The following is a 56,267-nucleotide window of genomic DNA, read 5'->3' as shown; positions in this document are numbered from 1 at the left end:
TCACCGACCGTCGGATGCCCGTCGCCGCACTGGGCGTCGTGCTGGCACTCTTCGCATTCTTCGTGACCGGGATCAGCTCGGGGCTCGAGGACGTGATGACCGACCTGACCGACGCGATGCCCGATGCAGTCACTGCGTTCATCCCGGCAGGTCCAGGCGGCTATGCGATCGGTGAGCTGTTCAACCTGATCGCCCCGCTGGCCCTGATCGCGTACGCGGTGATCACCGCGGCGGCGGCAACCGCCGGGGAGGAAAAAGTCGGAACGATGGCGTTGCTGTCCGCCCAGCCGGTCACCAGACGGTCGATCCTGGCACAGAAAGCTTTCGGAGTGGGCGCGGCACTCGCTGCGGTGACGATAGTGTTCGGCGCCGCTACGGTTCTGTCGGCAATGCTGTTCGGCGTCGACGAGCTCACTCCCCGCCACATCGCAGCGGCGTGTCTGCATCTGTATCTGCTCGCTTTGCTATTCGGGGCGATCACTCTGGCCGCGGGCGCAGTAGCCGGCGATCCCGGTATAGCCACCGGTGTCGGAGGCGGTCTCGCGGTGGCGGCGTGGGTGTCGAACTCGATGCTTCCGATTGCACATCTGGACGCGTGGGCGCGGATCAGCCCGTGGTATTACTACGTCTCCAGCGAGCCGCTGAGTCATGGCGTCGACCTGCCGCACATCCTCCTCCTCGTCGTACTTACCCTCGCCGCGGCGACGATCGCGGCCTTTGCGTTCGACCGCCGCGATCTGAAGGGATGAGCACGATGACAACGGTCTCGGACCACGCTGCCGCCGGAACGGCACGACCCAGCAGTATCCGCCAGATCCAAGGGGTGACCGCGCTCGCTCTGCGCGACCGGTTGACGCTGGTGGGTGTCGTGGCTACGGCGATGGTCGCGATGGGTGCTCTGACGGGAGCGCTGTGGCCGCCGCTGCAGGACACGCTGGTCGGCCTGCCCGCTGATTTCACGGACGCGATCAGCAAGGTACTCACCGGAGCCAACATGACGACTCCGGCGGGGTGGATGAATGCCGAAATGGTCTCGCTTGTCGTGCCCGGAGGATTGATCGCGGTTGCGATTCTCTCCGCATCCAAAGCAATTTGCGGGGAGGAGCAGACCAAGACCGTGGGCGTACTCTTATCACTTCCTTTGAGCCGCAGTGCTTTTCTTACCGCCAAGACCGCCGCCACGATTGTGCACGTACTGCTTGCGACACTCGGCGTCGCAGCCGGATTGATAATCGGGGATGTGATCGGCGGCCTCGGTATCGACGCATCCGGCGTGTTCGGCACCTGCGCGCACAGCGCACTGTTGGCGATGGTGTTCGGCGCGGTCGCGGTTCTGATCGCTGCGCTTACCGGTGACGTCCGGCTCGCGGCAACCATCCCCGCGGCGCTTGCCGTACTTGCCTTCGCGCTCAACGCGTTCCTACCGTTGTCGGACGCACTTGCCGGCTTCACGAAGGTCAGTCCCTGGTACTACTTCGCAGGTAGCAACCCCCTCGTCAACGGGGCCAACTACGCTGATCTATCAATTCTTCTCGTTGCCGCGATCATTTTGTGCGCCTGCGCGTTCCCCGCCTATCTCCGACGCGACCTGACCGGCTGAAGGTTTGGGTGCACGGCCGCCGTCAGCTTGCGAAGGGCACCCGATGACACAGTGCTGCAAGCGAAGTGCGAATTCCCTCACGAACCACACCATCGGTAATGAAGCCGTTCTCATCGATCATTGCTGGAGTCACCGGGAGATGAGCACATGCCCCGTCGACGATTGCCGCATCGGTGTAGTCGAGCACGTAGCGCAGCGACGCATGGGCGTTGGCCGCGTTCGTTGCGTTGGCAGAGACGTTGATCCACGCCGTGGGCTTGTCGCCGATCTCGACGCCACCCACAGTCCAATCCAGCAGATTCTTGAACGAACCTGGCAGTGCCCCCGCATACTCGGGAGTGCAGATCAGCAAGGCCGCTGCGGTGTCGATCTGTTGCCGTAGACCGAGCACCGCTCGCGGGAGGGGATCGTGATCGTCATCCGGATTGAAGTGCGGCAGCTCGCCCATCCCGTCGTATGGCACGCTGCGGAAACCGTCAGGAGTAACAGTGGCGGCGGTGCGAAGCAACGCCGAATTGCTCGACTTTGTGCGCAAGCTACCCGATATCAACAAGATGTCCGACATGGTGTTCGCTCCTTCGGACCCGCTGGAGTCGGGCGCGATCGAGGCAGCACGACGTAACGAATTTACATCATTCAGCGAAAGCTGACTGGATCATCGTTTTGTATTCTTCTCGGCACACACGAAGCAGGTTCGATGAATCAGATCGCGACAGTCTCCCGCGAAGGAAGCCGGTTCGGCCCCTACGAGCTCAGATCTCTGCTGGGCAAGGGCGGCATGGGTGAGGTGTACGAGGCGTACGACACGGTCAAGGACCGCACTGTGGCCCTCAAACTACTCTCACCCGACCTTGCGCACGATCCGACATATCAGGAACGGTTCCGCCGCGAATCGCGAGCTGCAGCACGTCTTCGAGAGCCACACATCATTCCCATTCACGACTGGGGCGAGATCGACGGCGTCCTCTTCATCGATATGCGATTGGTCGCCGGTGACGATCTTCGTACGACACTCAGGGCTCAGGGTCCGATGTCCCCGAGCCGCGCCGTCGCGATCGTCGCGCAGATCGCCTCAGCGTTGGATGCCGCGCACGCCGACAATCTGATTCACCGCGACATCAAGCCGGAGAATATCCTCCTCACGCGGGACGACTTCGCATATCTCGTGGATTTCGGTATTGCCCGGTCAAGTTCGGACGTACAGCTCACCACCCAGGGAACCGCGATCGGCTCGTACGCCTACATGGCACCCGAACGATTCGACGTCGATGTGGTCACCGATCGCGCCGACACGTACTCGCTGGCCTGCGTACTGTACGAATGCCTCACCGGAACAGCGCCCTACCCCTCGACCAGTGTCAGTCATCTGATCAAAGCGCATCTCATGACCGCGCCACCCGAAGCAAGCCTCACGCGGCCGGGGCTTCCCCGCGCACTCGATGCGGTCATCGTCCACGGACTGGCCAAGGAACCTGGTGAACGATTCGCCAGTACAGGTGATTTCGCGCGGGCCGCACATCTTGCCCTGACTCCGCCGGACCGCGCCGAGGCCACCGCGATCGTCGGTCGCACTCTCGACGGCACGGCAGTTGGCAGCGTCGGTGAATATCGACAGACCAAAGTTGGCGATGCCGTCCATCCCCGACCGCAGGCCTGGGGCACAGCGGCGCCTCCTCCCCCACCACCTCGACCGAATGCAGCCCCGTACCAGCACCCCCAATCCGTCCCGCACCGCTCGACGTTTCTCCCCGTGGCGATCACCCTCCTCGTCGTCCTGGTACTTGGACTCGGCGCGTCTGTTGTATGGCTGACACTCGCGCCGAACACCGAATCCAACACGGCTGCACTACCGTCGGCGGCTGCTCCGGCTTCCCAGAGTGCACCGAAGACGGAGGCAGATCCGCCGACAGCCGTCGTCCCGACGTCCGCTCCGGTCGCACCCACCCGCACTCGGGCGATCCCTGTCTCCGGCGCGGACAGCCAAGGTTTCCTCGGCTCTTCCGGCCCCCGATGCAACGCCGACAACCTCGCCGTCGCCATCGGACGCAGCACCGATTCCACAATCGTGGTGTGCGAAACCGGCGTCGGACGCTACTACTACAAGGGCGTCCGCATCACCGACGGTGCCGGGATCGAACTCGATGACCCCCGGCCCTCCGCCGGCGGATTCGTCGCCACCAACCCCACCGACGGCACCCAGTATCGACTCGACCGATCCGCGTTGACCATCGTCTCCGACGGCGAAGTGCTGGCCGAAGAGCCGATGCGGGAGTACTACGCGCGCTGACCTCATGTCTCATTGCGAAATGTTTCATTGCGGGGCCGACACCGCTGACCTGTCTGATTCGCCTTCGGTGAGGCGTACCGGCGAGACGGGACGTGAAGGCCCCGCACAGTCGAGCAAGGCCCTAGGCGGATCTTGATTCTACGGAATACCTCCGTGCGGTTGGCCATCATGCTGGATGGGACGATTGCGAGCGGGGCGTTCTGCCGCCGTTCATTCGCGAGTATCGTTACAGCAGAATCACTTTGGGATCTTGCCGGAATTACGGGAAAAAGCCGCGCCTGCGGGCCGACCACGTTGCCCTCGAAATCAAGAGTGTGCAGATTGCTCGGAAGCAGTTGCGCCGCAAGTGGCCGGATACGAAAGCGTTCCTCGGCACCGGAATCGCCAACGCTCGAGCGGGGGGGGGCTCCAACCGATTGGTCAAGACCGTGAAACGCTCGGGATGAGGGTTCCGCAATCGGGAGAACTCGATGCGGCGGATGGGCTTTCACTGCGCGCGCGCTCAGCGGGCCTCCACACGTCAGACGTCATGCTGATTACCCGTGAAAAGTCATTGAGCCGTCCTAGGCGCTTGTCTCGCTGTGTGAAACAAGTCACCACCCGAACAGGGGTCGCTGCTACTTTGACCACAAGTGCGGCATCAAAATAGTTGTCGACCTGCGACTAGATCTCGCGCCGATTTTTTCTTGGCGCGAGCCCTCGTTGTATGGCAACAACTGCGAGGTCAGGAGCAAGCATGCAAAAATTGTTCGACGAGCGGGACATGACGGGGTTGGCAAAGGCGATCGCTGATAAAGAAGTCTCTGTCAGCGAAGTCGTCGAGTTCGCACTTGCCCGAATCGCCGAGCGCAACCCCACCGTCAACGCAATTATCGCCGAGCGCCCGGACCAGGTTCGGGCAGAGATCGAGGCGGGGCTGCCGGAGGGCCCACTCACTGGCGTGCCGTTTGCGATAAAGGACCTCGTCACCGATGTCGCCGGGTTGCCGACGACGCATGGCTCTCGGCTTTTCGCCGACGCGGTAGCCAAGGCCGACTCGCCGATTGTCTCTGCATACCGACGAGCGGGCATGGCGATCGTCGGCAAGACCAACACCCCTGAATGGGGCCAGAACGCCAGCACCGAGCCAGCCCTGTTCGGACCTACGCGCAATCCGCACCGGCTCAGCCACTCCCCAGGTGGATCGTCGGGTGGTGCGTCGGCCGCGGTCACCTCTGGCATGCTCCCTGCCGCGCACGCCAGTGATGGCGGCGGCTCCATACGCATCCCGGCGGCGATGACAGGACTGGTGGGCCTCAAGCCCTCTAGGGGGCGAGCCATCGGGAGTGTCGGGAGTAATGCCCTCACCTCGCCATTGTCGGTGCAGCATGCAGTTACGCGCAGCGTGCGGGACTCGGCGCTGCTTCTTGACATCGTGTCCGTGCCGCAGCGCGGGGCGCCGATAACGATTGTGCAGCAGTCCCGCCCCTATGTGCAGGAGGTGGGTGTCAACCCAGGCGCGCTGCGGATCGGAACTATGACGCACTTGCCGAACGGCACGCCCGCACACGCGGACTGCGCGGCGGCCGTCGACGACGTCGCAGCTCTGCTGGCCAGTCTGGGCCATCGGATCAGCTCCGGAAAGCCGGACTTCGCGCTAGGCGACAATTCCGCTGTAATACGGCAGGGAACCGCGGCATCGATGGCGATGGCGGTAGACGCCCGGCTGGAGCAACTCGGGCGAGGGCTCCGAGACGACGATCTGGAGGCCGCGGTCCGAGTGGTCTATGAACGCACGAAGAAACTCGGCGCAAGCGCGTTCCCTCTCGCAATGGAAAAGCTCAGCCTCGTCGCCGAATCAGTCGGCGGATTCTTCGCTGACTATGATCTGCTGGTCACGCCAACCCTCGCTGAGCCGACACCTCCTCTCGGGCTGCTCGATGCCAGCAGCATCGAGTCGATTTGGACCTATGCGGGGGCTTACAGCGCGTTCGCGAGCCCCTTCAACATCACCGGCCAGCCAGCAATCTCGCTGCCCCTGGGTCAGGACTCGACCGGTATGCCACTGGGTGTGCAGTTCGTGTCGGCGTTCGGTCGCGAGGACCTGCTGATCCGCATCGCCTCACAGATCGAGTCGATGCAGCCTTGGAGCATCACGCCGATCTGGCCACCAGTGAATTAACCACGGCCTTGCAACCGGCACTGCTACACCCTCTCAACAGAGCAAGGGTGGGCACGGGGCCCAACCGAGTCGGCATAAAGGTCTCTTTTGCAGCCGGTTTCCGCTAGAAGTGCGGGGCGATCCAGGAAATAGCCTCCGCAACCACGGCCACGGCCGCACCGCACCGTGACGCTCGCTTTGGTCTTACTCAGTTATCAGCTCGTCTCAGGGCGGATAAAGATGCCCTCTGCTTCTATCGTGACGCCGTCGGCGTCGGACAGTGTTCCAGTGACAATCACTTTGCGGCCTTCCGTGCGATCTACACGGGCTTCGGCACGCAGCGTGCCCAACGGGGTACCGCGGCGATAACGCAGAGTGAGGGTGCCGGTGAAGCTCGGCGCAACGGACTTCGCGGTGGCCCCGAGCACGTGATCGAGGATCAGTGCCCCGATCCCTCCATGCACCAGGCCGGTCGGACCTTCATAGGCTGCCCCGAGAGTGAGCTCGGCCCAGTGCAGCCCATCGGGGGAAGACTCGACCATGATCGGAGGGGCGATCGCATTGCGCAGGCCCACCGCGACGTTGCCCCAAGACACTGAATCGCCAACGGGGGTTTTCCGCAGACCATATGACCCGACGATCTGCTCTGCGCGAAGTTTTGCCGTCGCAGCAGCGATCTCGTCACGGACCTGAGTGATGACGGTATCGTCGACCTCAGTGCGGATGGTTGCGTCGATGAGGTCGCGGACGGCCTCCGTGAGCGGAACGTAGATGGCTCGGCGGCGGGCGAGTTCAGCTGCGTCGATATCTTCGATTACGTACTGCACACCTTAATTGTGCAGTACATCACCGGAGACAGCTATCTGCACCCACTTGGTCGGTTAGCTCCCGTGTCAACGATCAATTGGCCGATCTCGAACCTACTCCAGGGTTGTCGAGCATCTCGAGTATCGAGCGGGGATGCGAGGCCTCGAATCCACCAGTAAGGCAGACGCATCGAGGTCTCGACCCAGGTGACGATCACAGAGCATCGAGCTTCATGGATCGGGAAATGGGAGCGACGCGGATCGTCGTTCGCCGACAAAGCTGCAACCCAGAAGCAGATCACCGAACTCACCATCCAGATCACAGCATTACGTGATGAACTTGCGTCGAACACTCACGGTCGACCGCGAATCGCCGCCCACTCGGTCATCGGCTCGATAGCCACCGGATATTACACCCCATCCGTAGCGTCTCCAACGTGCGAACAGCGCGTCGATCGAACGAATCCCGCCCTGCGCATGGGTGTGGCGGCTCGATGAGCAGGGGTGCCAGTGTCTACTGATGAGCCGATGCGACACCTACGTTTCGCCGAGGGAGCCGATGACCGACATAGATCCCCGCGCGGGACCTCGGTCCCCTTCGCTGACGGCAGGTATTGCACTCTCGTCGTCGCGAACTCGGAGACTTCGATTTGGACGGAAGTCGCCCGCCGGACCGAGGCCCAAGTTAATATTCGGTTCACGATTGCGAGGCAACCGGACTTGCGTAATCCGTACGCCAATACGATATGAGGATGGTTCGATGTCCGATTCCCCCGCAGCAATCATCTCCGATCGCGTCGAGCATTGGTCGACGGTCAAACCCGACGAGCTTGCGATGGCATTCCAAGGGTCGGAATACACGTGGTCACAGTGGTATGACCGCATCCTCCGCGTCGCGGCCGCCCTCGCCGACGCGGGTATCGTAGCCGGCGATACGGTCGCGTTTGTCGACAAAAATAATTTATCATGTATCGAAGTCACCTATGCCGCTTCGCTTCTCGGTGCGGCGAACGTCGTTCCGAACTGGCGGCTTGCAGGTGAAGAACTCGATTACGTGCTAGCCGACTCAGGTGCCCGCATCCTGTTCGTCGGCAGCGAACTCCATCCACAGATTCTTGCGATCCGCGACCGTCTGACCGCCGTCGAAAGGATCTTCTCGATAGGCGGTGAACACGATGAGTTCGAGCCTTGGATCGACGGAGTCTCGCCTTTACACCCCCGTCCACATGTAAGCCCGGATGCAACTGCACTGATTCTCTACAGCTCAGGGACTACCGGTCGTCCCAAAGGTATTCGGCTGACACATCGAAACCTTTTCGCACACAGCGACAGCATGCTCGACATCATGCCGGTGGAGGAAGACCACCGATTCTTGGTCGCCATGCCTATGTTCCACGTCGGTGGAACCTGCTACGCCATTATGGGAATTCATGCTGGTAAACACTGCTACTTCACCCGGGAAGCTGACGGCCCGTCTATCTTTGCCGGACTCGCGGCCGGCGCCAACATCGCCTTCCTCGTTCCCCCGGTGATCGCTGGGGTGTTGGCTGCGGGAGAACAAGCGATCAACGCGTTCAAGGCATTCAAGCGCATCGTCTACGGCGCTGCACCGATGCCGCTGCCACTGCTGCGCGCTGCACTTGCTGCCTGGCCGGACACCGAGTTCGTACAGGTCTACGGCATGACCGAGTTGGCTGGGGTGGTCACCGCGTTGATGCCCGACGTTCATCGCGATGAGGCCCAGACCGAACGCATGGCCTCGGCTGGGACGCCGATCCCCGGTATGGAAGTCCGGATCGTCGATCCCGTGACACTCGAGGATGCACCAACCGGGATCACTGGTGAACTGTGGTGGCGGTCGGAACAATGCACCCCGGGCTATCTGGGTAAACCCGAGGCTACAGCCGAAACCATCACCGCCGAAGGGTGGTTGCGCAGCGGGGACATGGGACGAGCCGATGATGGCGGCTTCATATTCATCGAAGACCGCCTCAAGGACATGATCATTACCGGTGGTGAGAACGTCTACTCACCTGAGATCGAACGGATCCTCGTGGAGCATCCCGCAATCGCCGAGGTCGCAGTCATCGGCGTCCCCGACGACCGTTGGGGTGAAACGATCAAAGCCGTTGTCGTTCTCGTGCCCGACGCGATCGTCGATGAATCCGAATTGATCACCTATACCCGCGGCCGTCTCGCAAAGTTCAAATGCCCCACGAGTATCGACGTCGTCGAAGTCCTCCCCCGCAACCCCACCGGAAAGATCCTCAAACGCGACCTCCGCAAACCGTACTGGGACAACCGAGACAACAAGTTGATCTAGACAGCGAGGAAATTGGTGCGGATCAGTCCAAAGCCCATTTGACGGCCACGGACACGCTGACAGTCTGCTGCCCGGGTTCGATGGGGACCGATGAGTCTGCTGCACTGGAACCATCTATGAATCTCGACGGTTGGTCCTGCCCGGTTATGTTCTCGGTAATGGACAGAACCTGCCCGAGAGCGCCACCCGAGAGCGTCGCGTACTGCTCAGCGCGATCGCGGGCGTCCGCGAATGCCCGGGCCCGCGCGTCAGATATCAGTTCCGAATCGTCGTCGATGCGGAACGAGACTCCGGATATCCGGGTTGCGTTGCCACCCGCGGACGTGGCGTCGCCGAGGACCGTCGACGCCTTCGACAGGTCCCGAACCGTGACTCGCAAGGTGTTGGTTGCCTGGTAGCCGGAAATCTCTGAGGTTCCGCCTAGCATCCCACCCGAGTACTGGGGGTTGATGGACACCTGTTGAGTCTGAATGTCTTCGCGATCGACGCCTGCGGCCGATATCGCATCGGTCACTGTGCCGACCGCGGTGTTCGCCTGATCGATGGCGGTCGTGACGTCGTCGGCTATCGTCTCGACGCCGATCTGCGCCGTCAGGGTGTCGGGTGTGCCTTCGACTTCACCGACGCCGTTGACGTTGACGCCGGGCGGTCCATCGGCGGACGCTGAATTGTTCCCGCACCCCGCGGTCAGACCGATTGCCACGAGTAGTGCTGCTGAACCGATCGCCTTCTGTACCCATCGTTTTCGAGTCATCGACGTAGTGTGCACGGTTTCGGTAGAACTCGAAAGACCACGAACGACGAATCATGGTTGGTCCACTCAGCGGCAACGAAGTACCCGTCGCGCATCACAACGACTACCGTCGCACCTGGGATTATTCGCGTCGACTACCCAATCGGTGGAGTCACGTTTGGCTTCGTGCGCTCGGCCTCGAAAGACACGGTCACCTCGTCGACCACCTTCATAGCACCCAGCATCTGGGAGTACGGCTTGATTCCGTAATCTGACTGGCGCACTGTGCCTTCCGATGCGCAGTGCCATTTCGTACCATCGTCGGCAACGGTTACGATCACAGTCATCTCGCGGGTGACACCATGGATCTCCATCGTGCCGCGCAGGCTGAATCCGTTCTCTATCGCGGCGATATCGTCTGAGCGGAAGCGAATCTGGGGGTACCGTTTCGCGTCGAAGGTCTTCAGCGCGTTGGATCTTGCGAGGATCTTCTCCGGACCGATCAGCGGCGTGACACCACCTTCGCCGCCGACCACGTCGAGTGAATCGACTTCGGCGGTGAAGGTGACCGAGGTGGGAGTGTCCCCAGACCAGTCGACAGCGGCCGTCCACGACTTCATTGCAATGGTGAGACGGTGGCCCAGTTTGGACGCCTTGCCGGTGACGTCCGTCTTGATCGTCAGTTGGCCTCCATCGGATGCGTCGAATGTCCAGCTCACAGGAGTCATAACTCGACTGTAATAGTCGATCAACGCCGAAATTCGCGTTCGGGGATCAGAGGGCTGAGTTGACCGAGTCGCTCACGAGGGCCAGATACTGCTCACGCGGCAAGGGCCTTCCGGCGCGCAGGAAGGCTTCCTGCACTGAAACGGTCTCAGGCGTCGTCGGCGAAATGTCGAGAATAGCCGGTGCGAGCACGGCATAGGCTCGAGGTGAGGAGCTTTCGAGCTTCTTGGCCAACATCTTCGGCTGACGCGCGGCCAAGCGCATTATCGGGCGCAGCACTGCGGCAACGCCGGCGTCGACGATCGGTCCTTGGCGTGACCCGACCGCTGTGCGCATCCAGCGAGGCAGAGTGGCTATCGTTGCCCGGCGTAGCAACCATTGGACCAGCGGGCTCACGACGCGCAAAGGACCACGAAGCTCGGTGAGCGCAAGGTTGGCACCATTCAAGATGAGGTGCGCATGCTCGACTGCCGTTTCACTGACTACCAGATCGGGAAGAACGCGCTGGTAGTACGCCCGCATTTCGGCGCGGCTCCTCGGGACGTCAGCGGGGTCGATTGTCTGAAACTGCGCGGCGATGGCGCATTCTTCCCAATACTGGCGATCGTCCTCTGCACTCAAGCGCCCGGGCCCGAATCGCTCGTATACGTGGAGGACCGATTGCCACTGGGTCAGGTGAATCCACAGTTGACCTGCGGGATCGTTGGGTTCATAGGCTTGTCCGGTTACTGGGTCCCGACCGGTGATCCTCGTATGTATGCGCATCAGAGTGTCCGCGGCATGCGCGGCCGTAGCGCTGTCCGCCAGGACCAGTGCACCGGCATATTCCAGGGTGCGGTCGTACCGGTCGGCGGCGCGCTCCCGCAACGAGCCGGTGCCGGCTACCGACGCCACCACCAATGGGTCGAACATCTCGGTGAGCGCAGTGCGCGTGAAGCCCACCGTCATCGAGGTCGGACAGCGGTAAACCTTCCAGGTAACCGAATCGGGGCCGAAGATGCCGAAATCAAGTGGTGCGCTCACTGTGCTCGTCATGCAACACATAGTGTTGCATATGTTGCACACTGTCAAGTATTGTCGGGTGATCCGAACAGAAGCGGAACGAGAGTTCGTCTCGCATAGGTTCTCGCCCCCTCCTCGGTGCGAACGTCTATCGAGTACTGCGCGGGGATCAGCACGAACGAAGCGAGCAACCGTGCCATGGTCTCTCCGACTGCATCAGCATCGAGGTGGGTCGCCCGGCCGTCCAACTGCAACTTTCGTACTCCAGCGGCGGCGAAGGAGCTGCCCAGCCGAAGCAACGCGGCTTCGTCAGCCAGCCCCGCCGCGATGAGATCCTGCGGCTCGAACTCGGCGGTGCGTCGAATCACCGGATGCGCCTCGGTGAGGCGCACCGCGGCCGCGAAGCCTTCGACGAGTTGCTCAGCCGGATCATCGACCCCCCTCAGAGACTTCATGATCCCCTGCGCAATGCGCTCACCCTCACGCAGAGTCATCGCCTGCAGCACAGCATCGCGGTCACCGAAGCGACGGTAGATGGTGGTCCTGTTGACCCCCGCGCGACGTGCAACACCGTCGATCGTCAGCGATCCGATGCCGTTAGCGGCACATACCCCTACCGCTCCATCCAGGATCTTGGTCGCCGTCGGGTCATCCGGCACGTCGCTAGCTTCTCCCGCAAACACCCGTTCGAGTACCACTCCCAGATTCACGGAGTCAGACTATCCGACCGAGTTGTGTCGAGAGCCTGGCTGCAGGTGCTGACACGGGCGGCTCGACCCTCGGTCCGGCGCACCTGCATCGCGCACTGCTGACTGCACAGCCAGCGAGGCGGTAACCATAATCGGCGACGGCACACTTGCAGCCCGCACCCTGGTCCGCGTCGACACTGGCAAAGCAATGAGCGACACCTCTGGTTGACACGATGCAAACGCCGCGACACACCCCGTCCGCCGAAACAGATGCAGCGGATTACGCCTGGCCGTATGGGGAACGCGCGAAAGCGGCCTGTGGGTCAAGACCGGTCTTCATGCGCCACGCGGTCAGTGCAAGACCCAAGCACACCAACTGCATCGGATCGTCGAGGGATGCGCCCAGCAGCTTTTCGAGACGCGCCAACCGGGCATAGAGGGACTGACGTCGAATCCCAAGAAGGACCGCGGTCTGGGCCTTGCTACCTCGGTTTGCGATGAACGCATCGAGAGTCCGTACAAGATCTGCGGAATGCTTTGTGTCGTAGGCGATCACGGGGCCGAGCTGCTCGGCGACGAACGCGTTCAGCATGGTCGCTGCCACGCCGGCGGCGAGTAACCGTTGAATACCGACGTCTCTCGCGAGGATAACCCCGGTCCGGGTTCCGAAACGCCGGGCGATCTGGACGACCTCGCGCGCCTGACCGAGCGCTGTCGAGATATCGGACAGTTGCTTGACCGGCGCAGCCACCCCCAGTGTGCGTATCGCCGAGCCTCCGGGTCCCCGACGCAGTAGCTCGTCGACTTCGGTGAAGGCGGCCCGGACGCGCCCGGGCGAGGCGAGCAGCCATCCGTGAGCGAGCACGACTACGTGGTTAGCGGTCACCCCGATCAGACACCGACCGAGCACTGCCTCGACCGCCTCCCGGACAGGGTCCGCGAGCTCGCGAACCGGTGTTCGATGATCGACGTCGACGGCAGCAACGAGCATGTGCTTGCCGTCCAGGGGTGTCCAGCCGGCAGCACTCAAACGCTCGGACAGGTCACCGTGCGAGGTGAGCACGCCCCCCACCAGGTCGGTGATCACCGACTGGGCGAGCGACTGCCGCGGGCCGAGGTCGGGGTGGCGGCCCAATTCCAATGCCACTGCAACAGCCGCGCAGTTCGCGACAGCGGAACGCCGCGCGGTTGCCCGTCCGCTCAGGACCAGTCTGCCGAGCGAGCCGGTTGGGCCGCGCACATCGAGGATGGTCCGCTCGCTCTCCGACCGCTCCGCGGCGGTGGCGTTGCGTTCGACGACTCGGCCTTCCGCGTCGACAAGATCGACCCCGCACCCTGCGAGACGCGCGATCCCGTTGAGCAGCGCGGTCATCCCCTGCCCCGCCACGACGATATCCAGAAGTTCCTGCCAGACGGGTTCGCCGGCCCGCGGCGAACCGAGCCTGCGACGAAGTATCAGGTCATGAAAGTCTTCGACCATCCGCTCGAATGGGACCACCGTATGCAGGGTCAGGAACGCCACGCCCCGACGTCGAGAAGCCGCGACGAGCTCGGGCGGGGCCGTGAGGAACGAGCGTCCGACCTCCATGGCGAGTGCAACGCAACCGGCGTCCGCCACCTGGTCGAGGTAGGCAGTCAGCTGCTCGGCGGACCGCCCATGGAGACCGAGTCCTGTTGTGAGAAGTAGCTCTCCACCAGCGAGCAGCCCGCCCATCTCGTACACCTCGGACGAATGGACCCAGCGGATCACTGCCGTATCGGGAGAGCCCGCGAGCACCTCGATGGCGGCAGCCTTGAACGATGGCAAAGCGAGAACTTCTCGCAGAGTAGGCAGCATCCCTCAATACTCGATCGAAGGGACAGTTCGTCATAGAGTGCCTTCTGCCCAATGGACAGCTTGTCCCTTGGCAACCCAATTCAAGCCTGGTCGAATTGTGACACGTGCCACAAGGTCGTTTCATCATCGTCAAGGAGGACACTTGAACAATTCGGTCCGCACAGATGAGTATTTTCTGGGACTCGCCATCGAACAGGCGAAGATCGGTTGGGAGGAAGGTGGCGTGCCGATCGGTGCGGCGTTGGTTCACGAGGGCGAAGTTCTCGCTGTCGGCCGCAACCGCAGAGTTCAAATGAACAGCGCCATCCGCCACGGAGAAACCGATTGCATAGAACAAGCCGGGCGGCTCCAGGCCTCGGTTTACCGTAAGTGTGTCCTCTACACGACTCTGTCTCCATGCTTCATGTGCGCGGGCACTGCTGTGCTGTACGAGATTCCAAGAATCGTTGTCGGCGAAAACAGCTCGTTCGAGTCGTCGGAATCGTGGTTGCGTGACCACGGGGTGCAGGTCGACGTCGTCGACGACGCCGAGTGCATGACGCTGATGGAACGCATGTTGGCCGAGCGACCGAGCCTGTGGCTAGAAGACATCGGCGAGCAAGCATGAGCAGCACTGCCGAACCCGTGCCGGTCGAAGCCAACCGCACGGACTCGGGTACCCCCATCGACCTGGATTATCCCGTCACACCTGTGCCTCTGAGTGCCCGCAAGCCGTTCTTCTCGCTCGCAGTGGTGCTGCTGGGGTTCACCATCTTCACACCGACGATGCTCGCCGGCGCAGCGCTCGGCACCGCATTCTCGTTCTGGAAGTTGATGATGGTGATCGCTGCCGGATCGGCGATCTTGGGCGCGTACGTCGCCATGATGGGGTACGCCGGCGCTCGCACGGGGCTGACAACCGTCGTCATGGCGCGCTATAGCTTCGGCTCTCGCGGATCCAAGCTCGCCTCGTTGTTGCTCGGTGGCACTCAAATCGGTTGGTACGGCGTCATTATCGGCACGATCGGTGACCTCACCGCGCAAGCTTTGGGCTGGGAGTCGTACGCCGCCCGCGCGGCGGTGATGATCGCGGCGAGCATCCTGATGTGCATCACCGCGTGCTACGGATACCGCGGGATGTATTGGGTTTCGTTGATCTCGACTCCTTTGATCATCGCCCTGGCCTGCTGGGTGGTGTCCCGGTCCCTCGACGAGGTCGGCGGATTCTCAGGTCTGACTTCGATCGAGCCCACGACGACGATGACAGTCACGCTCGCAATCACGACAGTGGTCGGCACCTTTGTATCGGCGGGGACGCAAGCGCCCAACTGGACCCGATTCGCCCGTTCCGGATCGCAAGCAGCTTGGGCCTGCATAATCGGGTTCCTCGTCGGCAATGGACTGATGATCCTGTTCGGCGCCATCGGAGCGATCACCTTCGGTGAAGGTGACTTTGTGCTTGTTCTCTACAATCTCGGACTGGTCGGTTGGGGCTTGGTGCTGTTGTTCGGAAACCTCTGGAAGAGCAACGCCGACACCGCATATGCCTTCGGAGTCGCCGGTGCCGAGATGTTCGGACACCCCCGAAAGGCGCCGTTTATCATCGGCGGGTGTGTGATCGGCACGCTGCTCGCGCTGACCGGAGTGCACAACCATCTAGTCGACTATCTGAGTCTGCTCGGAACCTTCATCCCACCATTGGGAGGAGTGCTCATTGGGGACTTCCTGTGCCGATGGCGTCGAGGCATTCCCGAAAACCACACCCCGCAGACGGTGTACTGGCGCCATCTCGCCGTCTACGCCATTGCAGCCTTCCTCGCATGGCTCTCGGGAGAGTTCGAGGTGGGGATTCCTCCACTGATCGGCATCGTTGTCGCCATCCTCCTGACAGTGGGCCTGCATCGGCGCTTCGCCGCGCCGGGGGCCACTAGCCGGGTGAGCGTCGGCCCGACTGCCTGAACCAGTTGCGATACGAGTGAAGAATCGGTGTCCTACGGGCACCGATTCTTCGTTCGCACCGCAACAGCGAGTTGTTCACCTGCTCTCAGGCTTCGCTCCACCGAGTTTTCGGCATCTCTCACTGTGGCAGCGCGACAACTGGACTCGACGGGCTCGACTGAAAAGTTCCGTCGAACTTGAAAGGGCTCACATGGACGGTTGTCTTGGCAGCGACGATCGTCGTTGCTGTTACTGGCCGTGTGCGAGGGCAGCGTCGAGGGCGGTGAGGATCTCAGCGGGCTCGCTACGGGAGGTGTAGTCGGGGTGCACATCGATCCACCGGATCGAGCCGGCTGCGTCGACGACGACCACTGTGGGAAACGGGACTGTAGGGGTCCCGTCGGCATTGATGTCGGCGAGGTCGAGTCCCAGGCTTACCTGAGCGTTGCGGGCTTCTTCCCCTGGTGCGGTGAGGATGCCGAGCCGGCCTGCGATCTGGTTCCCCGGATCGGAGACCACCGTGTAGGTCAGATCATTCTTCTGTTGCATCGACAGCGAACCGTCCGGCTTCTGCGGACTGACAGCCACCAGAGCGACGCCACGAGCGTCGAGCTCGCTCACCAACGTTTCCTCATAGGCACGCAGCGTCAGGTTGCAGTACGGACACCATGCCCCTCGGTAGAAGACCACCACTGCGGGGCGGCCGGCCCGGACCGACGCCAACGTAGTGGGATGTCCGCTCTCGTCGACAACGTCTCCGTCGGGCATAGCCGTGCCGGCGGCAGCGACATCTGCCGGTATCCCCGCTGCGGTGACCCGTGCCAGGTCGGCATCGAAAGCCGCCCTCACATCTGCCGGCAGCCGTGTCGCTGACTTTCGCTGAAGCTCTACAACCCGGTCGGCAATCGGTGTGTGAGGAGTAGGCATCCGCAGGAGCTCCGATTCGGTAGGGGTCGTTGGAGTATCGCTGGGGTCGAGCCTGGTGCCCTTCGGTCCCATGAGCAAGGTAGCAGAACTGGCCTTCACAGTGACGGCTGCGGCATGTGGGTCACCGCACGTCGGCAGGGCATCTCAGGACCGCGCTCGCCACAGGCTCGATCGATGAGGTCCAGACACAAACTATGAAGCAATGCAACAGGAATAAGCTACCGGAACTTGTGGATAGATCCCCACTTTCGACATTCTTGTACGCATCGAAATACGGAATTGTGCACCACCGAACGACCCACAATTGGACGACGCACGAGACAACAGCGCTGCAGTTGGCGTCCCCCAACGGTGAACCGTTCGGAACCTCGATGCTCTTTCGGCGAGAACTGCGTGAAGCGCGCTCCTCTCAAAACCATATGCACACGAGGCTATCGATCTGCATCACCCATACACACTGTGCGCGAATAGTTTTCGCATTGTCCGGAGAGATCCCCGATCTGATATCAGGGCGTGCACCGGATACCGAAGCGCGAGAACGACAGTGCGCCCGCCGGAAGCCCGTTCGGGTCCATGCGGGCGCACTCGAGGTCGCGAGAGTCAGACTCGCTCTGTTTCGGTCGGCGATGTCAGCATCGAAGGGCGGTTGCGGTGGTAGCGCTGTCTGATAACGCCGATGGTGACAGCTATCGCGGTGACTACGGTTGTAAGCACCAGAGACTCTCGGCTCGAAGGATTGTTGGCCATGCCGCCGATGACGGCGATCAGCACGATAAGTACGAGAATGTCGAGCGCTGGGAACAGCCACATTTTGAACTTCAGCTGCGCACGCTCTTCAGCCGACATACGCATACGGCTGCGGATGTGGGTTGCGGTGATGCAGACGTAGACGACTACCGCTATTCCGCCGGCGGAATTCAGCAAGAATTCGTATACCGAAGCGGTGGGCAGGAAGTAGTTGGCAACGACGGTCAGCAGGCCCACGCTCGACGCCGCGAATACCGCGTAGCCAGGCACGCCCGACTTTGTGGTTCGCGAGAGGATCTTCGGCGCCTCGCCGCGTGCGGCAAGTGAGAACAACATGCGGGACGACGCGTAGATGCCCGCGTTCAGGCAGGACAGCACGGCGATCAACACAATGATGTTCATCGCCGTCCCGGCGTAGGGGATGTTGAGGTTGCTCAGCACAGCCGAGTACGGGGACTCTGCGACCTGGGTGGAATTCCATGGCAGAAGAGTGACGATGATGATGATCGAGCCGACGTAGAAGAGAAGGATGCGCCAGACCACCGAGTTGATGCCGGTACGGACAGCCCGCACGGGATCCTCTGCCTCACCTGCGGCGATAGTGACGACCTCGGTGCCGAAGAATGAGAAGAACACCACGAGTGATGCCGTAAGGACCGCGGACCAGCCGCTCGGCGCGAAGCCGCCCTGTCCGGTGAGGTTTGACATGCCCGGCGCGTCGACGCCGGGGAACATGCCGAGAATCGCTGCGATTCCAAGCAGCAGGAATACGACGATGGCCGCAACCTTGATCATGGCGAACCAGAACTCGAAGGTGCCGAAGTTCTCCACCCGGGTGAAGTTGACGGCGATCAGCGCCGCCATGAACACGAATGCTGCCAACCACGTTGGTATCGAAGGGAACATCTGGTGCGTGATGGCTGCTCCGACGACGGCCTCGAACCCGATGGTGATGCACCACTGGTACGCGTAGAGCCAGCCGACGGACAATCCCGCCCACGAGCCGAGTTCGCGGCTCGCATAGCTGGAGAATGAACCGCTCTCCGGCCTGTTCACGGACATCTCGCCGAGCATCCGCATGACGAGAACGATGACGATGCCCACCGCCGCGTAAGCCACGAGTGTTGCAGGGCCGGCGATCTGGATGGCGGAGCCGGAGCCGACAAAGAGTCCGGCGCCGATCACGCCTCCGATGGCGATCATCGTCATTTGCCGTTCGCGCAGTGCGCCGCGCAACTTGTGGGTGCCCTCCGTGGATTGCACCGGATACTTCACCGATCGTTTGGACATGTGCTCTTCTCCTGCGAGTCAACGTTGATTGTGCGCCAGTTCGGCATCATGTGGCGCGGACCACATCGTCCGCATGCAACTAGAGTTGCACAGTTGACCTCATTTGCATATACATCAAGCAAATCTTGTTGTAGATTGATTTTTGTGTGGCGGATCACCGCCCGGCAACTGGCATGAGGAGCAGCACCATGACATCGGTGAACATTCGTGAGCAGTCGGTGGCAGGTTTGCGCTGGCTTGTCGTCTCGGGCGAACGAGAGGCTGCATTCCGCGCTCTCGGCGAGCACACCCGCGAGAACATCGTCGCCGTCCAGAACTCGATGCCAGAGCGCGAAGACCTGCGCAGATTCACCACTACCGGCGGCGGTCGGCACACGCTGGCGGCCGTGGTCGAAGCCACCGCCCGCGAATATCCTGAGCAGGTCGCCGAGCTTCGCGCGCTGGCCGAGGGTGCCGGCGTCGACTATCAGTCGATCCTGTTGGCCAACCTACGCGGGGACGTCGGCGTGGACGACGGCACCGGCTGCACCGACATGGCGTGGCACCGGAAGTCCTCTTTCGTGGCCCACAACGAGGACGGCGCGCCGGCATTGCTCGGTCACTTCATGCTGCTCACACTGGAGATCGACGGGCAGCAGCCAGTCACCGCGCAGTGGTACCCAGGCTTCAGCCCAGCGAACGCGTTTGTCGCCAATGCTGCCGGCCTGATTTGGGGGATCAACCACATCCAGGTCGCGGAGCCGATCTACGCGCCCGGCCGGCATTTCATCGCGCGTGCTCTACAGCAGTGCACCTCTTTCGAAGGGGCCATCGACTACCTGCGCACACACCCGAGCGCGGGTGGGTTCGCATACACGATCGGCGAGTCCGGCACTGGGCGATCCGCGACAGTCGAGACCGTCGCCGGTCGAGTCGCCGTACGATCGGCCACCGAGGAATCACCGCTGCAGTGGCATACCAACCATGTCCGGTTCCTCCCCTGCCCGCCGGACATGCCGACCGCCTCGGGCGATGGCGCGGCCACCGGCAAACTCGGTCAATACAGCGAGTCCATGGCCCGCGGCAAGGTTCTCGAAGGACTGTCCACCCCCGCGGCCGAACCCGACGCCGCTTGGTTCCAGACGATCCTCTCCTCGGAGCCTGTGCCGTGCGGCGTGCACAGGACTGCCGCCGGCAACGATCCACTGATGACGCTGTGCACCACCGTCGCGGACCTCACGAGAGAGCGTTTGCATATCCGAGGCGCGGACGGCGCTACTGCCGAGATCGCCCTACCAGCATTCGCGCGCGGCGAGCTGAGCTGAGGACGGCCGTCAGTGCGACTAGCGCGGTTCCGGCGGCGACGCCTCGGCCGAGTAGACGCCGAAGTCCTGCAGCAACCTCTCTTCCAACAGCAGAGTGTCCCGCACCGAGTGGCCCTTGATTTGCGCGACGCCGTTGGCGAGGGCCTGGGAGAGCGAAGTGAACGCCGTCATCGAACGAAGTACGGACGTGCTCGACGCATCGAGGTAGAACACGTCGTCAGCCCATTTCGCCAACGGTGAACTCGGGTTGTCCGTCATCGCGATCACATGCGCCCCGCATTGGTGCGCCCACTCGGCCGCGCGGACTGTGGCAGTGCTGTAGCGATGGATGGAAACAGCCACGAAGCAATCGCCGGGCCGCACGCGCCGCATCTCGTCGGTCAACCCGCCGAGGCTGGCGGTGATGATTTCGACGTCCTCACGCAACAGTCGCAGCAGATATCCCAAAAGATAGGCAGGGCCGTGGGTCTTGCGCATGCCCATCACATGCACTCGGGCGGCGCCTGCCAGTTGCGCGACGGCCGAATCCCAGGTGGCGTCGTCGATCCGCGCGAACGTGCGCGAGATGTTCGACTGGTCCAACTCCACGGTGCGCTTGATCATCTCTGCCGCCGAGTCGCCCATCTGCTCGAGCCTGTCGAACCGTCGGAGCATTTGTGCTTGCTCCTGAAGCCGCTCGCGGCACAGTTTTGTCAGACCTGGATAGCCCTTGAGCCCCAGCCCGCTCGAGAAGCGTACGACGGTCGCCTCATTCACACCCACCGCCGAGGCGAGCTCGGAGATGGTCATGAAAGCAACGGTCTCCGGGTCTGCCATGACTCGTTCTGCAAGCAGCTTGTGCGAGGGCGAGAGCGTGTCGAACCGCGCACGAATCTGCGTCAGCAGCTCGGGAAAGGTCTCCGGCACAGCGACCTTTACCGCACCGGCCCCAATCCCGTCTACGGATCTTGCTGCGGGTTTGGCAGCCATGGTTTCTGTCCTCTCACCGGGTCCGCGCAGCCGCACAGCCGTCGCCGACATTTGCATGCCGACGTTACCTGCAGTTCTGGTTGCGATCACTCTATGACCAATCGACACGACGCGACGCGAATTTGCACGATTTCATTAATTTGCAAATTTACTTGCATCGACTGCGTAAATGGTGTTGCATGTATCACAACGTTGCCGAATACGGCGCCCCCAAGACGACCACAGGAAGAAGACACACCATGACAACGGTGCTGACCTCCCGCCACGGCAGCGTGCTCACACTGTCACTCAATCGCCCCGAGCGGCTCAACGCGGTGAGCGAGGAGCTTTACGGTGACACCATAGATGCCCTCCGCGACGCCGACGCCGACCCCGAAATCCGCTCCGTCGTACTTACTGGCGCAGGCCGGGCGTTCTGTGTCGGCGCGGATCTCAAGGCTCACAAGTCCGGAGGCCGCTCTACCGAGGCGCAGGCCCACTATCTAGACCTAGGGCAGCGCGTCTGCGAGCAGATCCAAAAGATGAGCACCCCGGTTATCGCCGCTGTCAACGGTTACGCACTGGGAGCCGGTGCGGAGATGGCCGTGAGTGCCGACTTCCTCGTCATCGCCGAAGACGCGAAGATGGGTTTTCCGGAGGTCAGCATCGGCACCTTCGTCGGCGGTGGCGTCACCAATCGCCTGCCCCGCCTCGTGGGATTACGTCGCGCCACCGAGATGCTCATCCTGGGCGAACGGTTCACCGGTGTGCAAGCCCTCGAGTGGGGTTTGGCCTACAAGTCGGTGCCCGCAGAGTCGTTGCTCGACGAGGCACATGTCCTCGCCGCCGCTCTCGCCGGCAAGGCGCCCCTGTCGTTGGCCCGCATGAAGGCCGCGCTGCTTCGCAACGACGACCTCGAAACCGTGCTTCGTACCGAGCCCCAGGAGCTGCTCGCCCTCATGAGCACCAGCGACTGGGCTGAGGGAGTCGCGTCGTTCGCCGAGAAGCGCGACCCAGTCTTTCAAGGAAAGTGATCTCGCCATGACTGCGTCAACCACCACCCGGACCCAGCTCGAGCGGACCTTCGACCCCCGCTCCATCGCGATCATCGGCGCGTCCACCAACGCGTCCAAGCGCGGCTACCAAGCTGTAAGAGCATTGCAGGAGGCTGGGTACGAATTCCCCGTGTTTCCGGTGAACCCCACGGCCTCGGAGATCCTGGGCCTAACTGTGACGCCCGCCATCGGCGAACTGCCCCACGGCATCGACGTCGCGCTGATCGCACTGCCCGGCAAGGCTGTGCCCGACGCTCTGCGCGACTGCGCCGCGGTGGGCATCGCCGGAGCCGTTGTGCTCGCCAACGGATTCAAGGAGATCGGCGAGCAAGGGGCTGAACTCGAGCGGCAACTGGCAGAGGCCATCGCCGAGACCGGTATCCGAGTAATCGGTCCCAATACCTCCGGCATGTTCAACGTCACAACCGGAGCAAACCTCGTCGGCCTGGCCGGCGTCCCCAAGGGCCCGATCAGCATCGTCACACAGAGCGGTAACATGCTGCTCTCACTGGTCAACGACAACAAGGTGCTGCGCGGGCCTGGCTTTCACACCTACATTGGCCTCGGCAACCAGGCCGATGTGCGCTATGACGAGTGTGTCACCGAACTCGTCCGCCATGAGCGCACCGGAGCCGTCGCGATTCACAGCGAGGGCCTGCAGGATGGGCGTGCATTCCTCGTCGCCGCTGCCGCCGCGACGGTCCACAAGCCCGTTGTGTTGCTGCGCGGTGGGCGCTCGGAGATCGGCCAGCGCACTGCGCTATCGCACACGGGCTCCATCGCCGGGTCCGACGCCGTCGCCACTGCTGTCCTCGGACAGGCCGGCGTGGAGTTGGTCGACCGATCCGACGAGTTGGCGGTGGTGGCCGGTGCACTCGCCACTACGCTCCCTATCTCCCACGGACGCAAGGTCGCGATCCTGTCCGACGGTGGCGGCCATGCAACCCTGGCCGCCGATGCGCTCACCAAGGCCGGCGTCGAACTTGCAGAGCTCTCCGAGCAAACGCAGTCCGTGCTACGCAGTCTGCTCGGTATACCTGCCGCAGTGCACAATCCGGTAGATGTCGCCGGCGCCACCGATGCCAACCCAGGGCTGTTCGCCGACTGCGTCGAGACGCTGATGGACGACGCCAATGTGGGCTTGGTGCTGATCGTCGGCCTCTACGGCGGTTACCACCTGCGCTTCGACGAGCGCCTTCGTACTCAGGAGGGTGCCACCGCGTTGACACTCCTGCATCTGTCCACCCAGAAGAGGGTGCCGCTGATGGTGCAGAGCTGCTACGCCGGCGATGCCGTCGACAACCACACCGCGCTGCGAGACGGGGGCGTGCCGGTCGTGTCATCGATCGACCACGCGGTCCGGATCGTGGCCGCGCTCGATCGTCGTGGTCACCGGGTGGAGACCGCGTCGGCCCGCTCCTCGTTGGCACTGCCCGCGCCTATCGTTATCGCCGGTGCCACCTCCGGGATCATGGATGAGCCAACAGCACGCCGCCTCGCTGAGGCCGCGGGTATCGACGTAGGCCGATGGAGCCTGGCGGCCGATCCCGATGAAGTGGAGACGGCCGTGCGCGAATACGACGCGCCGTGCGCCCTGAAGATCGTCTCCCCCCAGATAATCCACAAGTCCGACGTCGGCGGCGTGCGCCTGGGTGTCACTGCTCTGGACGCAGTTCAGCAGGCGCAGTCGATGATCGACACGGTCCTGACCAACGTGCCGAACGCACAGATCACCGGCATCGTGGTCAGCCCCATGGCCAAGTCGGGGGTCGAACTCCTCGTAGGTGCCACTAGGGACCCCATCTTCGGGCCTGTAGTAGCCTTCGGCAGCGGCGGCGTCATGGTCGAGGCGCTCAAAGATGTCACGTTCCGCGCTGCGCCGTTCACCGAGCTCGAGGCAGCGGAGATGATCGACGAGACCATCGCGGCCCGCATGCTCGACGGCTACCGGCACCTGCCCGTCGTCGACCGCGCCGAGCTCGCCCGATTCCTGGTCAAAGTAGGCGACATCGTCGCGGCGCACCCGCAGATCAGCGAACTCGACCTCAACCCCGTCATAGCGAACGAAGACGGTATCACGCCCGTTGATGTTCGAATCGTTCTGTCCGACAACACTTCAGGAGCAAAGCTGTGAACAGCCCCCTAATGGTCGAGCGCCACGGCGACATCGTCACGTGGACCCTCAACAGCCCGGATACCCGCAACGCAATCTCCGACGAGGCCATGATCCTGGCGCTCGAAAATGCCATCGACGCTGTGAACGCCGACGAGAGCGTGCGGGTTGCGATCCTCACCGGAGCTGGGTCCGCGTTCTCCTCGGGCGGCAACGTCAAGCACATGCGCGACAAGGTCGGCATGTTCGGCGGCACCCCCGCCGAATTGCGCCAGGGCTACCGCCACGGCATCCAGCGCATCCCGCGCGCGTTCGCGAATTGCGAGGTCCCGGTGGTGGCCGCGGTCAACGGCCCCGCGATCGGTGCAGGCTGCGACCTTGCGGTGATGTGCGATCTGCGCATCGCGTCCACTGCCGCCCGCTTCGCGGAGAGCTTCGTCAAGGTGGGCATCATCCCCGGCGATGGCGGCGCATGGCTGTTACCCCGGGCGATCGGGATGGCCAGAGCCAGCGAGATGGCACTGACCGGCGACGCGATCGACGCCGCGAGGGCCCTGGACTGGGGCTTGGTTTCCCAGGTGGTGGAACCGGACGAACTCTTGGGCGCCGCTCACGCCCTGGCTGGACGAGTTGCTGCGAATCCGCCGCAGGTGGTCCGCATGACCAAGCGACTGCTGCGCGAGGGGCAGCACCAGAGCCTCGAGTCCCTACTGGAACTCTCCGCCGCAATGCAGGCGGTTGCGCACCACACCGCCGACCACCAGGAGGCCGTGGCAGCGATGCTCGAGAAGCGCGCCCCCGACTTCAGCGGCCGGTAGGGCAAGTTCGCAGGTGCTTGAAGCCCTTCTGTAGTTCAAAGAACTGAATGCGTCGGCCTGGCCGTATGCGGGCCGAGAATGCACCCGCTTGGCAGCGCGAAGCACGGTACCGAATGTCATTTCCGCTCGAATCAGATGCTCATGTCACCGTCGGGTTCGAGCTCTTCCTGCTGACGAATTGCCAGCAACCGGAGCGGTGACCGACGCGAAGATTGCTACTCGACCACGCTGTGGGCGCCCAACCTGTCAACCGAGTGCGACGGGAAGAAGTCCCCGAGGAGTGTTCCGTGCGATCTCTTCGAGAGCGCACGCCAGTTCCGGATACTCGAAGCAAAACCCCGACTCCGTCAACACACCTGGATCCACCCAGCGGCTTTTCAACACCAGTTCCGCCTCTGTGCGGATCACGCGCGCACCGAACTGAAGCAACCACGCGGGCGTCGGTGCGCCATGACTGCGTCCCAATGCAACTCGCACTTTCTTCATCAACTCGTCGTTGGTCACTGGGAACGGCGTAGCAACATTGACCGGCCCCGAAATGTCTTTGTGGGCATAGAGATGATCGATGGCGCGCGCGACATCGACGATGTGTACCCAGCTGAACATCTGGCGGCCATCTCCCATCCGGCCACCGAGTCCCACTCTGGCTAAGTTGATCACCGGATTGATGGCCCCTCCACCTGCACCCAAGACGATCGACAGCCGGAGCGCGACGCGACGCACTGTTGCATCGGCGTCGAACATCTCACGCTCCCAGGACCGGGCCACCTCGACCGAGAACCCTGCACCGATCTCACCTGTGCGTTCATCCATCGCTCGGTCACGCGCATCGCGATAGATCGTGCCGGTGCTCGCGTTGACCCACAGTGCCGGGACCTGCTGCACGTCCGCCATCGCACGACCCAACTGGGCAGTCGTCTGTATGCGCGAGGACAGAATGTCGTCGGCATTGCTCTTGCTGTATCGGCAACTCACCGAACGTCCAGCGAGATTGACCACCAGATCGGCACCGTCGAGGACCTCCACCAGGCCGCGATGATCGGACCATGTCGCATCGCTGGTCGCTCCGCGTCCGACAGTTCGCACTCGAATACCGCGCTGCTCGTAGCTTCGGCGGAGGTACTGACCGATATATCCTCTCGCCCCGCAGATCACGACTGTCGATGGTGAATCCATTTCGGTCACTTCTCTTCTCGTGAAGTCATTCGTGTCAGCAGAGCCGCCACGTCGGCGACCAGTCCGCGCGCCACCGGAAGCCGTGCCAAACGCACGGACTTCGCGACCACTGGAACTAGACCGTCGACCAACGCGCGTGTTCGTGTTTGGTCGTCGGAGGAGTCGGTGACCCAGTGCAAGGTGACACCCAGGTATGCCATCCACAAAAGGGTCGGAAGGTTGTCACTCAACGAGGTTGGAACCTTCTGCTTCGACACCGTCAGTGTCGTGCGCATCAAATCGATGGCCATGGATCTCGCGTCCGAAGATTGTTCGGAGAACGGGCTCGAATTCGATTTACGTGGCAGCGTCGACTGGAGGAAGGAACCGCCGAATGCGTGATACGGCCCCATTACGTCCAGTCCCGAATGCAATACGACGGCCAGGTTCTCCGCCAAAGCGCCGCCTTCGACAAGTGCGGGGAGTGCACGGTCGCGGTGTTCGCGCTGCACTTTCAGATACAGCTCGTGAACAAGTTCGTCCTTACCGGCGAAGTAGTAGTACGCGTTGCCCAATGACACTCCCGCCTCGTCGGCGATCCGGCGCATGGTGGTTGCCTGAAACCCTTCCTCCCGGAACAGTCGCAACGCGACGTCTACTACCTTCTCACGTGTTTCCATTGTCCGAACCATCATGACCTCACCCCAAATATGAACGTGTTCAAAGAGACGCTACGCGTAAACTTGAACACGTTCGAGAAGGATCACGGATCGGTGTCTGGGAACATCATTCAGTCCAGCCACCGACGTCGCGTCGAAACGCCCAACGCCTCTCGTAGATCTGTCCCAGAGCAAAGAGCATGTCGCAGAACGTCCGCTCGAACTGTTCTGCCGTCCGTCAGATTCGGAGATGTGCGGTATCCCGGTCGATCGAACCCAGGTATCCAGTCGAGACTCGGCGAAAGGATCTCCGTGGCAACCTGTCCCCCACCCCACCACCCCGGAGGTTAGAGCCCTGTCTGATTCACTCCGTACTGAGCCTGTTCAGGGGTGAACCCTTCGTATATCAACTGATCGACGGGACCCTGACGCGAAAAGGCGGTGTAGTCGAGGTAGTACTGAGCGGAGAGCGCGGCCTGTTCGTTCCAATCAGCCGCGACATTGTCCATAGCGAAGGTCGCATCCTCGGTCGAGTAGTCCTCGTACGTCAGTTGATCGATCAGACCCTGTCGTGAAACGACGAAAAGTCCAGATAGCTGTTGGCCGCACGCACAGCATTGCGCTGTCCGCCGATCATCCTCGTCTGCCCGTTGGCCGGCTCGGTCGTCTTCGGTACACCAGGCGCGATTGGTGCTGGCGCCACAGGTTCGATGGTTTCCACCGGCACGACAGGAGCCGGTGGCGGGGCCGCGGGCGGAAGAACAGTCGTGGTCGTGACTTTCGGAATGGCCGGAGCCTTTTCGACCGCACTCGATTGTGCCGTTGTGGCCACCTGCCCACCCGCTACGCCGTCCGATGACTTGTCGGCTGAATTGAGCGCACCGATAACGACGAGAAGCACCACCCCGGCCACCACGACCCATGGCCACTTCTTTCGGTTGGATCCACCGGAAGCCGGATCAGCAGGAATACCCGACAAGTGTTGGGAAGCAGTCGGTTTCATCGGATCTGGCTGAAGAGCGGTCGTCCACTGTTGGGTGGTCGCCCGTTACTGCTTGTCATTCAAATCCGCTGAGGTTGCGTCAGCGTATGTTTCCCCCACGGCTGCACTGTCACATCAGAATTCTTCGAGACCATCAGCACAGATAATCTTCTGCTTCGTCCCATTGGGTTGCAGAATGGCCTGCTCCGAACTCCAGCGGAATCAAAGACTCAACCGATTGACCCTGAACAGCTGAAATGCAGATTTCGGTCCAAAAATTCAACCGTCCGAATGACCCCACGCCGATTTCCGTACCACGGCTCCTATGGAACGAAGAAGCTTGCGAGTCCTGGGGTGATCGTCCCAAGGGTGGAAACGACGGTGACCACAACATGCCCAGACCCACTCATCACCATCGCCTCAGACGGAAATCCGTAGAGTCCGTGAGACATTCGCGCGGAGCCAGACGCTCCGGTCGACAGATTCAACCAATGCACGTCGGACGAGATCAAGCACCCCCACCTGCCTTCCTTGCCACCGGTGATGGTTACCGTGCCAGGCTGTTCGCCGAGCACCGCCACACAGCGCACAGCGGGAGCGTCGAAGCTGCCGTTAGGATTTCCGAACGGTGCCGGGTCGACTTGGAACGGAACGGTCACAGCCGCGGACGCAGTGCCAACCGTCGCCAGCGTCGAACCGATGACGACGGATGCGCAGACGAGCAGCGTACGAACAACTTTCTTCACAGCAACCTCCAGTACAGGCCCGAACAGGCGTGAGGGTTATCCTCTACCCCTGCGCACGATCACGGCAAGACGCCACCTCGCCGTCGCCGCATCACGATCGGCATGTTTAGCAGGGGTGATGGCCTCACTCGAAACCCGCAGGAACTCGACAGCGCGTACACCACCGACCGTTGCATCGAGGCTTGAAAGTTCAGATGCCGACGTTGTGTCAGCACAGCTGTTGTGAACGAGTCATGCGGGCAGATGTTCGTGCAGCATGCAGCCGATCTGCGAGCAGCTATGCAACAAAATGTTCTCCAACAGCTTTGAGTCCAGTGCTGTAGACGTTGTCGCCATATGCCTGCTCGATCATGGCTACAGCATCGTCGCCGGATCGATAGGTAGCGCTCCATTGGATTTCTGAGCCCTGATCGTGGGGGACGACCGCGATCGTCGCGACGTAGTCACGGACGGGCAGCATCGGGTCGAGTACTTCATAACTGTAGCTGCGCTTCTCAGCATCGCGGGCGCGTAATTGCTCACGGGCCACTACTCGTCCGTCTACTGAAAAGGTTCGGACAGAACCTATCCCTGTCGGGTCTGCATTGTTTTCCATTTCCACGGGAGGAACACCGGGATGCCAAGACGCAAGAGCATCGAAGTCCCCCACGTACTCCCACGCGATATCTGGGAGCACGGGAACAATCACGTTACGTGTGATAAATCGAATCATCATTTTTCCTATTCTGTCGAATCTGGAGTCAGTTCAGTGTTCTTGTTCGACGGTAATGATCCGGAGCACTGATAATGCTGATGCTGCGAGTTGTCCGATCTCGTTGGGATCGCCCGGTTCCTGGGTTGCCCAGTACTCCAAAGTGACTGTGAGCGCGCCGATCAGCGTATGCGACAACATGCGCGCCTCGAGACCATCAGGTTCCAATCCGGCACGCCGGGCGAGAAGCGGTCGCATTTCCTCTGCTAGTCCATGTGCCGCAACCATCCATCGTGCGTGAATACCGGGCACTGAAGTGAGGATGACGAAAAGTTCACTCGACGAGATACCTTCTGTATTTTTGTAACGTTCGAATACTTGCAGAAATGCTTGCTGTACGGACGCTGACACCAATTCTTGCTCGGGTTGGTTTCGCAGGCATTCTACGAAGTGGCGAATCCCCGAAACGACCACTGGGGTCAAGGTGTCTTCTTTCGCAGCACAGTGCCGGTAGAAGGTTCGAACCGACATTCCGGCTCCGCGCGCAATATCCTCCACCGAGGTCGCGTCGAATCCGCGCTCAGCAAAGAGTCGTGCAGCACTCGCGGCGATGTCCATCCGCACTGCCGCCCGACGACGGTCCATCAACGACTGCTGCGGTCGGGTCATAGTTCCTCCGGAGGTCTTTGACACACATTAGCATGATGGCATAGATTGGCACCTTGTCTCATATGCGCACATTGCGATCACGCTTCCTCGAACCATGACAAGGCGGGACATGACCAGAACGTATTTAGTGACCGGTAGTGCTTCCGGTATCGGTGCTGCCGCTGCCGCGCATCTGCGCAACCAGGGTGCTCACGTCGTCGGCGCAGATCTGCGAGACAGCGATATCACCGTTGACCTCGCGACGGCAGACGGACGACGCGAGCTCGTCGAACAGGCTCACCAGTTGACAGGCGGAAGGTTGGACGGGGTTGTAGCCTGCGCGGGCGTCGCACTGTTCGACCCGATCACCATTGGTGTCAACTACTTCGGTGCTGTGGCTACCCTCGAGGGCTTGCGGCCTCTACTCGTCGAAGGGACCGATCCGAGGGCAGTGGTGATCTCGTCTGTAGCGTCACTACACCCCACTGATTCTTCCATCGTCGAAGCTGCACTTGCCGGCGACGAAGCGGCGGCAACAGCAGCAGCCCGGTCCGCCGTGGAAAGCGGCCACGGTGCACAGATCTATTCGTCGTCGAAGGCTGCGATCGCACGCTGGGTGCGTCGCAACGCCGTCACGGCTGAGTGGGCAGGCATGGGCATTCCGCTCAACGCCATCGCCCCCGGCACCATCGTCACACCGATGATCCAGGCCATGCTCGACACCGATGCAGGTCTAAAGGCTATCGATGGCAGCGTGCCGATGCCGTTGAACGGTCATGCCCAGCCACAACAGGTGGCGCAATTGATTTCCTGGCTGGTGTCCAAAGAAAACTCTCATATCACCGGCCAAGTCGTATTCCTGGACGGCGGCGCCGACGCTGTCCTTCGCGGCGACGGTACTTGGTAGACAAGATAAGGAATTTGACGATGCATCAGAAGATATACCGCGTAGGGACCCGAAAAGCCGCGCTCAGAGCGGGACTTTGCTTGGCCGTATTCGCGGCGTCGAGCTGCTCATCGGGCGCCACGGAATCGGAACAGGAATCGGAACAGGAATCGGAACCAGCATTGACGGCGACGGATCTCGACGCAACAATCAAGGAAGCCTACAGTTTCGCGTTTCCGCTCTACGACCTTTCACGTTATCGATGGACGGCGTTGGAGACGACCGACTCACGGACGAGCACCACGCTTAACAACTTCGTGCACTCACGGTCACTGGCAGGGCCCGACGACACCTGGGCGAACGGGCCGAGCCAGGACGTTCTCTACTCCACTGCCTGGTTGAATTTGGTGGACGGACCTGTCTACCTTGATATTCCGGAAGTGCAGTCACGCTACTACTCGCTGGTCTTGATCGACTTCTACTCCAACAGCTTCTTCTACGCCGGCGAGCGCACCACCGGCACGCAAGCGCAGAAGCATCTGGTCGTGGGGCCGGACTGGCAGGGTGAGGCCCCCGCCGACGCCACTGTGGTCAGGGCGCCCACGAACGACGTCTATGTCAATCTGCGCGTTCAGACGACCGGGACCGCCGACCAAGTTGCGGCGAATGCTGTGCAGGATGGATTCCGCTTCACCCCCACTCAACCTGTGTCGGAAAACTCGACAAAGCGGATTCAGCCCACCGACGATGACCCCGAGAACTACCTCGATGTCGTCAATCAGATGATCGAGCTGAACCCCCCGCCAGCGCATGACCAGTCGGCTGTCGACCGGTTCCGTGAGGTCGGCATCTGTGGGGCCGACTGCGGCTGGGGACCCCTGCCCGATGACGTCAAGGCAGCGTGGAACGCGAAGTATCCCGAGTTCGGTCGCTACATGCAAGAGTTCGCGAACCGCCCATCGCAGGGCTGGACCAACTACAACCCGCCCGGATCGGTTCTCGGCACCACGGAGCAAAGGGACTACACCCGACGGGCCTTCGCATTGTCGGCCGGCGGCGGCATGTTGGGGATGGACCGTAAGGAGGCGAACTACTGGATCACCTTCACCGACGCCGACAATGCCCCGCTGCTCGGCACCGAGGACTACGTGCTTCGCCTACCCGAGGGTGGAATTCCCGCAGAGGCATTCTGGTCGGTCACGCTGTACGAGGTTCGGGAGAATGGCCAATACCCATCGCCGAACCCGATCGACCGTTATGTCATCAGCAGTGAGACCGAAGGGTTGATCTCCAACCCGGATGGCAGCATCGATCTCCACATTCAACCAACAGCACCCTCGGCCGACGCGGCCGCGAACTGGCTACCCAGCCCGGCCGACGGAAAGAAGTTCATCCTCTTCGCCAGGTCCTACATTCCCGGTGCAGACGTGCTGGCCGGCACCTTCACGATGCCTCCAGTCGTTCCCGCAACATAGGACTCCCCCTGGGCTGCTCGTTCTCGACAACCCCGGCTGAAACCGCTGACCGCCAGTCTCCGCTCACTCGTACCGACTGAGCGGAGACTGCTCCGGTTGCGGCGGTAGACGGATCGGGGTGCTGAGGCATCACACCACCCCGCGATCCGCGCCCCCGCAGGTCACCTGAGCGGGTGAAGTGCGCTCAGGTCGATAGCTTGCTTTGTACGATTGTCAACCGAATTCAGTTCTTGTCGAACCGTGCGACAGTAAATAGAGCACACGACAGTTCTTGGCGGTGAAGATGCCGAGCCGGAAACGTACCGACCATATGAGGACAATTTCTAGCGCAGTCGCTTGCTCAGATAGACAAGTGCATAGCCGTTCGCAGTCGGTACTCGATGCGTTTCCCGGTAGCTGAACCTCGAATAGAGCCGCAGGTTCCCCACACTGTGTTCGCCGGTGAACAGCTTCAGCTCGGTGATGTCCTCAGAAAGTCGCTCTTCCACGAGTTCGAGCAACCGACTTCCCAATCCACGACCCTGCACATCAGGGGCTACGACCAGCCTGCCCACCTCTGCACACCGCGCATTTGCAGGAAGGACACGCACACGTACCGCCCCGACGAGGCGTTGTGCGCCATCGCGCAACCCGAACGAATCCACTTCAGGCTTGTCGAGTTCATTCGTCACCTCGGTCAGCGATTCGACCAACGGAGGAAGATTCAGATCCTCGTGGGCCTGGGCCTCGGTCACGTAAGCGGCACGCTGGAGCGTGAACAGCTCACCCGCGTCCTTCGGCGACAAGGGCACAACAGATTCCATACGTAAAACTATTCCAGAAGAGCTCGGCCCAACCCGCGTCCGACAGCTATCTGGCGGGGACTTGGCCTGATCGGCCAGTAGTTCCTACAGCTGGGGGACCGGGCCACGAAAGTGCCGAAAGGCTGCTTCGATACCGAAGGACAGCGCCACCATGACTGCCAGGACGGTAGCGGGGCCGACGGTGCTCTCGGCGAGTAGAGCTGCAAGCGCGCCGGCACATGCCGTAGCTGCCAGGATGGAGATCCACGGCGTCGATCCACGCTGGCGCGCGGTGCGAGCTTCAGCGGCGTTCACTACGGCAAAGATGATGAGAAAGCCTGCGCTACCCATGGTGGAGATGCTGTTCAGGTCCAGTGCATTCGCCAGCACGGTGGTCGATCCGGAGGTGATCAGCAGCCCTTCGATCGGGTGGTTCCAGATGGGCCGTTGGAGCTGGGCAGGTAGTTCTCTCGACTTCGCGATGACGTAGATCATCCGAGTCGATCCATACAGAGTGGCGTTGATCGCTGAAGCGGTCGACAGCATCGCCGCGATGCCGATCATCGTGAACCCGACTGCTCCGAGGGCGGGGCGGGCGGCCTCGGCCAGCGCATAGTCACGCGCGTCGATCAGGCTTACCAACGGCACGGCTCCCACAGAGACAACAGCGACGAGCACGTACAACACGATCACGAAGAGCACCGAAATGTAGTAGGCCCTCTTGAGGGTGCGCCCGGGATCGTCGACATCCTCGGCGGTGTTGGCGATGAGTTCGAATCCTTCGTAGGCCAAGAAGATGATCATGCCGCCTGCGACGATGGAGATCGGGGAGCTCCATTGTGACGGTTCGAGCCGTTCTGCGGACACCCCCGCCAGCCCGACCACCACGAACAACACCAAGATCGCGATCTTGATCGCCACGACATAGCGCTCGGTGCGAGCGATCGTAGATGCACCGGCGATGTTGAGAACGGTGATGACGACGATCGCCGCTGTGAGAAGGAGATGCTTGCCAAGGCTGCGAAACTCCGGTGGTAGGAAACTGGACGCGTAACTCCCGAACGCCTGCGAATACAGCGCCAACATGACGATGTAGCTCATCCACAGCAGGACATTGATTCCACCGGAGAACAATCCCGTGCCGAACGCACGATTGACGAACGTCACCGTGCCGCCGCGGCTCGGATACGACTTCGAGAGCAGCGCATACGATCTCGCGGTCAACAACGCCACCAGTCCGGCCAGGAGAAACGCGACCGGGGCGGCGCCCTTGGTGATTTGCACCGATAGTCCGAGGACGGCGAAGATCCCGCCACCGACCATGCCTCCGACGCCGATGGCCACAACGCCCCACAATCCGATCGGATGTGAGACCGCATCAGCGGAGTGGGGCATCACCGAAGTCTATTCGCCGCAGTGCACACAAGGAGCGCGAAGAATCGCAGCAGATCAGGAAATGCTGATCGACCCGGTCGTTCCCGTGACCGTCCAGTGTCCGTCGACATTGTCGAGAACATAGGTAAGTCCGATTCCGCAGTCAATGCCGCACCAGAGGTACGCACCGACATGAACCGTCCCATTCTCTTGTTGCTGGGCGGGGATGAAGCTGATGATCGCGCCATCGTTCTCGACTCCGGTGAGGCCGCTTCGTTCCGGTTCGGCTCGCTGGTCCGGGCTCGCAATGAACTCGATGGGGGGGAGATCGCCGGACTTGGTTGTGATCTCGTTCTTCAATTCGGATTCGATGCGCATTCCCTCGTTGCCGAAGGACGGTACCGGGCTAGGCGGTTTACTGCCGTCGACAATGTAGAGGTAGCGGACGGGTGACGGCGCTCGTGCAAACGGATTGTCGACAAGTACGAGTTGGTGCAATGCCGCCACGTATTGCTCTGATTGTTCGCTCGGCGGCTGCGGTCGCGCAGTCGTCGGGTTGAGCTGATCTGCAGCGATGTCAGTGTTTGCACACCCAACCAGGGCAGCAGCAAGGACAACAACGGTCGTCGCCGCCCGGATCCTCATGCTTCGGACAATACCGGTCGCTCACGATCAGCCCTTGCTCGCGCATCAGAGTCCTTGTGACTTTGGATGCTTTCCAGGCAACCGCATCGCCGACAGCTTTTGAATCACGGGTAAGCCGAACAATCACAAAGCCGCGCCACGATCCCGTTGACTGGGATGGGCAATCAGAAGTGGTGGTTTGCTAGGACAGCGTCGATGGCGGTAAGGATCTCGGCGGGCTCGCTACGGGTGGTGTAGTCGAGGTGCACATCGATCCACCGGATCGTGCCTGCTGCATCGACGATGACCACCGTGGGAAAGGGAAGTGTATGAGTGCCGTCGGCATTGATGTCGGCTAGATCGAGTCCGAGGCTCATCTGCGCGTCACGGGCTTGTTTCCCTGTTGCGGTGAGGATGCCGAGTCGGCCCGCGATCTGGTTCCCCGGATCGGAGACCACCGTGTAAGTCAGATCGTTCTTCTGTTGCATCGACAGGGAGCCGTCCGGCTTCTGCGGACTGACAGCCACCAGGGCGACGCCACGAACATCGAGTTCGCTCACCAAAGTTTCCTGGTAGGCACGCAGCGTCAGGTTGCAGTACGGACACCATGCACCTCTGTAGAAGACCACCACTGCAGGGCGCCCCGCCCGGACCGACGCCAACGTAGTGGGATGTCCGCCCTCGTCGACAACGTCTCCGTCGGGCATCGCCGTGCCGGCGGCAGTGACATCTGCCGGTATTCCCGTTGCGGTGGCGCGTGCCAGGTCGGCATCGAAGGCCGCCCGCACATCTGCGGGTAGCCGTGACGCTGATTCCCGCTGTAATTCTGCAACTCGGTCGGCAATCGGTGTGTGGGGATCAGTCATCAGCAGGGCTCCGATTCGATAGGGGTCGTTGGGCGTGGCGATGTTGTCGAGCCGGACGCCTCTCCGTCTTGTTTACAAGTTTGCATTAACGGGATGGGTGCACCGAAATTGTGCTTCGGCCAGCCGAATTCGTCATCTAATACGAGGGCGTGCGCCGAAATCCGGCGCACAACATCGCCGCTACCGCAAGCCAGAACAATAGTCAGATAGAGCCGGCACAGCGTCGATCAGGACGGAACGACACACAGTGCTGGACAAACTACCAATGCCAGGCACTGCCGCCGACATTCTCAATAGTCCGTTGCAGCACTTCGATGGTTGTTACGAAGTCTGCTTCGCTGATGCCCTGCATCCGTTCTTCTTGGAGCCTGCGCTGGATATCCGATCCAACCCGAAACTGTTCGGCACCGTGCTCGGTCTGCTCGATAACCGAACCAGCCAGATGAACGAAGCCTTTCGCGACCGACGATTCGATCGCCTCGATGATGGCTTCCGGTGTGTCGTTGTGGCCGAGCTTCTCGATCGTCTCTTCCCGGTCGACACCGTCGGGAGACAACGAAAGCTGGTGAAGAAGCCACCATTCGGACTGCGAGAGCCCTACCTCATGTAGTGCGCTGCGGGTACGAGCGCGAATTGCCTCGCCAGCTCGCACGGTCCAGAATCCGAGGGGCTGGCGGTTCGGTGGTTGCATGGATATCGGTGGTGTCATGAATCCGACGATAGAACCCAACCCACGGTTGAGGTCAACTCGGCACGATAACTCGTACCGGGCGCGAAATCACCCAAGGGCGCTTTATCCTTTACAGAAACCGAGACGAATCACTCCCATTCCGCATGAGACATCTCGGGAACGGCCGTGGCAGCCGAGCGGCCCCTAGAGTCGTGAGATGACTACATCGCCGGGATCTGTGACCGCAGACGACGTGCTCGAAACAGCCACGGCCGCTGCCTCAGCACTGCGCAGTGCCGCTCCGTACGACTGGTCTGTCGCCGCAGGCGACCTGACGTGGACCTGCTGGGAGACGGTCGAACACACTGCAGACGACTTGTTTTTCTACGCAGCACAACTCGGTGCGGGCGGTACACCCGGCAACCTGCCGATCGAAGCGCGTTCCAGACGGCCGAGCGGTCCAGAGAACTCGATCAGTGTCGATCCGGACAACGGTGTCGAAGGGCTGCTCGACGTGTTCACCGCCATGGCGGCCCTACTGGCAGCGATAGTACGAGTCTCACCGCGGACAGCCCGAGCACATCATGTGTACGGCCTCGCGGATCCTGAAGCGTCAGCCGCTATGGGTGTACTCGAGACGGTCGTCCATACCTTCGACGTAGCGGCTGGTCTCGGCGTTCGGTGGCGAGCAGACGACGCGGTGTGTACCCGGGTCATCGCCCGACTTCTACCCGAAATCGAGCCGACCGACGACGGTTGGTCCACCCTGCTCTGGTCCTGTGGGCGTATCGACCTACCCGGGCGGCCTCGCCGTGAAAAGTGGACTTGGGACAACACCATTCGCGTTCCGAGCCACGCCGCTAGTTCACGGTAACCCTTGCAATCCTCACCAAAGTCCCCCGCAAGCAGTGAGACCTACTCGGGCACCATCGATCCCGCGACCTGAGTAGGGCAATCCAATGTGCCTACTCACGGCCCTTTTCACCGACGATGGTCAGGCCCCGCTTTTTCGACGCGTCGATCCTTACCGCGCTCCCAGCTGCCCAGATCCCGCTCGATAACCACTTGGCACCACCACAGGGTTCGGAACTCCTGACTCGTATCAGTAGAGGTATGCAAGAGTGTTCAAGTGATCGAACCGCAGCCCGCCGACGTCATCGCTGCGGTGATGGCACTGACCCCGCTGAGCGCCGTCTCCGACACAGATCAACGCTGGCAAAAGGTTGCTGCGCCTACCGACTGGACAGCCGCGCATACAGTCGCTCATATCTCCGACGCATTGGTCTTCTACTGCGGGCAGGTCGCGCGGCGCGCGTGCCACGCATTACCCGTGGTCCGCAATGGGCGGGTTGGACATCCGTCAGAGCAGTTGGACAACGCCGTGACGAGCGCTCACATGCTTGCAGGGCTCCTCAGAGATCTCGGCTCCGAACGCGCGTGGCATCCCAGCGGGAACGCAGATCGAGCAGGGTGGGTTGCCATGGCGGTCACCGAGATTCTCATGCACGGATACGACGCTGCGCAGGCACTCGAAATCGACCTCCAATTGCCCGATGTAATTTGCGACCGGACCGTATCGCGGGCATTTCCTTGGGTTGGCCCCGACTACGCGTCCTCGGACAGACTGCTACTCGCGGTGACCGGCAGGATCGAGATCCAAGGTGTGAAGCAAGATCCGCAGTGGTGGTGGCAATCAGCACCGCTCCAGGAGTGGGACGGAAAACCGAGGCAACGAACCATCCAACCCAGATGGTCGTAAGCTCGGGCAACGGCCTCACGCTGGTCGCTCTGGCGTTTGTCGGCCTTGTGATCTACCGAATCGATAACGGCAAACGAATCGATAACGAACAGTCCGATGGTGGCGTCGAACCAGCAGTCGTTCACCCGGTAGAACGGCTCTATCGCTCGCCCGTCCGCGTCGACGAGCACGACCACAAAACAAAAACAACCCGGTACGTCGTCAAGCTGGGACGCTCTCGCTGCTGATCCTCGGATCCTGACAGGGCACACTCGGGATATGACGTTTCCTGATTCCGGCGATTTGGCCCATATCCATCGATGCGTCGAGCTCGCTCGCGAGGCGCTGGACGCAGGTGATAAACCGTTCGGCTCCGTGCTGGTCGACGCCGAGGGCCGCGTGCTGTTCGAGGATCGCAATCGTGTGAGCGGCGGTGACTCCACTCGCCATCCCGAATTCACCATCGTGGAATGGGCCGTAAAGAACTTGAGTAGTGAAGATCGTGCACGGACAACGGTCTACACATCGGGCGAACACTGCCCGATGTGCTCTGCCGCTCACGCCTGGGTAGGTCTCGGCGACATCGTCATTGCGGTGACGAGTGCCCAACTCGCTGCATGGCAGCAGGAGTGGAACGTCGATCCTGGACCGGTTACACCGTTGCCCATCAGCCAGGTGGCACCATCGGTCACGGTCCGAGGACCCGTCGAGGACGTCCGTGACGAGATGCGGTCACTTCATCGTCGCAATGTAGGCCTGTCGGACTAATCAGTTTCCAGCTGAACGGGCCAGGACCAACCTCCCGCTCACCGGTTCGACGTCCGCCGATGTGCCGGTCTTTCCGACCACCGCACCCTTCGCGGCACTGTCGACACCCACACCCACCAGCGAGCAGCGCTCGCCGAGTATCGGTTGGCCGGCCCAGAAGGTGTCCGCCCACGACTGATCGCTGACCAATTTCAACCAGGTGAGGATCGCCTGCGGAGTCGCGGTAACCGCGAGAAGCTGTCCGGCAGTCATCGTGCACCTGGCTTTCGCTCGAACTCCCGTTTTCAAAACGTAGCCGAATAATACTGCAATGTGCATCATGCAAGATGCATAATTTACGGAGGAGCCTTTATCACCCCCTTCGCCCACCCAGGAGCTCACGATGCCTCCATCGATGACCCGCTCTCCCAGACGTCGGCACGCTGCAGTTGCGGCCATGCTCACGGTGATCACGTTCACCGCCTCGTGCTCGTCGGACACGAGTCCTCCGACTACCGACTCGGCAGCTACCGCATCTTCGGCTACGAGCACGCAGTCCGGCGATAGCGCGTTGGTGCCGTTCGACACCACCGCGATGGATGCAGTCGTCGACGAAACTGCACAGGAATTACGCGAAATCGGTATGGTCGTCCTCATCGAAACCCCCGATGGAAAGTATACAAACAGCTGGGGTGCAACAGAACTGGGCGGATCCGAGACACCGACGCTCGATACCAGCATTCGTATCGGATCCAACACGAAGACGTGGACGGGTACCGCCATTCTGCAGATGGTCCAAGAAGGAAAGTTGTCGGTCGACGACCCGGTGAGCAAGTACCGACCCGACGTGCCGAATGGGGAGAACATCACCATCGGACAAATGCTCGATATGCGTAGCGGACTCTACAACTACACCGAAACCGTGGATCTCAATCAGGCCTTGGACGACAATCCCGCACGGGTATGGACGCCGGAAGAACTTGTTGCACTAGGACTTTCCAATCCGGCCTACTTTCCTCCCGGTGAGGGGTGGCACTACTCCAACACCAACACGGTGCTCCTAGGCTTGATCGCCGAAAAACTCGACGGAAAGCCGATCGACCAGATTTTTCAAGATCGGTTCTTCTCGAAACTGAACATGAACGGGACCTCGTTTCCTTTGAGCACCGATACCGCAATTCCTGCGCCGTTCGCGCGGGGATACTCCTACAGCGGCAACATCGAGACTCTCGGTGAGGGCAAGGATTCGCTGTCGCCGGAGAGACTGGCCGAGATCGAGTCCGGGTCCGTATCACCGCGCGATACGACTGGCGACAATCCTTCATGGACTTGGTCGGCGGGACAGGGGATCTCGACGGTCAACGATCTCGCGACGTGGGTACAGGCGATGGTGAAGGGTGATCTTCTCGACGAAAAGACACAGAAGCTGCGGATGGATAGCGTCGCTTCCACGGACCCTGAATCACCTAAGGCCGCCAACTACGGGTACGGCATCGCACAGATGGGCCCTCTCTTCGGCCACACAGGTGAGCTGCCAGGCTACAACTCGTTCATGGGGTACGACCCCGTCAACGACGTCACGATGGTCATCTGGGGGAATCTTGCTCCGACGGCAGAAGGCAAAGCCCCTGCCGCACGGCTAGCGGAGAAACTGATCGGCTATGTCTACGCGACGACCGGTGGGAACGACAACGAAAATACCGCCGACGACATCGGCGAGGTAGGTGAGACGGAAGGCAACTGAGTCATTCATTAGGCTCGGTGCTTTGTATCGGTAAGGACCCGGAGGGAATATCAGAGTGGCTCGTGAGGATTTGAATACGACGTCGTATGTGATCCTCGGATTGCTGGTGTCGCGAGATTGGTCGGCTTATGAGATCGCAGAACACTTCGGCAAGGGCATCGGCGAACTGTGGCCACGCGCGGACAGGCAGCGCTACAACGCCCCCAAGAAGTTGCTGAACCTCGGACTGGTTACTGCTACGAACCAGGCGGTCGGTGCTCGAAACAGGACTGTCTACTCGATTACAACGGCAGGACGCGATGCATTGGCGTCGTGGCTTCCGACAGAATCGCGTCCTTCCGCTTTCGAGTTCGAGGGCATGATCCGCGTGCTGGTGGCGGAACAAGGAAACATCGACGATCTGAGGAACAACCTCGTGACCATGCGCGATCAAGCGGCCCAAAGCCGCAGCCTGTTCGGAATGAACGCCGTCCTGATCAGAGAGACAGACGGTGGATCCTTCCCGGAGCGCGAACACCTCATGGCGCTCGCCAACAACTTCATGATGGGGCACTTCAGCCACATCGTCGAATGGGCCGAGTGGGCCCTCGGTGAAATCGCAGACTGGCCCGACACCATCTCCCCCGCTACCAGCCACCATCAGCGCAGCCGCGCAATTCTCGCGGAGTCGGCCGTTTTCGCTCCCACCACCGGTAAATTTCCTACTCCGAAGTAATGAGCGTTCGCATCCGAAAGGAGGGCCTGCGGAAGAACCGACGTGCCGGCACCGTCGGGAGGCAGATCCGACCTACAGAGGGGTAACAATTCCCATGATTCGCCGCAGAATCGAAGCGACCAGCCGTCTTGCCGTCCTGACAGCCGTGGCGCTCGCGGTGGTGAGTTCTGCGACCGGATTGGCTGCCGCCGAACCGGCTTCACCGGCAGCGGTTCAACCTTTGCCCTCGGCCGATCCGTTCTACGACTGGACCGACTCGCTCGACACTGCGGCACCTGGTGCTGTCCTACGTACCCGGCCCGCGGCATACGGCGCGCCTGGAATTGCTACACCGATCACGTCTACGCAGGTGCTCTACCGGACGACCGATCAACAGGGCAGCCCAGTGACGACAGTCGCGACAGTTCTGCGGCCACTCGTCCCAGGACCGACCAAACTGATCTCGTTCCACACCGCCTACGACGGTCTCGGCACCGAATGCGACCCGTCGTACACCCTGAGCGGACACGGCGACAGCCGCACCGCGACGATCGAGCAGACCGTCATCGCCGGGTACATGGCCGCCGGGTACACCGTCGTCGTCCCTGACTACGAGGGCGAGGATCTCGAGTGGACCATCGGACGCCAGTCAGGGTATGCAGCACTCGACGGGATCCGCGCCACGGAATCGGTTCTCGCACTGCCTGCGTCGACGCCGGTCGGGCTCATCGGTTACTCGGGTGGATCGGTGCCCACACAGTGGGGCGCCGAGATGGCCCCCCAGTACTCACCGGAGCTGAACATCGTCGGTGCCGCAGCAGGCGGCCCGCCGGTCGATTTCGCCCGAAACTTGCCATACGTCAGTGGGTCCAAGGATTGGGCCGGCGTGATCCCCGCCCTGATCGTCGCCTACCAACGGGCCTACGGCATCGATACCGACGCATTTCTCTCGGACAAGGGCAAGAACATCGTCGACGCCGTCCAATCGAACTGCATCAACGGTTTCGCGTCCAGCTACCCGGGGCTGACCGACACCGAAATGCTCGCAGCGCCGTACACCTCCCTCCTTCAGGTGCCCGCGGCAGTCGAGGTCGTCAGCGACAACATCATGGGAAGTACTGGAACACCAACCGTCCCAATCCTTCTCGGGGTCGGCGATTCCGACGGCATCGGCGATACGGTGATGGTCACCGGTGATGTGGAAGGGCTCGCGCACGAGTACTGCAACCGTGGCGTCGCGGTCACCTACTCCCAATACACCGGCTTGGACCACACCAAAGCCTTCGTACCGTTCCAGGCCCAAGCAGCCCAGTTTCTCACTGAACGCTTCGCCGGCGCCGCACCCACGAATAACTGCGCCGTGATCGGACCAGGAAACGATCTGACTCCAACACCCATCCCCTGAGCATTCGATCGACACAGGATCACTGTGCAATGGGCCTACACATCCTCGAAGACCGTCTCACCTCCGACAACGGTGCGGAGAACCTTCAGTGCCGACAGATCGACCGGGCCGTCCTCCAATGGATCGCCGTCGAGCACCACAAAATCTGCCAACAGACCAACGGCTATCCGGCCCTTGTCAGCGGCTTCGCCGGTAATTTGCGCAGCAGCACTTGTGTAGCCGGACAACGCAACGTCGGCGCTCACCCGTTGCTCGGCGCCCAGAACGTGACCCTCACGGGTCACCCGATGTACGGCGGTATTCATAGTGAAAAGCGGATTGACCGGGGTCACCGGGCAATCACAATGCAAAGCAAAAGGAAGGCCGGCCGCCACTACCGACGCAACCGGGCTGATCCGCTCACCGCGCCGCTGTCCCAGGAACCGATCGCGGTGTCGATCGCCCCAGTAGTAAACATGATTGACGAAAATGGATGCGACAACGCCTAGCTCGGCCATTCGTTCGATCTGATCGTCGCGCAAAGTCTGCACGTGTTCGAGGCGATGCATAATTCCGGTTTCAGGGTGCGCAGCCTGAGCCGCCGCAATAGCGTCGAGCGCAAAATCGATGGCCTGATCGCCGTTGGTGTGAATTGCAAGCTGGCGCCCTGCGGCATGATGTTCGTTCACCAGTGCATCGAGCGAACCCGACGGAATTGCCATTCCGCCGCAATGGCATCCACCCAGATCGTGGTAAGGCTCGGTCAATGCTGCGGTATGCAGCTGAATCGAACCATCCGAAATCAGCTTGACCCCTCCCACATTCACCAAGGCGGTCGGTTCGGGAGTTTCGCCCAGCTGATCGTGGACACCGTGTCCGAGGTACAGGCGCGCCCGCAGTCGCAGTTCGCCGGTCTCTTCGAGTTCACGGTAAGTGCCGTACATCTCTTTCGTCACGAACATGTCGTGGAAGCTCGTCACACCCACCGAGGCCATCACTTCCTGAGCGCGCAAGAGAGCGAGACTCGAAGCTTTGTGGTCGACGGCCGGGGTCAGTTTGTACACCAGGGACATTGCCGGCACTTCACACAACTCGCCGGTCGGAACACCGTCAGCCCCACGAACGATGACTCCGCCCTCCGGATCGACCGTCGTAGCATCGATACCGCACATCTCCAGGGCCACAGAGTTGACATAGACGCCGTGGCCAGACAAGTGACGCACCATGATCGGATGCTGGACCGATGCCCGGTCGAGATCAGCCGTCGTCAATCCCCGATCTTCGGCCACCAGGCTGTCGTCGAATCCCCACGCCTGGACAACCTCACCGGCCGGTGTTGTCGCCGCCCGCTCACCCAGCGCGGCGATGACCTCCTCGATCGTGGGGCACGCACCGGTCGTCGCATTGACGTTACTGAGCCACATGCCCCACATGATCGGGTGCAGATGTGTCTCGATGAATCCCGGAACAACCACTGCCCCAGCCAAATCCACTACCTGAATGTCGGGCCCCCCCAACGCTGTGATCTCGGCGTCGGATCCGACCGCGACAAACCTGCCGCCCTTGGTGAACAGTGCCGTCGGTGCGGCGACAGAAGCACCGTCCATTGTTCTGATGTCACCATTGATGTAGATACGGTCGGCCGCGACGGTCATGCTTTGATCTCCATTCGTCTGCCGACATCACGCGTCGGTAATTTCACTACAGGCTGGCGCGTCGCGACAACCACTCCGGCAAGAATCAGCACCGCACCCACAATCTGCACAATGCTGGGGATTTGAGAAAGCAGGACGGCACCGAACAGCAGCGCCGACGCTGATTGCAGCACCAGGCTGGCTGCGATATTTCCCGCCGGCAACCGTTGGCTGGCACTCGCTACCAAAAGCCAGCCCACTACCTGAGATACCAAGGCCAACAAAATGAGCCAACCTTGCGCCGCCAAAGGTGGTGCAAGATCAAGAGTTCCGGTGACCACGCCGAACAATCCGGCCGTCACACCGGTGGCCGCAGTGGAGACCAGCATCGGCAGACCAGTCCTACCGGCAGCACGCGTCGCCAAGCCCATCATGAAGATGTACACGGCATAGGCTCCTGCTGCAATGATCGCGAAGGAAGCACCTACCGTCGGATTGGCTCCAGTCAACGAGGTACTCATTCCCGCAACAAGCGCGACGCCGACAAAGAGCAGCGGCATACTCGTCAGTAGTGCCCTAGTGATGCGCTGACGCAGGACCACGTACCCAAGGATAGCCACGAACACGACCTGCAGGTTCAGCAGAACCGTCGACAGTCCGGCGCCGATCGAGTGGATCGCCTCATGCCAGAGCACCAGGTCGATACCCAGGAACACACCCGCGACGACGGCTTTGGTCACCCACCGACCGGGAGTCGGATGAGCTTGCGGGCGACGTCGTTGCACGAGGACGACGATCACGAGCGGGATCAAGGCGTACAGACACCGAAAGAACGCACCGGTCGCGGGCGAGACCCCGGACAAGTCGTACAGGATCGAGGTCATTCCCAGGATGCAAGCGCCCGTCACAACTACCTGCAGATCTCGGCGACGTCGAGCATCGCGAGTTGCATCGCGAACGACACCTAGGGATGGAGCATCACTCATGGTGATACGCTATCACTTTCGTATCGCCGCGTTCCCACAAGGGAAGATGTTCACATGAGAATCCCGGTCACCCGCGAACGCATCATCACCGCCGCCGCCGAACTCGTGGACAGTCACGGGCCCGACGCCTTGGTCCTCAGTCGACTCGCCGACACCCTCGACGTGCGACAGTCAGCTTTGTACAAGCATGTAGACGGTGTCGACGACGTCCAGCATCAACTAAGCCTGCTCGCGCGACAGATGCTGGCAGAGGACCTCCGCGCAGCCGCCGTCGGGCTCGCCAAGGACGACGCCGTCATCGCACTCGCCGACGCGTGGCGTAATTTCGTCCGTTCACACCCCGGGCTGTATGCCATTACCGACCGCTACCCCACCGCCCCGCACGCCGACCTCGTGGACGCCGTCGGCGAGGTTGTCGACGTCATCAATCGCGTCATTGCCGGCTATGGATTGAGCGCGGATGATTCCGAACAAGCAGCATGGTCCCTGCGCAGCGCTCTGCACGGGTTCTGTGTCCTCGAAGCGCAAGAAGGTTATCCGGCCGGCGCGGACCCCGACCGTGTGTACCGACGCCTGGTAGAACTGTTGTGTGCTGGCGTCATCGGCATTCTCACCCCACTGGTGAGCGGTGGAAAATAGCGCTCATCAAGCGATCTGCAAGGTCGCTAGTTCGAATGAATCTGTATCGCCAACCTACACACCAATGCCCACAAGGGTTCTCAGACGCCGAAAGGCGATCACGCCTCGATATCAGACTCCCTTATTGCGGCCCGCAACGCTCCTCGGTGGTCCTGCCCGTTCATGTCGAGCCTCGCGATCGGGCACATCCATGCAGCTGTTGGCTCGGGCTCAGCGCGTCGATCATGTGCGGGCTTGTAAACGGCAGTTCCTTGTGGCCGATGAGTTTCGATCCGACTACTCGTCTACACGCTGTATCCCGACGAACCGGGTACCGCAACCAAGGAAGTGTGACCGCTATGCCCGCAAAGATCTCCGTAAGTTTCCCGACCGCAGACCTCGAACGTAGCAAGACCTTCTACACCGCTATCGGCGCGACAATCGATCCGCTCCTCACCGACAGTAAAGTCGCCTGCCTGGTGTGGGACCACGATCTACAGTTCATGCTCCTGACCCGTGAGTTTTTCGCCGAGTTCACCGACAAACCTGTCGCCGACCCAGCCAAGAGCGCGCAAGTGCAGATTGCGCTGGCCCTCGGCTCGAGGGACGCCGTTGACACTGTCGTCCAGGCGGGTCTGCGCGCCGGAGGTTCCGAACCTCGGCCTGCCCAGGATCACGGTTTCATGTACGACCGCGACCTGGAAGATCCCGACGGCAACAACCTGGCCTTCGTGTGCATGGCACCAGCGGCGGTCAAGCAGGAGCTGAGCGAGACAGTCACCGCAACATAGCCGGTATCCCGACGCGAACCGGGACCGACTTATCCCACCAGTTCAGGGAATGCCTCGCGGAGTGCCGCGTAGAGAGCCGGGGTCTGTAAACCGTACGCATGCGAAGCGTGGACAATTGTCTCGATCGCAGCCCTGTGCGGATCCGGGTCCTGCGCGCTGAACAACGTAGGAATGGTCATGAACCGGGGTTCGCCTCTACCGTCGAACGGAGTCCTCGGTCGACCACTGACGACTGTCGCGCTCGAAGACGTCGTGGCACCTCCACCCGCGAGATCCGCGAAAAGCGGCGCAAACGCATCGTTGATCTGCGCGATGTCTGCGAATGGTGCCGGAGGAGTTCGGTTCTCGGCCAGTGCATCGAGCGCCGGCCGCACCCACGGCAGGTCTGCCAGTCCAGCGTGGACGCATGCCGCTTTCGCGCAGTACACCGCGATGCGGCGCGCGGTCGCGGCGTCGGTAGCGAGGAGTCCGACTACGAGGTCGCGGTCGAACTCGGCGAGCGTCTGGCCGCCGTTGAAACCCGCGACCTGCTCGATCGGCTCCGACCGAGCCAGACGTCGCTGTTCGAGGTCCACTCGCTCCACCATCTCCGTGCTCCCGTCCTCATGAAAGACGGTGATCCAACTCGGCTCCTCGTTGCCGTACGGAACGGGCTCGGACATCAGCTCGGCATTCTCCGGCACGCCGTACCCGGGCATGTTCCACTGGATCGCTGGTCGCGTAGCCGTGCCGTCGTCAGGCCAGAGCCGAATTCGCCAAGTATCGCCCGGCGTGGTCTCACCTGGCCATCCGTAATTGACGAATCCGCGGCCCACCACCTGCACCAGGTACTTACCAGGCGGCACCGCGCAATCGACCGGACTCATGGTGGTCGAGTCGATCTGCACCACACCCTCGGGTCCCACCTCGAGGCGATCCTCACATATCTGCTGCCACTCATCGTCGTCGCTGGGAGGACGTGCATCGAACAATTCGACAGCAATAGGCATTTCGAAGTTGTTCTGATGCGGGTTCAGCACCACCATCGTGAGGCCGTCACCCGAGTTCGGTTGCGCTGCAAGAGCGTATTCGAGAAGCGGGAACTCGTTCTCCTCGTCGCCCAAGCCTCCACGCAGGTAGAACTGGCCGTGGTCCATCATCAACGTCACATGCTGCGATGTCATCGGCTGCGAAAGTGGTTCGGTCATGACTGCACAGTGCCACGGCGTGGCACGCCCCCGCATCCTGAAAGCCGGGCGCACCTGAGGTGGGACTCATTCCCGGCATAATGATCGAACGCGTCCCGACGAGAGGTGCCAGACCCTTCATGAACAGTGCAGACGACCAGCGACTTGCCACAGAGTCGATCGAACAAGGAGACCCGACAGGCTGGTTCGACAAGCTCTACCGCGAAGCGGCCGACGGTAACGCCGTCGTTCCATGGCATCGCGAGGAACCCAATCCGCTGATCGTGCAATGGGCGCAGAGCCGTGCCGAAGGCGGACGCACTGCCCTCGTGGTCGGATGTGGGTACGGGACGGATTCCGAATTCATCGCGTCCCTCGGTTACGAGACAACAGCATTCGATGTCTCCCCCACCGCCATCGAGGCTGCGCGGAAGCGTTTCCCCCAGTCGGCGGTGAACTACAAGGTTGCCGATGTTCTTGCGATGCCGACGCAGTGGCGGGGAGCATTCGACGTGGTGATCGAATCGATCACGGTTCAGTCGATGCCGCTGTGGGTGCGGTCCGACGCCATCACTGCGATTGCCTCGACCGTGTCGGCCGGCGGAACGCTGCTGGTCGTCTCCGGAATCCGCGAGGAAGGCGTCGATGTCGACGGGCCTCCATGGCCGTTGACCAGGACCGAGATCGAATCCTTCTCCTCACACGGTCTGACCACTTCCGAGATCGAAGAGGTAGCTGCCGAGAACCGTTGGCGAGCAACCTTCGTCAACCATCAGGGCCGTACGACGGGCAGGTGAGTCATGCGCTCACGAATGATTATCGGAACCCTCGTTGTGGCAGCATCGGCGAGCGGATGCGGCAACGCCATAGACACGGACATCGTCGGTAGGACCGCACTGGCACGCGACGCGGACGGCTCGGTGCTGGTTCTGGTCGACGCATGCCGCGGCAGTGTCGATTCCATCGGAATCTACGCCGGCCGCCAGGGACTGGCCGATAACGAGGTGAATCCGACCCTCGGCGAACTTCGAGCATCGAGCCCCCAATCGGGACGAATCGAAGTGCCACTGACTGCACCCGCCGACCCGTGGGCTGCGGATGCTGCAGTCGTACTTTCGGAGGACCCCGATTCACTGTTCATCGTCATTGCCTCCCGGGAAGGCGAGAACGCCCAAGCAGCCCAGGTCTCGGCAACACAGAACGAGGTGGACGCTCTGCTGCCAGGGCATGTCCTCACCGCGTCGTCACAGGTGGTCTCCGAAGCCGAATTTCACGACGCGTGCTGAACCAAGTCAGTGATCTATAACCTGTATGAATCACCCAGTCATGTCCGGAGGTTTCGTTCTTTGGAGAAGGACGGAGCCATGTCCCCAGGCTCGCAGAGGTGGTGCCCACCTTAGTTGCGTGAATGTGCGGTGCGGATAGTCGCGCAAGTCCAGCTCGGACACGCCTCGGAACGGGCGGCGATCGAGTCGGTCGCGGGAAACCGACGCCTAATCTATGCAACGGCACCAAATTTGTGTCCATTGCGGGGCTGCCGCTGTCCTTTGCCGGTGTGGCCGACGAGAACCGAATACGGTTCGGACCGTAAGAACAGTACTTACTCTGGTCACCAAACATCGCACTCCAGCTCTACGCACGCCCTCGCCGGATCGCGCTGAAGCACATATTCGGCGCCGAGATTTCCTGCCCGCAGCCCTGGTTGACTATGCGCGGGGCCGCGGAGCGCCGCAACAACGGCAGGAAGGCGCTGGTACCCACCGCCGCAAACGGAAGCGGCAGATGATGGGAACCGGGTGACTGCCGCTCGGTATGCACGCTACGCAGCCTACGTCCGGCCTTGATCATGAAATATGGTTCGGAAGGCCGAACTCTACAACGCAGGGTACGGATCCGCGCAGCGCTCGCCTCAGATTGGCAACACGACTGCACTGACGAATTCATTGCGTATCCAGGCGATGAACAGCCCCCACGCTCCTGTCAGCAACGCGACTCCGACGGCGATCATGATGATGCCGCCCGCTACCTTCATCTTCTGCGAATTCCTTCGTAGCCAGCCGACGCCGCGCATCGCCGAACTCGAGCCGAACGCCAGGACCACGAACGGTAGACCAAGCCCAAGGCAGTAGGCGATGATGAGGGTGACGCCGCGCGCTGCCGTCGCGCCTTCGGTGCCGGCAGCAACGGACAGCACTCCGGCGAGGGTGGGGCCGAGGCACGGCGTCCATCCGAGCGCGAACACGCCACCGAGCAGCGGCGCTCCAGCAATAGACGAGATGCGTTGCGGCGCGAATCGAGTGTCGCGTTGGAATGCGGGAATGAACCCGATGAACGTCAAGCCCATGATGATCGTAATGACACCGCCAACGCGTTGGAGCACCTGTTCGTTGATGCGCAGGGTGCCGATTACCCCGAAGATCGAGGCGGTGGCGAGGACGAAAACGACTGTGAAGCCAGCTACGAACAATGACGCGGCGCCGGCCACACGCCAGCGGCTTGCCAGCTTCGGGGGCGCTCCACTGGTCGAGGCGCCGAGCGGCTGAGCGTCGGCGCCAACGATGCCCGCCAGGTACGACAGGTAACCCGGAACCAGGGGCACCACGCACGGTGATGCGAACGAGACCAAACCTGCGAGCATACATGCGGCGATCGCCAGAACCAGTGGTCCGCTCGATGCCGCATTCTGGAACGTCGAGCCGACGCCTTGGGCAAGAAGACTGGTCATTCGGCTGCTATCCGTTCGACGACAGGGAGGAGATCCTCGGTGAGAAGGGCACGCATGAAGACCGCCGCTACCCGGTGCTCTCGATCGAGTACCAGCGTCGAGGGAATCACGCTGGTCGGGTAGTTCCCACCGAGGGCGATCAGCGTCCGCATCGCGGGGTCGTAGATCGAGGGGTAGGAGACGTTGTTATCGACAACGAAGTCTTGGGCCTTGTCTTTCTGTGGATCTCGAACGTTGATGCCGAGGAACTGCACTCCGCTGTCTTTGGTGCTTTCGAAGACTTCTTCGAGATCGTCGGCTTCGCCGCGGCAGGGGCCGCACCATTGGCCCCAGAGATTGATCACGACGACGTCACCGCCGTAATCCGACAGAGCGGTGTTCTTGCCTTCCTCCATCAGGTCAGGTCCCGCGAGTTCGCCTATGATTCCGCGTGTTTCGGGAGGATCGTAGAAAATGTCGGTTCGACCGCCGGGTGCCACGAAGTCGAAACTACCTCCAGATGACGTGGCGTCTGCGCCGGCGGAACATCCGGAAACCAGAAGGACAACAGCAAGGACCGATGCCGCTAACGCGGCAGGCCGCCTGCCCTGTTTCGCTGTACGTGCCCACACAGGGCGGCGAACTCTCATGAAGCGAAATCCATTTCTGCAGTGCAGATCTGCTTTGTCGGATCGAAAACCGCAGCGTCGGTGACACGTGCGATGCCCCCGTCTGGACTGAGGATGAAGCTCAAGGGCAGGACCGACGGAGCAGAGAGAGCGTCCCGGACGGCGCCGTCGTCGATGTAGTTCGGGTACCGAATGCCCAGTTGAGTCAGCAGCGCGGCCTCGTCGTCGGGTCGCGCCTCGACGGCGATTCCGATGACCCGGATCGCCTCGGGTTCTTCAGCGATCGATAAAGCCACAAGCGCGAGCATCAGGATCGGCCAGCCGCGCCTCACGATCGAGACCTTATGTACCGAGAGTGCCGCGGCCGAGGTGCAAGCGTCCACGTTCGGCTCATAGCAGCGTGGACCAGTAAGGCCAAAAGCGCTGCGCGATCAAGGCGATCACTGCGAGAAACCACACGGTCAGCGGAACGGAGTGATTACGTATCGACAACTCGATCCATCGTCGGAGAACGGGTTTCGACCTGACACAGTCAAGATTTCGCAGGGTGACGTACCAGAAGATCGGTGCGGTGACCGCCCACACAGCCATGCAGTACGGACACAATGCACCGATCTCGTACAGCGACTGCAGGATGAGCCAGTGCACGAATACCACGGCAACGGTGACGCCGACTTGCGCTGCAACCCAGAACCATCGATCGAACGCCGCACCAGCGAGAAGCGCAGCACCGACTGCGGCTACGACGGCGAAGCCCCCGATTCCGAGGAGGGAATTGGGGAATCCGAACGTTGACGCCTGCGGGGTGGCCATCACCGATCCGCAGTTGAGTACCGGGTTGATGCTGCAGGTCGGGGCGTAGCCGGGGTCGAGCGCGAGAGCGAACTTCTCCACCGTGAGCACGAACGCTGCACACAGTCCGGTCAGGCCGCCCGCCAGTAGTAGCCAGGGCAGGCTCCGGTCGAACGGTCTGCCCTTCAGAGGCCTGGCGGCCGCGAGGTCAGCCAAGCGCAGCGTCGAGGGCATCAGCGAGGTCTCCGTACGTGGTCGGTTCGATCTTGACGCCGTTGAGGAAGAACGTCGGTGTGCCCTGCACGCCGAGCGCCAACCCGTCCGCGACGTCGGTCTGAATGCGCTCGAGCGTCGCCGGATCGGTGTAGGCGGCGTCGAACGCACTCATGTCGAGTCCCTGGTCGACTGCGAAACTTCGGAACAGATCGTCCTGCGGAGTCTGCTGTTCTCCCCACTGCGCCTGCGTCTCGTACATGCGCTGATACATCGCCTCGAACCGGCCCTGCTGGGCTGCAGCTTCGACAGCTCGTGCGGCACGTTCGGCATTGAAGTGGGAGGCGATAGGAAAGTAGCGGACCACGAACGTCACCCGGTCGCCATAGTCTTCACGCAATTGTTCGATCGCCGGGTAAACCGACCTGCAGGCCTCGCACTCGAAGTCGAGGAACTCCACGAACGTGACCCGGCCGTCGGGTACAGAGTTCAACCGGTGACTGTTCTCGCGCACCGCAATCGAGGCAGGGTCGGCCGTGGCCTGCTCAGTGGCCACCTCATCCGGGGACCGTGGCCTGTCCAACACCAGCAGAAAAGTCAACGCGGCGGCGAACACGACCACCAGCGACAACGAAATCTTCAACGTTCGGCTCATTCAAATACCTTCTCGATTCGTTCCGACTGACTGGTGGACTCGATGTTGGCCGATTCAAACCAGCAACACACTAACAATCGTACGAATGTTAGCTGACGTCTTCCGCATCGATCGTATGGTTGTTAGATTGTGTCCATGTCCTTGGAACCTCTCGATTCGTGCGATCTGCTCTGCATGGACCTCCCCCACGCCGAAAGCGTCCGCGCCTTGCTTCCAGGCATAGGCGACGTCGAACGACTCGCCGACGCTGCGCGCGCGCTCGGCGACCCCACACGATTGACCATCGCGCTCGCGCTCAGCAGCGGCGGCCAAATGTGCGGATGCGACATCGCCTGGATCGTCGGAAGGAGCCAGAAACTCGTCTCGCACCATCTTCGGAAGCTCAAAGCTGCCGACACCGTGGAATCGACCCGAGCCGGGAAGTTGGTCATGTACTCGCTCACCGATCGCGGCTCGCGACTGCTCTCGGCCCTGACCGAACCACTGTCCCTCGCCTACTCCATCGAGCCGAACGGGGTCGAGCATGGCTGATGCATGCTGCGGACCCACCTCCACACCACCGTCCGCAAACGCCGTCGACCACGGTCATGCCGTCAACGACACGGCCCCGAGGTTGTGGCAAGTCCGCGAATTGCAACTCGCCGCTGCGGCCGCGATCATCCTCGCCGTGTCGTGGTCGATCGGCCGAACGAGCGACGAGACAGTTGCCACCGTCGGCGGACTAATCGCCGCCGCCATCGCCGCTGCGACCTTCGCCCCCTCGGCGCTGAAGAACCTTCGACACGGCCGCATCGGCGTCGGAACGCTGATGACGATCGCGCTTGTCGGAGCCATCGCCTTGGGACAGATCCCGGAAGCTGCGATGCTCGGTATCCTGTTCTCCATCGCCGAAGGACTAGAGGAATACGCGGTAAACAAGACACGCCGCGGACTACGTGCCCTGCTGTCCTTGGTACCGCCGACAGCGTCGGTCATCCGAGGCGGTACCGAATCGGCCATCTCCCCCGACGACATCGCTATCGGGGACACCATGCTGCTGCGGCCCGGTGAACGCGCAGCGACCGATGGAACCATTTCCCTCGGGTCGACGAACCTGGACCTGTCCGCGATCACCGGCGAATCACTCCCCATCGAAGCCGGTATCGATGACGAGGTGCATGCCGGTGCCATCAACGGCGGCGGCGCCATCGAGATGATCGTCACCGCGCTCGCATCGGACAGCTCCCTGGCCCGAATCGTCCACATCGTCGAGCAAGCTCAGGACCGAAAAGGATCCGGGCAGCGGCTCGCGGACCGCATTGCCCGTCCACTCGTACCGTCGATCATGATTCTCGCTGCTCTCGTCGCCGGCGTGGGCGCGATGTTCGGTGACCCCATGCTGTGGCTCGAACGAGCACTGGTGGTGCTGGTCGCGGCATCACCGTGCGCGCTGGCCATCTCCGTACCGTTGTCGGTCGTCGCCGCCATCGGCGCAGCCAGCCGCAACGGGGCGTTGGTCAAAGGCGGTGCCGCAGTGGAAGAACTGGGCCGCATCCGCGTCGTCGCGTTGGACAAGACCGGCACCCTCACCGCAGGCACACCCGAGGTCGTCGACGTCGTCACCGCCGCGGGCATCAGCCGAGCAGACGCGCTAGCCGCCGCCGCTGCTCTCGAAGCGCGCAGTGAGCATCCACTCGCCCGCGCCATCCTCGCCTCCGTATCGACCGTCACGGCAGCCGACGATGTCACCGCAATCCCCGGATATGGCCTGACCGGCACCCTCGACAGTGCCACGATCAGGCTCGGAAAACCGAGCTGGTTCGACACCGACATATTCAGCGCAGATATCGCCCGCCTGCAGAGCGCCGGTGCCACAGTCGTACTCGTCGAACGCGCAGGAGTTCTGATCGCCGCGATCGCTGTCCGCGACGAACTCCGGCCCGAGGCAGCCGACGCCATCCGCCAACTCACCGCCCTCGGGATCGACACCGCAATGCTCACCGGCGACAACGCGCTCACCGCGCGGGCTCTGGCCGCGCAAGCTGGCATCAACACCGTCCACGCGGACCTGTTGCCCGAGGAAAAGGCTGCGCTACTGACCGACATCGCAGCCGGACGCAAAATTGCCATGGTCGGTGACGGGGTCAACGACGCTCCCGCCTTGGCGACCGCCGATATCGGCATCGCTATGGGCGCGATGGGAACCGATGTCGCCATCGAGACCGCCGACGTCGCCCTCATGGGTGAGGACTTACGGCACCTGCCCCAGGTATTGGCCCACGCTCGGCATGCACGGCGCATCATGGTCCAGAACATCGCCCTGTCGATCGCGATCATCGGAATACTCGTCCCACTGGCGGCTACCGGTGTCCTCGGCTTGGCCACCGTGGTCCTCGTCCACGAGCTTGCCGAAGTTCTTGTGATCGCCAATGCAGTTCGGGCTGCCCGCACCACGCCGTTGCACGGGTTCCTCCCGCCGCCCACGGATTCGGGCACCCTCAACATCACTGTCGCACCTGCACCGGAGTTCGAGGATGCCTGCTGCGCCCCGGCGCCGAAGCCGGGGAGCGTCGTAGCAGGCACGCCGGGAAATCTTCCGGTCCCCGGCGTGCCTGCAATGGCGTCGGCAGTCGGACCCGACGGCGGTGGGTCAGGGCGCCCGCATGGATGTACCTGCGCACCTCCGAGCCCGCATGTAGCGATCGCGGGCATGGAAGAAGGTAGTGCTGTGGGTGGTAACCGGACTGCCAGCAAGCGGCCACAGCCGTCCTGAAACTTCAATGCCACCCTCCGCAAACCCGCAAATATCGGAGTCGAGGGCGGCTGACACTCGAGTCCATATGGATTCAGAGCAGAGGTTTCGATCGAGTTGTGACACCGAGACACCTATTCGAGCAAAAAGGCGACCCCCGGATTTCTCCGGAACCGCCATTGTTCTCGATGTACTGTCGGGCTGACAGGAATTGAACCTGC

Annotated in this window: 58 protein-coding genes (1 of these 58 only partly in view); 27 read left to right on the top strand and 31 right to left on the bottom strand. The window is 61.8% G+C overall.

The genetic code is table 11. The annotated features are described in order from the left end of the window. A protein-coding gene (locus QMK32_RS17010) for an ABC transporter permease subunit (protein WP_283476301.1) crosses the window boundary here: on the top strand, positions 1-749 show its 3' portion. The gene continues 28 nt to the left of window position 1, outside the view; the window shows 749 of its 777 coding nt (coding positions 29-777); its start codon lies off the left edge, out of view; its stop codon occupies positions 747-749. Positions 750-754: 5 nt separating this feature from the next. Continuing rightward, a complete protein-coding gene (locus tag QMK32_RS17005; protein ID WP_283476298.1) occupies positions 755-1,600 on the top strand; it encodes an efflux permease Rv1217c-related protein in 846 nt (281 codons plus the stop codon). 22 nt (positions 1,601-1,622) lie between these two features. Here QMK32_RS17005 and QMK32_RS17000 read toward each other — a convergent pair whose 3' ends face one another. Continuing rightward, complete coding sequence (locus tag QMK32_RS17000) at positions 1,623-2,165, bottom strand: NADPH-dependent FMN reductase (RefSeq protein WP_283476296.1); 543 nt, start codon at positions 2,163-2,165, stop codon at positions 1,623-1,625. Positions 2,166-2,297: 132 nt separating this feature from the next. Here QMK32_RS17000 and QMK32_RS16995 point away from each other — a divergent pair, with 132 nt between their 5' ends. Both QMK32_RS16995 and QMK32_RS16990 read left to right on the top strand, forming a co-directional pair. Then, positions 2,298-3,887 (top strand): serine/threonine-protein kinase, encoded by a 1,590-nt coding sequence (locus QMK32_RS16995; RefSeq protein ID WP_283476294.1) that lies wholly within the window; start codon positions 2,298-2,300, stop codon positions 3,885-3,887. A 736-nt stretch (positions 3,888-4,623) separates the two neighbouring features. Continuing rightward, entirely contained in the window at positions 4,624-6,048 is a 1,425-nt protein-coding gene (locus tag QMK32_RS16990) for an amidase (RefSeq protein ID WP_283476292.1), read from the top strand. A gap of 194 nt (positions 6,049-6,242) precedes the next feature. Here the strand turns inward: QMK32_RS16990 and QMK32_RS16985 are convergent, their stop codons facing one another. Continuing rightward, positions 6,243-6,854, bottom strand: a complete 612-nt coding sequence (locus QMK32_RS16985) for a PaaI family thioesterase (RefSeq protein ID WP_283476291.1) — start codon at positions 6,852-6,854, stop codon at positions 6,243-6,245. 186 nt (positions 6,855-7,040) lie between these two features. On the opposite strand from QMK32_RS16985, the gene QMK32_RS16980 reads away from it, so the two are divergent. After that, positions 7,041-7,331 carry a hypothetical protein gene (locus QMK32_RS16980; RefSeq protein WP_283476290.1) on the top strand — a complete coding sequence of 97 codons (291 nt, stop codon included), beginning with the start codon at positions 7,041-7,043 and terminating at the stop codon, positions 7,329-7,331. A 262-nt stretch (positions 7,332-7,593) separates the two neighbouring features. Continuing rightward, positions 7,594-9,156, top strand: coding sequence for a long-chain-fatty-acid--CoA ligase (locus QMK32_RS16975; RefSeq protein WP_283476288.1), 1,563 nt, complete (start codon positions 7,594-7,596; stop codon positions 9,154-9,156). Between the two features lie 22 nt (positions 9,157-9,178). Here the strand turns inward: QMK32_RS16975 and QMK32_RS16970 are convergent, their stop codons facing one another. The 5 genes from QMK32_RS16970 to QMK32_RS16950 form a co-directional block, all read right to left on the bottom strand. Then, a complete protein-coding gene (locus tag QMK32_RS16970; protein ID WP_283476286.1) occupies positions 9,179-9,910 on the bottom strand; it encodes an SIMPL domain-containing protein in 732 nt (243 codons plus the stop codon). 134 nt (positions 9,911-10,044) lie between these two features. Next, complete coding sequence (locus QMK32_RS16965; protein ID WP_283476285.1) at positions 10,045-10,617, bottom strand: YceI family protein; 573 nt, start codon at positions 10,615-10,617, stop codon at positions 10,045-10,047. Between the two features lie 46 nt (positions 10,618-10,663). Continuing rightward, a complete protein-coding gene (locus QMK32_RS16960; RefSeq protein WP_283476283.1) occupies positions 10,664-11,650 on the bottom strand; it encodes an oxygenase MpaB family protein in 987 nt (328 codons plus the stop codon). A 32-nt stretch (positions 11,651-11,682) separates the two neighbouring features. Next, entirely contained in the window at positions 11,683-12,327 is a 645-nt protein-coding gene (locus QMK32_RS16955; protein ID WP_283476281.1) for a TetR/AcrR family transcriptional regulator, read from the bottom strand. 259 nt (positions 12,328-12,586) lie between these two features. Further along, the gene (locus tag QMK32_RS16950) at positions 12,587-14,143 is read right to left on the bottom strand and encodes a helix-turn-helix domain-containing protein (RefSeq protein ID WP_283476279.1); all 1,557 of its coding nucleotides are present in this window, start codon (positions 14,141-14,143) and stop codon (positions 12,587-12,589) included. Between the two features lie 142 nt (positions 14,144-14,285). On the opposite strand from QMK32_RS16950, the gene QMK32_RS16945 reads away from it, so the two are divergent. Beyond that, the gene (locus tag QMK32_RS16945) at positions 14,286-14,750 is read left to right on the top strand and encodes a nucleoside deaminase (protein ID WP_283476277.1); all 465 of its coding nucleotides are present in this window, start codon (positions 14,286-14,288) and stop codon (positions 14,748-14,750) included. Further along, entirely contained in the window at positions 14,747-16,081 is a 1,335-nt protein-coding gene (gene codB / locus QMK32_RS16940) for a cytosine permease (RefSeq protein WP_283476276.1), read from the top strand. Before QMK32_RS16945 ends, codB begins: the two co-directional genes overlap by 4 nt. 228 nt (positions 16,082-16,309) lie before the next feature. Here codB and QMK32_RS16935 read toward each other — a convergent pair whose 3' ends face one another. Both QMK32_RS16935 and QMK32_RS16930 read right to left on the bottom strand, forming a co-directional pair. Beyond that, positions 16,310-16,987, bottom strand: coding sequence for a peroxiredoxin-like family protein (locus QMK32_RS16935; RefSeq protein ID WP_283476274.1), 678 nt, complete (start codon positions 16,985-16,987; stop codon positions 16,310-16,312). 600 nt (positions 16,988-17,587) lie between these two features. Then, positions 17,588-19,024 (bottom strand): amino acid permease, encoded by a 1,437-nt coding sequence (locus tag QMK32_RS16930; protein WP_283476272.1) that lies wholly within the window; start codon positions 19,022-19,024, stop codon positions 17,588-17,590. Between the two features lie 188 nt (positions 19,025-19,212). Here QMK32_RS16930 and QMK32_RS16925 point away from each other — a divergent pair, with 188 nt between their 5' ends. Next, complete coding sequence (locus tag QMK32_RS16925) at positions 19,213-20,328, top strand: C45 family autoproteolytic acyltransferase/hydrolase (RefSeq protein ID WP_283476270.1); 1,116 nt, start codon at positions 19,213-19,215, stop codon at positions 20,326-20,328. Between the two features lie 18 nt (positions 20,329-20,346). Here QMK32_RS16925 and QMK32_RS16920 read toward each other — a convergent pair whose 3' ends face one another. Then, a complete protein-coding gene (locus QMK32_RS16920; RefSeq protein WP_283476268.1) occupies positions 20,347-21,297 on the bottom strand; it encodes a MurR/RpiR family transcriptional regulator in 951 nt (316 codons plus the stop codon). 239 nt (positions 21,298-21,536) lie between these two features. On the opposite strand from QMK32_RS16920, the gene QMK32_RS16915 reads away from it, so the two are divergent. From QMK32_RS16915 to QMK32_RS16905, 3 genes are read left to right on the top strand one after another with little or no spacing between them, the layout of a single operon-like run. Continuing rightward, positions 21,537-22,310: an enoyl-CoA hydratase/isomerase family protein gene (locus QMK32_RS16915; protein ID WP_269306690.1), complete on the top strand. Its 774-nt coding sequence runs from the start codon at positions 21,537-21,539 to the stop codon at positions 22,308-22,310. Positions 22,311-22,317: 7 nt separating this feature from the next. Next, positions 22,318-24,465, top strand: a complete 2,148-nt coding sequence (locus QMK32_RS16910; protein WP_283476266.1) for an acetate--CoA ligase family protein — start codon at positions 22,318-22,320, stop codon at positions 24,463-24,465. A gap of 11 nt (positions 24,466-24,476) precedes the next feature. After that, positions 24,477-25,262 carry a crotonase/enoyl-CoA hydratase family protein gene (locus QMK32_RS16905; RefSeq protein WP_502943669.1) on the top strand — a complete coding sequence of 262 codons (786 nt, stop codon included), beginning with the start codon at positions 24,477-24,479 and terminating at the stop codon, positions 25,260-25,262. 246 nt (positions 25,263-25,508) lie between these two features. Here the strand turns inward: QMK32_RS16905 and QMK32_RS16900 are convergent, their stop codons facing one another. From QMK32_RS16900 to QMK32_RS16870, 7 genes are all read right to left on the bottom strand, one after another. Next, on the bottom strand, positions 25,509-26,438 hold the full coding sequence (locus tag QMK32_RS16900) for a TIGR01777 family oxidoreductase (protein ID WP_283476263.1): 930 nt from the start codon (positions 26,436-26,438) through the stop codon (positions 25,509-25,511). Positions 26,439-26,443: 5 nt separating this feature from the next. Further along, the gene (locus tag QMK32_RS16895; RefSeq protein ID WP_283476262.1) at positions 26,444-27,097 is read right to left on the bottom strand and encodes a TetR/AcrR family transcriptional regulator; all 654 of its coding nucleotides are present in this window, start codon (positions 27,095-27,097) and stop codon (positions 26,444-26,446) included. A 326-nt stretch (positions 27,098-27,423) separates the two neighbouring features. Continuing rightward, positions 27,424-27,585, bottom strand: coding sequence for an Ltp family lipoprotein (locus QMK32_RS16890; RefSeq protein ID WP_283476416.1), 162 nt, complete (start codon positions 27,583-27,585; stop codon positions 27,424-27,426). A gap of 50 nt (positions 27,586-27,635) precedes the next feature. Beyond that, the gene (locus QMK32_RS16885) at positions 27,636-28,079 is read right to left on the bottom strand and encodes a hypothetical protein (protein ID WP_283476430.1); all 444 of its coding nucleotides are present in this window, start codon (positions 28,077-28,079) and stop codon (positions 27,636-27,638) included. A gap of 302 nt (positions 28,080-28,381) precedes the next feature. Beyond that, positions 28,382-28,804, bottom strand: coding sequence for a hypothetical protein (locus QMK32_RS16880; protein WP_283476261.1), 423 nt, complete (start codon positions 28,802-28,804; stop codon positions 28,382-28,384). A 277-nt stretch (positions 28,805-29,081) separates the two neighbouring features. Beyond that, positions 29,082-29,519, bottom strand: coding sequence for an SRPBCC family protein (locus QMK32_RS16875; protein WP_283476259.1), 438 nt, complete (start codon positions 29,517-29,519; stop codon positions 29,082-29,084). Positions 29,520-29,549: 30 nt separating this feature from the next. Further along, complete coding sequence (locus QMK32_RS16870; protein WP_283476257.1) at positions 29,550-30,164, bottom strand: TetR family transcriptional regulator; 615 nt, start codon at positions 30,162-30,164, stop codon at positions 29,550-29,552. A gap of 109 nt (positions 30,165-30,273) precedes the next feature. Between QMK32_RS16870 and QMK32_RS16865 the strand changes: the two genes are divergently transcribed. Together QMK32_RS16865 and QMK32_RS16860 are read left to right on the top strand one after the other, a co-directional pair. Continuing rightward, complete coding sequence (locus QMK32_RS16865) at positions 30,274-31,050, top strand: SDR family oxidoreductase (protein ID WP_283476256.1); 777 nt, start codon at positions 30,274-30,276, stop codon at positions 31,048-31,050. A gap of 20 nt (positions 31,051-31,070) precedes the next feature. Then, the gene (locus QMK32_RS16860) at positions 31,071-32,504 is read left to right on the top strand and encodes a DUF1254 domain-containing protein (RefSeq protein ID WP_283476255.1); all 1,434 of its coding nucleotides are present in this window, start codon (positions 31,071-31,073) and stop codon (positions 32,502-32,504) included. 323 nt (positions 32,505-32,827) lie between these two features. On the opposite strand, the gene QMK32_RS16855 is transcribed toward QMK32_RS16860, so the two are convergent. The 5 genes from QMK32_RS16855 to QMK32_RS16835 form a co-directional block, all read right to left on the bottom strand. Next, the gene (locus QMK32_RS16855; protein WP_283476254.1) at positions 32,828-33,307 is read right to left on the bottom strand and encodes a GNAT family N-acetyltransferase; all 480 of its coding nucleotides are present in this window, start codon (positions 33,305-33,307) and stop codon (positions 32,828-32,830) included. Between the two features lie 84 nt (positions 33,308-33,391). After that, positions 33,392-34,681 (bottom strand): APC family permease, encoded by a 1,290-nt coding sequence (locus QMK32_RS16850; protein ID WP_283476252.1) that lies wholly within the window; start codon positions 34,679-34,681, stop codon positions 33,392-33,394. A 54-nt stretch (positions 34,682-34,735) separates the two neighbouring features. Continuing rightward, the gene (locus tag QMK32_RS16845; RefSeq protein ID WP_283476251.1) at positions 34,736-35,305 is read right to left on the bottom strand and encodes a hypothetical protein; all 570 of its coding nucleotides are present in this window, start codon (positions 35,303-35,305) and stop codon (positions 34,736-34,738) included. A gap of 164 nt (positions 35,306-35,469) precedes the next feature. Beyond that, positions 35,470-36,150 carry a peroxiredoxin-like family protein gene (locus tag QMK32_RS16840; protein ID WP_283476250.1) on the bottom strand — a complete coding sequence of 227 codons (681 nt, stop codon included), beginning with the start codon at positions 36,148-36,150 and terminating at the stop codon, positions 35,470-35,472. Positions 36,151-36,409: 259 nt separating this feature from the next. Beyond that, on the bottom strand, positions 36,410-36,859 hold the full coding sequence (locus QMK32_RS16835) for a winged helix DNA-binding protein (protein ID WP_283476249.1): 450 nt from the start codon (positions 36,857-36,859) through the stop codon (positions 36,410-36,412). Between the two features lie 178 nt (positions 36,860-37,037). Here QMK32_RS16835 and QMK32_RS16830 point away from each other — a divergent pair, with 178 nt between their 5' ends. From QMK32_RS16830 to QMK32_RS16815, 4 genes are all read left to right on the top strand, one after another. Continuing rightward, positions 37,038-37,694 (top strand): hypothetical protein, encoded by a 657-nt coding sequence (locus QMK32_RS16830; protein WP_283476248.1) that lies wholly within the window; start codon positions 37,038-37,040, stop codon positions 37,692-37,694. Between the two features lie 255 nt (positions 37,695-37,949). Further along, positions 37,950-38,579, top strand: a complete 630-nt coding sequence (locus QMK32_RS16825; protein WP_283476247.1) for a maleylpyruvate isomerase mycothiol-dependent enzyme family protein — start codon at positions 37,950-37,952, stop codon at positions 38,577-38,579. After that, positions 38,570-38,806, top strand: a complete 237-nt coding sequence (locus tag QMK32_RS16820) for a hypothetical protein (protein WP_283476245.1) — start codon at positions 38,570-38,572, stop codon at positions 38,804-38,806. Before QMK32_RS16825 ends, QMK32_RS16820 begins: the two co-directional genes overlap by 10 nt. Positions 38,807-38,837: 31 nt before the next feature. Further along, positions 38,838-39,326 (top strand): nucleoside deaminase, encoded by a 489-nt coding sequence (locus tag QMK32_RS16815; RefSeq protein WP_283476244.1) that lies wholly within the window; start codon positions 38,838-38,840, stop codon positions 39,324-39,326. On the opposite strand, the gene QMK32_RS16810 is transcribed toward QMK32_RS16815, so the two are convergent. Next, positions 39,327-39,578, bottom strand: a complete 252-nt coding sequence (locus QMK32_RS16810; protein ID WP_283476243.1) for a hypothetical protein — start codon at positions 39,576-39,578, stop codon at positions 39,327-39,329. Positions 39,579-39,708: 130 nt separating this feature from the next. On the opposite strand from QMK32_RS16810, the gene QMK32_RS16805 reads away from it, so the two are divergent. The 3 genes from QMK32_RS16805 to QMK32_RS16795 all read left to right on the top strand — a co-directional run bounded on the left by QMK32_RS16805 (position 39,709) and on the right by QMK32_RS16795 (position 43,148). After that, positions 39,709-41,049: a serine hydrolase domain-containing protein gene (locus QMK32_RS16805; RefSeq protein ID WP_283476242.1), complete on the top strand. Its 1,341-nt coding sequence runs from the start codon at positions 39,709-39,711 to the stop codon at positions 41,047-41,049. A gap of 55 nt (positions 41,050-41,104) precedes the next feature. After that, the gene (locus QMK32_RS16800) at positions 41,105-41,764 is read left to right on the top strand and encodes a PadR family transcriptional regulator (RefSeq protein WP_136172187.1); all 660 of its coding nucleotides are present in this window, start codon (positions 41,105-41,107) and stop codon (positions 41,762-41,764) included. 94 nt (positions 41,765-41,858) lie between these two features. Then, complete coding sequence (locus tag QMK32_RS16795) at positions 41,859-43,148, top strand: lipase family protein (RefSeq protein ID WP_283476240.1); 1,290 nt, start codon at positions 41,859-41,861, stop codon at positions 43,146-43,148. A gap of 35 nt (positions 43,149-43,183) precedes the next feature. On the opposite strand, the gene QMK32_RS16790 is transcribed toward QMK32_RS16795, so the two are convergent. Both QMK32_RS16790 and QMK32_RS16785 read right to left on the bottom strand, forming a co-directional pair. After that, positions 43,184-44,782, bottom strand: a complete 1,599-nt coding sequence (locus QMK32_RS16790) for an amidohydrolase (RefSeq protein ID WP_283476239.1) — start codon at positions 44,780-44,782, stop codon at positions 43,184-43,186. Next, positions 44,779-45,747, bottom strand: coding sequence for a DMT family transporter (locus tag QMK32_RS16785; protein ID WP_283476237.1), 969 nt, complete (start codon positions 45,745-45,747; stop codon positions 44,779-44,781). Before QMK32_RS16785 ends, QMK32_RS16790 begins: the two co-directional genes overlap by 4 nt. A 54-nt stretch (positions 45,748-45,801) precedes the next feature. Here QMK32_RS16785 and QMK32_RS16780 point away from each other — a divergent pair, with 54 nt between their 5' ends. Further along, a complete protein-coding gene (locus QMK32_RS16780; protein WP_283476236.1) occupies positions 45,802-46,386 on the top strand; it encodes a TetR/AcrR family transcriptional regulator in 585 nt (194 codons plus the stop codon). 338 nt (positions 46,387-46,724) lie between these two features. Then, positions 46,725-47,156 (top strand): VOC family protein, encoded by a 432-nt coding sequence (locus tag QMK32_RS16775; protein WP_283476235.1) that lies wholly within the window; start codon positions 46,725-46,727, stop codon positions 47,154-47,156. Between the two features lie 29 nt (positions 47,157-47,185). Here the strand turns inward: QMK32_RS16775 and QMK32_RS16770 are convergent, their stop codons facing one another. Beyond that, positions 47,186-48,343 carry a hypothetical protein gene (locus QMK32_RS16770; RefSeq protein ID WP_283476234.1) on the bottom strand — a complete coding sequence of 386 codons (1,158 nt, stop codon included), beginning with the start codon at positions 48,341-48,343 and terminating at the stop codon, positions 47,186-47,188. A 119-nt stretch (positions 48,344-48,462) separates the two neighbouring features. Here QMK32_RS16770 and QMK32_RS16765 point away from each other — a divergent pair, with 119 nt between their 5' ends. After that, a complete protein-coding gene (locus tag QMK32_RS16765; RefSeq protein WP_283476233.1) occupies positions 48,463-49,119 on the top strand; it encodes a class I SAM-dependent methyltransferase in 657 nt (218 codons plus the stop codon). Positions 49,120-49,122: 3 nt separating this feature from the next. Continuing rightward, positions 49,123-49,608 (top strand): hypothetical protein, encoded by a 486-nt coding sequence (locus QMK32_RS16760; protein ID WP_283476232.1) that lies wholly within the window; start codon positions 49,123-49,125, stop codon positions 49,606-49,608. A 623-nt stretch (positions 49,609-50,231) separates the two neighbouring features. Here the strand turns inward: QMK32_RS16760 and QMK32_RS16755 are convergent. Genes QMK32_RS16755 through QMK32_RS16735 form a run of 5 tightly spaced genes read right to left on the bottom strand, consistent with a single transcriptional unit; the run spans position 50,232 to position 53,315 of the window. Beyond that, entirely contained in the window at positions 50,232-51,047 is an 816-nt protein-coding gene (locus QMK32_RS16755; protein WP_283476231.1) for a cytochrome c biogenesis CcdA family protein, read from the bottom strand. Continuing rightward, positions 51,044-51,676 (bottom strand): TlpA disulfide reductase family protein, encoded by a 633-nt coding sequence (locus tag QMK32_RS16750; RefSeq protein ID WP_283476230.1) that lies wholly within the window; start codon positions 51,674-51,676, stop codon positions 51,044-51,046. The genes QMK32_RS16755 and QMK32_RS16750 overlap by 4 nt, the downstream gene beginning before the upstream one ends. Continuing rightward, on the bottom strand, positions 51,673-51,987 hold the full coding sequence (locus QMK32_RS16745) for a TlpA family protein disulfide reductase (RefSeq protein WP_283476229.1): 315 nt from the start codon (positions 51,985-51,987) through the stop codon (positions 51,673-51,675). Before QMK32_RS16745 ends, QMK32_RS16750 begins: the two co-directional genes overlap by 4 nt. Positions 51,988-52,045: 58 nt before the next feature. After that, positions 52,046-52,681, bottom strand: coding sequence for a vitamin K epoxide reductase family protein (locus QMK32_RS16740; protein ID WP_283476228.1), 636 nt, complete (start codon positions 52,679-52,681; stop codon positions 52,046-52,048). Further along, positions 52,656-53,315, bottom strand: a complete 660-nt coding sequence (locus QMK32_RS16735) for a DsbA family protein (RefSeq protein ID WP_283476227.1) — start codon at positions 53,313-53,315, stop codon at positions 52,656-52,658. Before QMK32_RS16735 ends, QMK32_RS16740 begins: the two co-directional genes overlap by 26 nt. 135 nt (positions 53,316-53,450) lie before the next feature. Here QMK32_RS16735 and QMK32_RS16730 point away from each other — a divergent pair, with 135 nt between their 5' ends. Together QMK32_RS16730 and QMK32_RS16725 are read left to right on the top strand one after the other, a co-directional pair. Then, positions 53,451-53,846, top strand: a complete 396-nt coding sequence (locus tag QMK32_RS16730) for an ArsR/SmtB family transcription factor (RefSeq protein ID WP_283476226.1) — start codon at positions 53,451-53,453, stop codon at positions 53,844-53,846. Further along, a complete protein-coding gene (locus QMK32_RS16725) occupies positions 53,839-56,067 on the top strand; it encodes a heavy metal translocating P-type ATPase (protein WP_283476225.1) in 2,229 nt (742 codons plus the stop codon). Before QMK32_RS16730 ends, QMK32_RS16725 begins: the two co-directional genes overlap by 8 nt. Positions 56,068-56,267: the final 200 nt, after the last annotated feature.

Source organism: Rhodococcus sp. H29-C3 (genome assembly GCF_030063405.1).
Lineage (GTDB): Bacteria > Actinomycetota > Actinomycetes > Mycobacteriales > Mycobacteriaceae > Rhodococcoides.
This window is presented reverse-complemented; position numbering and strand designations above follow the sequence as displayed.

Bases quoted from the DNA above. Each gene is read 5' to 3' on its own strand.
- QMK32_RS17005 (WP_283476298.1), top strand. From the start codon at position 755: ATGACAACGGTCTCGGACCACGCTGCCGCCGGAACGGCACGACCCAGC.
- QMK32_RS17000 (WP_283476296.1), bottom strand. From the start codon at position 2,165: ATGTCGGACATCTTGTTGATATCGGGTAGCTTGCGCACAAAGTCGAGC.
- QMK32_RS16995 (WP_283476294.1), top strand. From the start codon at position 2,298: ATGAATCAGATCGCGACAGTCTCCCGCGAAGGAAGCCGGTTCGGCCCC.
- QMK32_RS16990 (WP_283476292.1), top strand. From the start codon at position 4,624: ATGCAAAAATTGTTCGACGAGCGGGACATGACGGGGTTGGCAAAGGCG.
- QMK32_RS16975 (WP_283476288.1), top strand. From the start codon at position 7,594: ATGTCCGATTCCCCCGCAGCAATCATCTCCGATCGCGTCGAGCATTGG.
- QMK32_RS16970 (WP_283476286.1), bottom strand. From the start codon at position 9,910: ATGACTCGAAAACGATGGGTACAGAAGGCGATCGGTTCAGCAGCACTA.
- QMK32_RS16965 (WP_283476285.1), bottom strand. From the start codon at position 10,617: ATGACTCCTGTGAGCTGGACATTCGACGCATCCGATGGAGGCCAACTG.
- QMK32_RS16960 (WP_283476283.1), bottom strand. From the start codon at position 11,650: ATGACGAGCACAGTGAGCGCACCACTTGATTTCGGCATCTTCGGCCCC.
- QMK32_RS16950 (WP_283476279.1), bottom strand. From the start codon at position 14,143: ATGCTGCCTACTCTGCGAGAAGTTCTCGCTTTGCCATCGTTCAAGGCT.
- codB (WP_283476276.1), top strand. From the start codon at position 14,747: ATGAGCAGCACTGCCGAACCCGTGCCGGTCGAAGCCAACCGCACGGAC.
- QMK32_RS16935 (WP_283476274.1), bottom strand. From the start codon at position 16,987: ATGCCTACTCCTCACACACCGATTGCCGACCGGGTTGTAGAGCTTCAG.
- QMK32_RS16930 (WP_283476272.1), bottom strand. From the start codon at position 19,024: ATGTCCAAACGATCGGTGAAGTATCCGGTGCAATCCACGGAGGGCACC.
- QMK32_RS16925 (WP_283476270.1), top strand. From the start codon at position 19,213: ATGACATCGGTGAACATTCGTGAGCAGTCGGTGGCAGGTTTGCGCTGG.
- QMK32_RS16920 (WP_283476268.1), bottom strand. From the start codon at position 21,297: ATGGCTGCCAAACCCGCAGCAAGATCCGTAGACGGGATTGGGGCCGGT.
- QMK32_RS16915 (WP_269306690.1), top strand. From the start codon at position 21,537: ATGACAACGGTGCTGACCTCCCGCCACGGCAGCGTGCTCACACTGTCA.
- QMK32_RS16910 (WP_283476266.1), top strand. From the start codon at position 22,318: ATGACTGCGTCAACCACCACCCGGACCCAGCTCGAGCGGACCTTCGAC.
- QMK32_RS16905 (WP_502943669.1), top strand. From the start codon at position 24,477: ATGGTCGAGCGCCACGGCGACATCGTCACGTGGACCCTCAACAGCCCG.
- QMK32_RS16900 (WP_283476263.1), bottom strand. From the start codon at position 26,438: ATGGATTCACCATCGACAGTCGTGATCTGCGGGGCGAGAGGATATATC.
- QMK32_RS16895 (WP_283476262.1), bottom strand. From the start codon at position 27,097: ATGGAAACACGTGAGAAGGTAGTAGACGTCGCGTTGCGACTGTTCCGG.
- QMK32_RS16890 (WP_283476416.1), bottom strand. From the start codon at position 27,585: ATGGACAATGTCGCGGCTGATTGGAACGAACAGGCCGCGCTCTCCGCT.
- QMK32_RS16885 (WP_283476430.1), bottom strand. From the start codon at position 28,079: ATGAAACCGACTGCTTCCCAACACTTGTCGGGTATTCCTGCTGATCCG.
- QMK32_RS16875 (WP_283476259.1), bottom strand. From the start codon at position 29,519: ATGATGATTCGATTTATCACACGTAACGTGATTGTTCCCGTGCTCCCA.
- QMK32_RS16870 (WP_283476257.1), bottom strand. From the start codon at position 30,164: ATGACCCGACCGCAGCAGTCGTTGATGGACCGTCGTCGGGCGGCAGTG.
- QMK32_RS16865 (WP_283476256.1), top strand. From the start codon at position 30,274: ATGACCAGAACGTATTTAGTGACCGGTAGTGCTTCCGGTATCGGTGCT.
- QMK32_RS16860 (WP_283476255.1), top strand. From the start codon at position 31,071: ATGCATCAGAAGATATACCGCGTAGGGACCCGAAAAGCCGCGCTCAGA.
- QMK32_RS16855 (WP_283476254.1), bottom strand. From the start codon at position 33,307: ATGGAATCTGTTGTGCCCTTGTCGCCGAAGGACGCGGGTGAGCTGTTC.
- QMK32_RS16850 (WP_283476252.1), bottom strand. From the start codon at position 34,681: ATGCCCCACTCCGCTGATGCGGTCTCACATCCGATCGGATTGTGGGGC.
- QMK32_RS16845 (WP_283476251.1), bottom strand. From the start codon at position 35,305: ATGAGGATCCGGGCGGCGACGACCGTTGTTGTCCTTGCTGCTGCCCTG.
- QMK32_RS16840 (WP_283476250.1), bottom strand. From the start codon at position 36,150: ATGACTGATCCCCACACACCGATTGCCGACCGAGTTGCAGAATTACAG.
- QMK32_RS16835 (WP_283476249.1), bottom strand. From the start codon at position 36,859: ATGACACCACCGATATCCATGCAACCACCGAACCGCCAGCCCCTCGGA.
- QMK32_RS16830 (WP_283476248.1), top strand. From the start codon at position 37,038: ATGACTACATCGCCGGGATCTGTGACCGCAGACGACGTGCTCGAAACA.
- QMK32_RS16820 (WP_283476245.1), top strand. From the start codon at position 38,570: ATGGTCGTAAGCTCGGGCAACGGCCTCACGCTGGTCGCTCTGGCGTTT.
- QMK32_RS16815 (WP_283476244.1), top strand. From the start codon at position 38,838: ATGACGTTTCCTGATTCCGGCGATTTGGCCCATATCCATCGATGCGTC.
- QMK32_RS16810 (WP_283476243.1), bottom strand. From the start codon at position 39,578: ATGACTGCCGGACAGCTTCTCGCGGTTACCGCGACTCCGCAGGCGATC.
- QMK32_RS16805 (WP_283476242.1), top strand. From the start codon at position 39,709: ATGCCTCCATCGATGACCCGCTCTCCCAGACGTCGGCACGCTGCAGTT.
- QMK32_RS16795 (WP_283476240.1), top strand. From the start codon at position 41,859: ATGATTCGCCGCAGAATCGAAGCGACCAGCCGTCTTGCCGTCCTGACA.
- QMK32_RS16790 (WP_283476239.1), bottom strand. From the start codon at position 44,782: ATGACCGTCGCGGCCGACCGTATCTACATCAATGGTGACATCAGAACA.
- QMK32_RS16785 (WP_283476237.1), bottom strand. From the start codon at position 45,747: ATGAGTGATGCTCCATCCCTAGGTGTCGTTCGCGATGCAACTCGCGAT.
- QMK32_RS16780 (WP_283476236.1), top strand. From the start codon at position 45,802: ATGAGAATCCCGGTCACCCGCGAACGCATCATCACCGCCGCCGCCGAA.
- QMK32_RS16775 (WP_283476235.1), top strand. From the start codon at position 46,725: ATGCCCGCAAAGATCTCCGTAAGTTTCCCGACCGCAGACCTCGAACGT.
- QMK32_RS16770 (WP_283476234.1), bottom strand. From the start codon at position 48,343: ATGACCGAACCACTTTCGCAGCCGATGACATCGCAGCATGTGACGTTG.
- QMK32_RS16765 (WP_283476233.1), top strand. From the start codon at position 48,463: ATGAACAGTGCAGACGACCAGCGACTTGCCACAGAGTCGATCGAACAA.
- QMK32_RS16760 (WP_283476232.1), top strand. From the start codon at position 49,123: ATGCGCTCACGAATGATTATCGGAACCCTCGTTGTGGCAGCATCGGCG.
- QMK32_RS16755 (WP_283476231.1), bottom strand. From the start codon at position 51,047: ATGACCAGTCTTCTTGCCCAAGGCGTCGGCTCGACGTTCCAGAATGCG.
- QMK32_RS16750 (WP_283476230.1), bottom strand. From the start codon at position 51,676: ATGAGAGTTCGCCGCCCTGTGTGGGCACGTACAGCGAAACAGGGCAGG.
- QMK32_RS16740 (WP_283476228.1), bottom strand. From the start codon at position 52,681: ATGCCCTCGACGCTGCGCTTGGCTGACCTCGCGGCCGCCAGGCCTCTG.
- QMK32_RS16735 (WP_283476227.1), bottom strand. From the start codon at position 53,315: ATGAGCCGAACGTTGAAGATTTCGTTGTCGCTGGTGGTCGTGTTCGCC.
- QMK32_RS16730 (WP_283476226.1), top strand. From the start codon at position 53,451: ATGTCCTTGGAACCTCTCGATTCGTGCGATCTGCTCTGCATGGACCTC.
- QMK32_RS16725 (WP_283476225.1), top strand. From the start codon at position 53,839: ATGGCTGATGCATGCTGCGGACCCACCTCCACACCACCGTCCGCAAAC.